Origin of the sequence: Bacteroides cellulosilyticus DSM 14838 (assembly GCF_000158035.1) — a bacterium.
GTDB classification, from domain to species: Bacteria; Bacteroidota; Bacteroidia; order Bacteroidales; family Bacteroidaceae; genus Bacteroides; species Bacteroides cellulosilyticus.
Genome location: NZ_EQ973490.1, coordinates 1,865,718 through 1,907,004, shown reverse-complemented (window position 1 = coordinate 1,907,004; position 41,287 = coordinate 1,865,718). Strand labels below are relative to the sequence as shown.

Below are 41,287 nucleotides of genomic sequence, written 5' to 3'. Positions count from 1 at the left end.
GGCGTTATTTTGTACAAAAAAAAGGCGGTTTCGTTACCGATGACCATACGTTCATCAACAAGTATGCGAAAATCCCGACAATCGATATCGTCCCTTACTATCCGGAAGGAGATTTCTTTGAGCATTGGCACACCGTGAAAGATGATATGGATGCCATTGATAAAGCTACATTGCAAGCAGTAGGACAAACTGTAATGCAAGTAATCTACAGCGAAAAATAAATCATAAATTATAAATCATAAATCTGCAACATGAGTATCAATGAATTACAAGACGAAGTGATCACCGAATTCAGCGACTTTGACGACTGGATGGATCGCTATCAACTCCTCATAGACTTAGGAAACGAGCAGGAACCGCTCGACGAAAAATATAAGACGGAACAGAATCTGATTGAAGGTTGCCAAAGCCGTGTATGGCTGCAAGCTGACGAAGAGGATGGAAAAATTATCTTCAAAGCAGAAAGCGACGCTTTGATTGTAAAAGGTATCATTTCGTTGTTGATGAAAGTCCTTTCCGGGCATACACCGGACGAAATTCTAAATGCCGATCTTTATTTTATTGATAAGATAGGATTGAAAGAACATCTTTCTCCTACCCGTAGCAATGGTTTGCTGTCTATGGTGAAGCAGATGCGGATGTATGCGCTGGCTTTCAAGGCGAAAGATAGTAGTAAATAAATAGAATGATAAGATGGTGGGATGGTAAGATGAATAAAAAACATGACTGATTCATCTTACCATCCCATCATCTCTCTATTCTTCTCCTTCCTGAAATTCCAAAATATCTCCCGGCTGACAGTCCAGCACTTTGCAAATAGCCTCCAGTGTAGAGAAACGGATAGCTTTTGCCTTTCCCGTTTTCAAAATAGATAAATTGGCAGGTGTAATATCCACCTTTTCAGCCAGCTCTCCTAAAGATATCTTTCGTCGAGCCATCATTATATCAAGGTTTACTATAATCATATAAATCACTTTTATCAAGGTTAGGATTAAATAGTCAGATCCTGTTCTTCCTTCATTTTCACACCTACGGCAAATATCTCGGTAAAGAGAACAATGACCACCAATGATACCCAATCTTCGGACATGCTGAAACCCTTTATTTCATACCCGGGCAGACTCACTTGTTTCACCACTTCAATATAATTCAGCCATTCCATCAACGCATTCAAGATACTAAAAGCTAATAAAGAATAAGTGAATACGCGCATTCTTACCACATTGTCATGAGTAAACACATTACGCTTCGATATGGAAATTAAAACCCGTATCAGGCAATAAATTCCGGCAAGAATAGCCAAAACAGCAAATGCACCAAAACAAAACACAATACTACTCCAGGTCGACGGAACAATAGCCACACTTACTTTATCTATTTTGTAAGGAAGGTTTTCATTCATTTTACTATTACGCAATGAATCCAATATTGTTGTTTCCAGAGGTCGTACCTCCACAGGGATACCTTCAGGCGTGTATAAGGCTGGCGTTTCCGCACGGGCACTTTTACTTCCCGCCAGAAAACTGTCACGTTCTTCTTGCCAACCGGCAGTAAAAGAAATGGCAAAATCTCCTACAATCACCAGTATCGCTAATATCCCCAATATTCTAAATTTCTTCATAATCGTATCATTTCTTTAAATTGTCAATTCCTGTTCTTCTTTCATTTTCAGTCCGATAGCGAAAACTTCTGCTACAATCAGGGCTGAAATCCCCAATACCAGAGAAGTAATATGCACCATATCCGCCATACTCAATGAATAACCTGTCACTGAAAAGACTTTTTCCACGTTATGAAAACTCAGAAACGCAAGAAGGAAGGTACATACAAAACCAATAATAAGCAGCACTCCTAAACGTCTGAGACGCCGGACATTCTTCCAATTGAATATATCGGATTTATTGATCGACACAATAAGACGGATAAAAAGTACTACAGCCCAGACAATGGCAACATAGTTTAAAATAAGAATCAGGAGAGAAACAATCCGTGATAAAACACTGGGTTGTGTATTCACACTGACTATCATTTGCCCGTAAGCAGCAGGTACATATTCACCGTTTTTTTCATTATAAACAGAATCAATCAAGATATCTCCGCCTAAATCTTTTGGTACCAGTTGCACTACTTGCACATTGCTGATCTCTTCTTTAGCCTTTGCATCAATCTTAGAGTCAAAACCTTTCTCGATCCCGGCCTTAATTCCCAAACCGACATAATAAGTAGTTTCTAAAACCGAATAACCCAGCACGAGTAATACGATCACGCAAAGAATATTCAATCTCCTTTTCATATTTCAGTAGTTGTATTAGATAATTTATAGGTATTCATCATTCTCCAGGACAATATAAACAAAAGGAAAGCAATTACGAGACCTGTCAGATAAGCTTTTTCTCCAATTAATTCACTGCTATATTCCACATCCGGGAATTTAAGAGCAAGATAGACAGAAAGGCTGTTGTTCATGATGTGAATCAGAATACAAGGTATCAGACTATGTGTCTTATAATAGATCCATGCAAGAATAAAACCGATCAGCGTAGCTCCTACCACTTGCGCCGGATTCATATGAAAGATACCGAATATCAGACCGGATATTAAGATAGCTACTACCGGATTATACTTCTTCAGAAGAACTTTAGTGATTGCTCCACGAAACAGTAGCTCCTCCAAAATGGGTCCCAATATAGCTACACAAATAATCCCTAACCAACCGGATTGCAATAAATCAAAAGTATCGCTCAGCCAGTCAGGCAAAAATGTGAGATGGGACATTAAAAAATCAATCAGATAAATCATGGAAATTCCCATCATAGCACTCCAGGATAAATAAGATACAGACACTGGAGAGTATAACCTCTTATCTCCTGTCAAATAGCCTTTTTGCCACAAATAAATCAGCATAAAAACAAATCCTGCCAGCAGAGTGGGAGCCAAGGCAAATTCGCTTGCTCTGTCTACAGTACCGTATTTTACATACGCATAGATCATAGTGAATGGCCCCACTGCCAATGCCCCGAGAATTTGCATCGCCAAGTAAATAAGAGCCAGTTTTATTGCAGTTTTCATCGTTGTCGTCCTTTAGAGTTTACAAAGATATATTTTCTCTATCAAATCATCAAACGGTAGCTCCTATACCGCAAAGAACAGCCATCAACATGGAGAGGGAAATCACTAATAAAGAGATACTCATAAATGCCTTTTTCATAATCGTCAACCTTTATATGTTTTGTTATTCAATAATAATTTATCGTTTTTCGATATGCAAATAAAAAGGTATTTTTTGAGACTAACAAGTAAAACAGAAAATATTTATCGAAAAACAATAAAAAAAGTACGTTTTTCGATAATCATACAAGAAATATAAACAGAAAAGGAGATATTAAAGATAACGGGAAGCTATTTCTTTATCTTTATGAAGCTGGGCAATCAGTTCATCTATGGAATCAAATTTCAACTCAGGACGGAGATAGCGGACAAAAGAAAGGCAGATATATTGCTCGTAAATATCTGAATGGAAATTAAATATATTCACTTCAATACTACGATCCGTACCGTTAGCCATTGTAGGACGATAGCCAATACTGAGCATACCGCCATAACTCTGACCTGCTACGGTAACGCGCACTGCATATACCCCATCAGAAGGAACCAACTTATCCGGATCATCCACCCGAAGATTTGCAGTAGGAAAACCTATTTTACGACCGACACGATAACCACTTACTACTATGCCATTCAAGAAATAATCATATCCCAGGCAAGAAGCAGCTTCCGAGACGTTACCTTCCGACAGTAATTGCCGGATAACAGAAGAGCTTACTGCAACATCCTTATCTATATATGCATGTGCAAGAATAACTTTTATCCCCAACTCCTGCCCATAGCGTACATAGTCATCAAAACCTTCACTACGGTTATGACCAAAACGATGATCGTATCCTATAACAAGGGCACGTATATTATAATGATTGTAGAGGAACAACATAAACTCCTTTGCTGAAAGAATGGCAACTTCAGGAGTAAAGTCAAGCATCATGCAATAGTCCAGACCGGTTTCAGCGAGCAAAGTAACCTTTTCTTCATAAGTGGTCAGTAATTCAGGGTGATACTCCGGCTGTACCACCTTGCGCGGGTGCACAGGAAAAGTCACCACCCCCGAAGCAAAACCATGTGCAACAGCTACTTCGCGCACCTGTTCAATCAGGTACCGATGTCCTCGATGTACTCCGTCGAAAAAGCCTATGGTAGCAACACAAGGCTGAGGAAGCACCTCCGGTATGTTACGAAGCAACTGCACTACTTTAATTTTTAATGGTTACTTAAACAGATGACTCCAGTCTTCACATGCTTTCGGCGTATAGGTAGAAATACCCAATGTTTCCGCCACACGACAATTCTCAGTAGAATCATCTATAAAGAAAGTTTCTTTCGGATCTATGCCTGTTTCCTCCAACAGCTTCTCAAAAATGGCAACGTCCGGTTTCACCATCTTCATTTCATAAGAAAGGAAAATTCTCTCAAAATAATCTTCTACCCGGAAAGCCTTATAGTGAAAAGCATGCTTGCAGGACCATTTCCAGTGAATTTCATTGGTGTTGCTCAATAGATAGACTACATATTTCTCACGCAGTTTCAACAACAAATCCAACTTATAGGTAGGAATACTTCCCAAAAAACTATTCCAGGCAGCATCTATACGGGCATCGGTCACTACCTTCCCTATTTGCTCACGAATCGCATTCCGAAACTCCGCACTGGTAATCAGTCCTTTCTCATGCTGTAAGAAGAAACCTTGCTGATGACAAACATCAAGCATAGCCTCTACATTGGGCATACCTAACTTTGCAAAATTCTCAATACAACGCTGGCGGTCCAAGTCAATCAATACGCCACCAAAATCGATAATAAGGTTTTTAATTCCTTTTTCTTTCATTTTATTTCTGAGTTAAACGTCGGATGAAACGTATCGCCTCACCCACCCATAATACCAGTGAAGTGGAAGCAATAATAATCACCCAAGTGACTAAATCAAGCGGCACAGTACGGAATACGGCACCACCGAACTGTACTATAAGGAACTGTCCTACTAAAATAGCAAGTACTATCAGTTCCATACCGTACGATTTGGAAATCCCTTTGAAAGCGGAGTCTGTAGTACCAAACACACGTGCATTGAAAAGGTTCCAGAATTGCAGCATCACGAAGAATGTGAAGAATATGGTCAAACGTTCCGGTGTCATACCGCCCTCGGCATGATTAAACCAGTACAACATTCCCATTAGTATAATCAGGAAAGCACCACCTACACCTAAAATATAGGAGCGCATGGCTTTCGAAATAATAAAGTCACTGCTACTGCGCGGTTTCTCTTGCATAACACTCTCGCTGGGCGGAATAGAAGCCAGAGCCAAAGCAGCAAAAGTATCCATAATAAGATTTACCCACAACATTTGAGTTACAGTCAGCGGTAATTCCGTACCTATCAACGAACCAAGCAAAACGATAAGCAAAGCCACAAAATTGATAGTCAACTGGAAGACAATGAAGCGCTGGATATTCTTGTATAGCGAGCGTCCCCACATCACGGCAGTACCGATACTATTGAAGGAATCGTCAAGCAAGGTTATGTCACTGGCTTCCTTGGCCACAGACGTTCCCGTACCCATAGAAAGACCTACCTGCGCATGATTCAGTGCAGGAGCATCATTCGTACCGTCTCCCGTTACGGCTACCACTGCACCTTTTTGTTGTAACAACTGCACCAGACGTTGCTTGTCTGTAGGACGCGCACGCGACATTATTTTCAGATCCATCACACGGTCGAGTGCTTCTTCATCCGTCAGTTCAGCAAAAGCAGCCCCTGTTATCCGGTTGCGTTCCGTATCTTCCGGTTTCCACAAACCAATCTGACGTGCTATTTCCGTAGCCGTACCCGGTGTATCTCCCGTAACAATCTTGATATCGATACCGGCCGACTGACATTTCAAGACTGCCGCAGGCACATCCTGACGGATAGGATCACTGATAGCAACCACACCCAGGAATGACAAATCATGATCGGCAACCAATTCCACACAATCCCTTGTATCCGTATCTTCCACGATCTTGAAAGCAAAACCAAGAGTACGCATCGCCATATTCTGATAACCCAGCAATTGTTTTTCTACCGTAGAGCGATACTCTACCGCATCTACCCGTTTGCCGTCCAGAATAACATCCTTACATTTGCCTAAAACAATTTCAGGAGCACCTTTCACGTACAATACCTTCTTACCCATCAAAGGAGACTTCACCAAAGTCGCCATGAATTTACGTTCGGTAGAGAAAGTCAACTGATCCACAACCGGAGCATTCTCACGTAATTCCAGATAATCCCGATTCCTGCTATTCAACCATAAAAGCAAGGCTACCTCTGTCGGGTTTCCGACTCCTTTCGGTTTTTCACCTTCGGCTATCTCTTCCAGAAAAGCAGTAGAATTGGTACTGATACCTTCTATCACCAGTTTGCTGATATCATCTTCACCGACTTCTCCACCATTTTTCAAACCATAGAAGCTCGGTTCATAAATTTGCATCAGATTCTGAGTCAATGTACCCGTCTTATCCGTACAAATCACTGTAATTGCCCCCATCGTCTCGCAAGCATGCATTTTGCGAACCAGATTATTGGTAGAAAGCATACGGCGCATATTCAATGCCAGACTGAGCGTCACACTCATCGGCAACCCTTCGGGCACTGCAACCACAATCAGGGTTACTGCCATCATAAAGTATTGCAAGGTAGCTTTCAATGCCGGAAGCCAGTCTGCAAAAGTGTGGAAGGTTGAAAAAGGATATACCAGTATTACATCTTTAATAAAGAAAATGGCAAATGCCAGTCCGGCCACCGAGAAGCCGATCTTACCAATCAGATTGGCAAGTTTGGTAAGCTGTATGTTCAGGGGAGTAGGTTCCGTACTCTGTTCCGTACTTTGTCGGGCCACTTTTCCGATTTCCGTATCATCGCCCACACTGAGCACTCGCATTGTCCCATGACCGTCCACAACGGTAGTACCACGCAGCACACGATTGGAAGCATACGTAGCTTCTTCATCAAAATCCGCTTCTACAGTTGTTTTATTTATAACGGGTTCACCGGTCAGATTTGATTCATTCACCTGCAAAGATATGGCTTCCAGCAGTTCACCGTCAGCCGGTATTTCTTCTCCTGTTTCCAGGACAATAATATCTCCTACCACCACATCTTTCCGAGGAATTTCCTGCACACGACCATTACGGATAACTTTCACCAAAGTTTCCTCATTTACTGCATTCAGCAGATCAAATTTTTTATTGGCGTCATATTCAAAGAAGAAACCGATTCCCGTAGCCAGCAATATAGCGGCAATAATACCGATTGTCTCGGCATATTCATTCTCTACGATCGAGATGATCAAAGAAAATAGTGCAGCCACTAAAAGCACCCTGACAACAGGATCCTCAAACTTTTCAAGATATAACTTCCACAGGGAGGGACGCTTGGGGGGCGTTAACAGATTGACTCCGTACTTTTCGCGGCTTTTTCTTACTTCGTCGTCAGTAAGTCCGCCATGATAAAAATCATCCTTCATTGCAGTCATGCAAATTGTTAGCTTTAATTAAGAGCCGCAAAAATACAATATTAATTTGGGATAGCGAATGTTATTAAATCTTTTTATAAGTTAGTCTTGCCATCAATCTCCGTGCCTTGTTCCTTAATCTGGCGTCCATTAATCGGGAGGGTAAACCAGAATGTAGATCCCTTACCGTATTCAGACTCCACACCAATCTTTCCACCCAACTTACGAATTATCATTTCGCAGATAGCCAGCCCCAGACCGGTACCTTTCTTATTCTGTTCTACCCGGACAAAACGTTCAAAAATATGATTTACCTTATCTTCCGGGATACCACTTCCGGTATCTTTCACATAAAAATAAAGACCTTCAGCACAACGATTATAGCCAAAAGTAATGCTACCCTCATCTGTAAACTTCACAGCATTGGTCATAAAATTGGAAACCACTTGTTGCAAACGATTTCTATCGGTATACATAACACATTCATCGGGAGGTGTTTGCCTGATAATCTGAATAACGGCAGATTTATCTTCCAGTCTCATACGGAACAATTGTTCTATATCAAACATCAACTGATTGACATCTACCTCCGAGAATGTAAATTCCAATGTACCTGCCTCTATTTTTGAAAGGTCAAGAATATCAGCAATCAACTGCTGCAACAACTCGTTGTTAGAATGCACTATTTCCAGAAATTGCGCCTTCTCCTCTTCCGTACTGGCAGAAGCCAGCAATTCGGAGAAACCGACAATGGCATTCAACGGTGTACGTATCTCATGGCTCATATTGGCAAGAAAAGCTGATTTGGAGCGATCTGCATTTTCCGCTTTTTCACGGGCTCTGTTCAATTCCGCTTCCGCTTTCTTCAGTCGGGTAATATCATGTACAGTAATTACCATACCCTCCTTATCGTCTATTTCCATGTATTCACCGGAAACATACGTATCACATTCGGCTACTTCGCCCCTCCTATCCCGTATATCGAGTATAGCTTCTAAATCCGTGAAGCTACTTTTAGCACGAAATGTTTCCTCAATCTTCTTTCGGATAGGACAACTGCCGCAAAGTTCATGTGTTCCGCAACCGCCTTCGGCAGACAATGCATTGTTACAACGCAATAAATCTCCCACACGAGCCAATCTGCCTTCCGGTTGACGGGCTTTGGTGATATCATAGTAATTCGTCCGGGTTACTACAAAATCCCTATCTATCAAAAGAATAAAAGCATGGACATTTTGCATAATAGAACGAAACAGTTCTTCGGAACCGCGTAATGCTTTCCTGGCATTTCCTGCTTTAAGCAGCAGGCGTCTACTTCTACCAAGTTCAAATACATATAATAACAGTACTCCTACAAGCACCGCCATACCGACCAGAATTAGTATCGTCATAAAGAGTTCATTTACAATAAATACGAAACAAATATATCTCTTTCAAAGCAAAACCGGAAACAAAAAGGCGGGATTTATTGTTATTTATACAGAAAACCTAAAAAATAGTTTTATGGACAAGTACATTTGCACCGTTTGTGACTACGTTTACGACCCAGAGCTGGGCGATCCGGAAAATGGCATTGAGCCGGGAACATCGTTTGAAGATCTTCCTGAAGATTGGGTTTGCCCGCTATGCGGAGTTGGAAAAGAAGAATTTGAGAAAGCGTCCTAAGACGCTTTCTTTTCTTTTACATCACTACTAGCCTCTACTACATTCACCACATAATCACCCAATTTCTCACATTCGGCGATAATGTCCATATAGTAAACGCCCATCTGATAATCATATTCCTTGTTATTCACATCCAGAATATTCTGATTCTTCAGCTGATTGCGATAGTTATTAATTTCATTCTCAATATTGAATGACTTATTCACGTCGATGCTTTGATGCTCGGAACGCTCTACAACGACAATCATTTGTGCCAACGCATCATCCGTCAGTTTCATCATAAAGTGAATATGGTCATATTGCTTTTCCGTGAAATCCTGATTAGTCTGACGCTTGCGATTGATAGTACGCGCAAGATTATAACAGCTATCACCGATACTCTCAATTTCAGTTACTTCACGAAGCATTGCACGAATCTGAAGCTTACTCTCCGAACTCAAACGCCCGTCAGACACCTGGTTCAGATAATTGGCTATCTCCAACTCCATATTATCACTGATATTCTCATATTTTTCGATACGGCTGAACAGCTTATTATAATCATCGTCCTTATCCGTATGCAACAAATCCTGTACCATATTAAACATACGGTGAGTACGTTCCGCAAACAGATGAATTTCCTTGCGTGCCTGCAAAATGGAAAGCTCCGCTGTAGAAAGCATGCCACCGGAAATGAAGCGGAGACGATATTCCTCATCAGCTTCTTTCTGCGGAATGATGGCACAAACCGTACGCTCTATCAGTTTTACAAACCAGATCAGCAGCAATACATTGCAGATATTAAAGCAAGTATGGAAAGCCGATAACTTAAATGAAACAGCTACGGCAGGATCTTTCGTTCCCATCACATTTTCCACAAACCAAGATACGGCACTCGTAAACGGAGTGAAAAGGCAAAGTACCCAGATAACGCCGAAGACATTGAACACCAAATGAGCCAATGCAGCCCTCCTCGCCTGCGTATTACCGGTCAATGCGGCAAGATTGGCAGTAATGGTGGTACCGATATTCTCTCCCAATACCAATGCAGCCCCCAATTCAAAGCTAATCCATCCATTAGCACACATGATAAGCGTAATTGCCATCGTTGCCGCCGATGCCTGCACAATCATAGTCAGGATAGTACCGATAAACACAAACAACAGAATAGAAATATATCCCATATCGGTATAGCTTTGCACAAAGGCCAACATTTCCGGATTTGCTTTCAAATCCGGCGCATTGGATTGCAGCATGGAAAGTCCCATAAATAGGAAAGAGAAACCGAAAATAAATTCACCGATAGACTTACGATGACTTTTTTGAGAAAAGAGAAGAGGAATGCCGAAGGCCAGTAGAGGAAGTGCGAAAGCGGCTATATCAACTTTGAAACCTAATGCCGAAATAATCCATGCTGTAACGGTAGTACCGATATTGGCTCCCATTATTACGCCGATGGATTGGGATAAAGTTAACAGTCCAGCGTTTACAAAACTCACTACCATAACGGTAGTTGCGGAAGAGGATTGAATCAGTGCTGTGACCAGCACACCCGTCAGTACACCGGTTACCCGGTTGGTAGTCATTGCCGTTAGAATTTTCCGGAGCCTGTCACCGGCAAACTTTTGAAGTCCTTCACTCATTATCTTCATTCCGTACAGGAATAATGCCAGCGAGCCAAGCAGCTTTAAAAAATCATAAAAAGAATATTCCATCTTTAATTAATTAGAAGGTTTTATGCCACATCTGTTATTATATCTATATTTAACGTATTAATCACCTAAAAAGGAGACGTCATGAAACACATGTTACAAATTTGTTGCAAAAATAATAATATTTCTAAAGAATTCCCCATCGGGAGTTCACTTTTGGATATTTATTACGGTTTTAATCTTAATTTCCCCTATCAGGTTGTCAGTGCAAAAGTTAATAACCGATCCGAAGGGCTGAACTTCCGGGTATACAATAATAAAGATGTAGAATTCCTCGATATACGTGACTCTTCCGGTTTGCGGACGTATGTGCGCAGTCTTTGCTTTGTGCTGTACAAAGCTGTCAACGAATTGTTTCCGGACGGCAAACTATTTGTAGAACACCCTGTATCCAAAGGCTACTTCTGCAACTTGCGCATTGGGCGCACAATTACGCTGGAAGATGTATCCGCCATTAAAAAGCGCATGCAGGAAATCATAGACAAAAATATCACCTACCGCCGCACGGAATGTCACACAACCGAAGCTGTGCGCATCTTTAATGAACGGGGGATGACAGACAAAGTAAAGTTGCTGGAAACTTCCGGCTCTATCTATACCTATTATTATTCATTAGAAGATACGATTGATTATTATTATGGTAATCTACTGCCCAGCACCGGCTTTATCTGGCTGTTCGACATTGTGAAATATTACGATGGGCTGTTGCTTCGCATTCCCAACAGGCAAAATCCTAATGTATTGGAAGAAGTCGTCAAGCAGGAAAAAATGCTGGATGTATTTAAGGAACATCTGCGTTGGAATTATATCATGGGATTAAGCAATGTCGGTGACTTTAACCTCGCCTGTGAAGAAGGACATGCCACTGATTTAATCAACGTAGCAGAAGCACTGCAAGAGAAAAAGATAGCTCAGATTGCCGATGATATCTATAATCGGGGCGAAAATGGCAACCGTGTAAAACTGGTACTTATCTCCGGCCCGTCCTCTTCAGGTAAGACCACCTTCAGCAAACGTCTTTCCGTACAACTTATGACAAATGGTCTTCGCCCATACCCCATCGCCTTGGACAATTATTTTGTGAACCGCGAAGACACTCCGAGAGACGCTAACGGAGATTATGACTACGAATCGTTGTATGCACTCGATCTCAAAAAGTTCGAGGAAGACCTGAAAGCTTTGTTACGAGGCGAAGAAATTGATCTACCGAGTTTCAACTTCTCTACCGGACAACGGGAATACAAAGGGGACAAGTTACGGATTGACGAACATACCATCCTCATTCTGGAAGGTATTCATGCATTGAACCCGGAACTCACTCCGCAGATACCGGCAGAAAACAAATATAAGATCTATGTATCTGCCCTGACTACCATTTCTCTGGACGACCACAACTGGATACCCACAACGGATAACCGCCTGTTGCGCCGTATCATCCGCGACTTCAACTATCGGGGATATTCGGCACGCGAAACCATCTCCCGCTGGCCCAGCGTGCGTGCCGGAGAAGACAAATGGATCTTCCCTTACCAGGAGAACGCCGATGTGATGTTCAACTCCGCACTACTGTTTGAATTTGCCGTATTGCGTTGCCACGCTGAACCGATACTGACCAGCGTCCCACGCAATTGTCCGGAGTATGCCGAAGCATACCGGTTGCTGAAATTCATCAAATACTTTACTCCGGTACAAGATAAGGAAATCCCGCCAACATCACTTCTGCGTGAGTTCCTGGGAGGGAGCAGTTTCAAATACTAATCCTTGCCATCTATCCTACCCGAGCCGTACCTGCACCGTACCCGCTCCGTAGTTGCTCCGTACTCTATAGATACGAAGGAGGTACGGAGCGAGTACGGAGAAGATATGGAGATAACACGGAGAAGATACGGAGATCATACGGAACAGTATATAATTCCATGTACCCTAATCATCAGAAAAATGAGATAAGTCAAGTTTTTAAGCGCTTTTCTTGTACAACCTACAGAAGAATGTCTTAACTTTGTAAGCAAATAAAATGAATCATATATGAGAAAGATAATTACCCTACTCTTCTTAGCCGCTTTCTGCATTTGCAGCCAAGCCTATTCACAGAACCGTGCCGATGAACTAATGAAACAAGCACAGGAAAGTCTCGCAAAAAAAGAATATATCAAAGCCCGCTATCTTTTCCTCCAGGCTTACAATGCTTTTTCCTCTCAGGCAAAGTATGATAAAGCAGTAGAATGTGGTGTCAACGCCAGTGCTCTCTACCATCGGGAAAACTATTATAAAGAAGCTTTTGAACTGTTGCGCGGTGCCGAACTATTGGTTACAGACGGTGAGCAGAAAAGTGGCAAGACGATGCCCGACCTGCGTTTCCGTATCAATAAGGAACGCCTGCAAATGTATATCAACCTCAAGAATCCTGCCCGTGCCAAAGAACAACTGGTCAAATTGGAAGAGACAGCCAAAGCAGCCAAAAATGATTCACTCAACAATGATTTGCTTTACACCCAAGCCAATTACTACTATACCTTTGGGATGAACTCACAAGGAGATGCTTATATCAACCGTCTGATCAGTCAATATAAGGAACAGAAGAATTATGCAAAGGTAGACGAGTCATACAAAACCTTGATCGATATTGCCCGCAAGGCAAACAATGCCGGACTGGTAGCCCGTACGTACGACAAATACATTCTTTGGAGCGACTCGGTAAAAGCCCTTACCGCCCAAGATGAACTAAACGTGCTGAAACGTAAATATGACGATAGCCTGAAAACTATTGAGGAAAAAGACAGTTCACTATCCGCCAAGCAGTACATTATCATCGGACTTTGCATCCTTGCCGGACTACTGGCCACCGCACTGGTATTAGCCGGTATCGTATTGCTTCGTTTTGTCCTTCTTACCCGGAAACAAAAGAAAGCCATACAGATAGCCAATGAGCACAATGAACTGAAAACTAAGTTTATCCAGAATATCTCCTCACAAATGGAGCCGACACTGAATACTCTAGATACTACCTTACCGGGCGTCCGTGCACTGAAAGGCTTTGCTGAGCACATTCAAGAGTTGTCCGATTTAGAAAGCACGCTCTCTGAAGCATACGAAATGCGTGAAATCAATATCAACACTTTCTGTGAAAGTGTTATGGATAAGATAAAAAGCGGTCTGAAGCCAGACATAGCCACTGCCGTGAATGCTCCGAAACTCAGTGTCAAGACCAATCCGGAGCAACTTGAACGTATTCTTCTCCATTTGCTGAATAATGCAGCCGAGTTTACCCCTGAAGGTGGTAAAATCTGGTTAGACTTTAAAAAGCGCGGAGCACACACCCACCAATTCATTGTCAGTGATACAGGAAGTGGTATTGCCGAGGAGGAACAAGCAGACTTGTTCAAACCTTTCACTAAAGTGAAAGACCTTACAGAAGGGGATGGTTTAGGATTGCCCATTTGCTCTCTGATTGCCACAAAAATGAATGGTAGCCTGACATTGGACAGTAGCTATACCAAGGGCTGTCGCTTCGTTCTGGAGTTACATACCTGACAAAAAAACATACTTTAATTCAATACCCCCCTATTTATGAACTCAAGTTCATAAATAGGGGGGTACTTATTTTACAGACTGACATTACATTGTTTTATCATTAGAAACGGGTACTTTTGCAGGCTGCAACAACAAATGATAAATCAATGAAAGTCACTACCTTAGCTGCACTATTACTCGCATATTGCATATTAGTGGCTTGTACTCGTACCAGTCCGAACGCCCAACTTGTACAAGCAGATTCCCTCATGCAAAAATCTCCCGACAGTGCCTTACATTTTTTAGAAAAAATCTATCCGGAGAAATTAAAATCATTAGAAGACCAGGCGTACTATGCTTTGTTAGTGACACAAGCACAAGATAAGAACTACATTTTCCAAGAGAATGACTCCCTTATACGTGTAGCAGTGCAGTATTATGATTCCATTAAAAGTACATCTATGCAGGCAAAAGCCCATTATTACTGGGGATGCATTTGGAGGAACAGAGAAATTTACCCGCAAGCCTTAAGCAGATTTTTCACTGCCATATCCTATGCTCAAAAAACTTCTGACCATAAGTTAACCGGATATATATACAATAATATAGCCAACCTATACTTTCTACAGAAATTATATGAACAGGCTGATTCAATCTATCAAATTACAGAGAAAATAGCTATTCAAGAAAAAGATTCCGGTCTTTGGGCAGATGCTTTATCACAACGGGGTATGATTGCTATTGACAGAGGAAAGGAATACTACCATGAAGCAGAACAGGAAATACTTCACGCATTCAAAATATCACGCCATATTGCTCAAAAAAAGATGGTAGCTAAAACAGCTTATTCATTAAGTCTACTGTATGGACGCATGAATATGGGAGAAAAAGCTGTAGAATTTGCCAAGTTAAACCTCAACAATCAAGAAACTTCAAACACCTTAGATAGGGCTTATTTAGTTTTAGGTGATGCCTACTACAAAATAGCCTTATATGATTCTGCATCCATTTTTCTAAATAAAAGCCTTTGCAGTGAAGATGAATATACAAAGGCTGGTGCTTACATGCGTTTAGCTGATATAGCAAAAAAGCAAGGGAAATTAGAAACAGCACTCGAAATGGAAAGAAAATATTCTTTCTATCTGAATCGTGTTCAACAAAAGCAACAGAATGTAGCAATTGTCACAACCGAGAAAAATATCATAATACAACGTAAACAATTAGAATACAAAGCTAATTTAAACCAATTCTATTATTATATGATTATCGGAATAGCGATTTTCCTATCGTTATTCTTCATTTTATGGAAAAAACATAGAAAGGAAAAAAGCAATTTCGAGCAAAAGGAAATAGAACTAAATAAGAAATTAGAAGATTTACTCCAACAGAAGAACGAACAAATCAATCTTTTGCAAGAAGAAATAGCGCGGCACAACAACAATCAAGCAGAAAGAGACAGTTTAAAAGAAGAACTGCATAGACTGAAAACAGAACGCCAAGCCTTGCTCAACGAATCTTATGAACATTCTGAGGTTCACGTAAAGATGAAACGAATTATTCAAGCATATAAAAAGACAGATAAATCAAGCGAACATTTCAATGAAGAAGACTGGAAACAACTAATAGCAGAAACTGATGTACGTTGGAATAACATTACCATCCGCTTAGCTGCAAAGTATCCCTTATCTCAAGATGAGATATGTCTTTGTTGCCTGCATTTAACAGATATACCCACTAGTCATTTCAGATATCTAATGGAATGTAGTAGAGATGCCATATATAAAAAAGGTAAAAGAATACTGGAACAAAAGATGAAATGCACTGATAAATCAATTTCACTCCGGGATTTCTTAGAACAATTTCTATAAAAATAAGGGAAAATGCTCCAATAGCAAGACGTTTCCCTACATTTCTACACTTTTTATACACTTTTATTGGATAAATTCTCTCTAAATTTGCCACCGTCATAACAAATTAAAAGTATATCTTATGAAAAAGTTATTATCTGTATTTTTCGTATTAGTAGTAGTTATGGGTAGCACATCTTTGCACGCCCAGAATTTTTTTCTGACCGATGATGATGAAAGAGAAATTCCTCTGAATCCGGCAGGTCCCAAAGAAGGGGGTCCTGTAGCCAGGAGCATCATTATTCAACCCGCCAGTGCCTATATTAATAATGATATAGTCACTGTAGTTTTCAACTGTGATGCACCTACTGCAAGTATTACAATCACAGATGCTTCCGGAGTAAATGTTTATTCCGGAACAAGTATTAATCCTACGCTAATCACTATTGAATTAAACGCAACAGAGCCGGGAGAATACTATCTGGAAATTGAACTGGGAGAAGCCCGGTTGAGCGGATACTTTACACTTTAACAAAGAACCTAACCTAAACTTTAACTATAAATCAAGACTATGCTGGGAGTTGACAATGCCACCAGTGAAGTAGTCCATCACTTTTTACGGTCACTGACCGTAAAAGTGAGCAGGACTACCGTATGCCGTTTGCTCGACAGTCCGTTGGGCAACACGATGCAAGGTATCAGCGATGCCTTAAACGCACTTCATGTAAATAACGTAGTTTACCAACTTCAACCGAAGTATCTGGAGAAGTTACACGGTCCGTTTATCACCCAATTGGAAACAAGCCATTCCACATTCTGCCTTGTCGAAAAGATAGAACCGGACCGGCTCATCATCACGACTGCCGAAGTTAGCCACATGCCCATAAGCAGAAAGCTATTTGCGCACCAGTGGACAGGAACTGTCCTGTTTGGTGAAACAACTTCGAAAACAGTCTGTGAATCTCACTGCTTGCTCAGCAATATTCATTATATGTGCCGGCAACATAGGATACTGATTGCGGGAATCATATCCGTCCTCTTAGTTTTTTCTTCAATCTGGAGTAGAAACTACCCCACAGGATTACCACTTTATCTTTCCGCGCTGGTCTGTGGTATTCTCATTTCTACTATCATTCTATACAGAGAAATGGTGGATAATCACTTTCTACACCGCTTCTGCCACATAGGGAAAGTGATAGATTGTAATGAGGTACTCAAATCCAAAGGCGCAAATATTGCAGGAATAGGTATTGGAGAATTATCGTGGATGTATTTCACAACCATGTTCTTTTTCACTGCTGTCTGCCCAAAGGAATTCCATCTTCTGGCAGCCCTGTCTGTTTTCATTGCAATTGCATTCACCTTGTACTCCGTCATATATCAGATATTCTTTATTCGTAAAGCGTGCCTGTTTTGTATGCTCACCACCTTCTCGGTCTGGCTGACTGCCGTAGCACTTTATATCATAAGGAATAATTTCGAATGGAGGTTTTCAATCCGAATTCTTTTCTCAATGATTGCAGTCAGCACTATCTGCGTGATTTTCTGGATACAGGCTAAAGCACTTGTTTCTTCGGACAAAGAGAAACACTTTCTAAAAAACAAGCTATCCGGTCTGCTCAATCCGATCACTTTTCAGAAACTCCTGGCTTTGAAACCTAAAGTCAGAACGATGATTCACCCGGATATAGCTCTGCATAACTCTGCCGATAGCACAAAAGACAGGTTAATGGTAGTGGTAAACCCCAATTGTAAAGCATGCGCCAAAGTACATCGCCATATCCGGGAAATATCAGCAGACATATCCATCTCTTTAGTCATATATACCAATGACCGGCTCAGCGTACACATAGCACAAACCATCCTCTCCGCATACCTCTCGGAAGGCTGGGATAGGGCTATTTACTTGCTGGAAGTATGGTTTGAAGTTCAGGAGATACCGGACGTGGAGAAATACGAACTCAACGATACGGCACAGTTGCTCTGGAGGCAACAGCAGGAGTATTGCGAACGGAATAACATCAGCCATACTCCGGCAGTTGTCATCAACGGGCATTATATGCCAAGTGTTTATCAATTGGAAGAACTGAAGTATTTATTAGTATCCTCGGATAACCGATAAGAAGCAAATAGAAGTTTCCCTGAGAGAATAATCCAGTTGTTCTCCAATAAGCATAGCCTATTTGCTGTTTACAAACAGCATTTTTGCCTAAAAGAGGTCAAAACTCTGGCACAAATTCGGACATGACACATCTATATATCGGATGTGTTGCATCTATATATCGAACGTGCAGTATCTATATATCCAACGCCACCGATATATAGACGTTAAAAGTCACGGAATCGGACTTGCCTGAAATTACATTGCTTGTTGTGGATAAGAACAAGCAATGTAATCATTCTCAACATTACTTGTTCCGGATCACATCATTACTTGTTTTCAGATACTATTCAATACATTTAAGTGTTCTTTTTCCTCTTTCAGCCTTCAGTTTTCCCCCGGTCCCCCTGTTCATCAGTGTTTCAGCTGAAAGATACCTGAAGCAACTATAAGGTTGGAAGTTTCAGCCGTAATGCCGATGAACAGGGAATTCAGAGAGATCTGAAAGAACGGAAAGAACATTTTCTCAGAAATAGCGGGTGTAAAATGATACTTTATTTCAACCAAGTCGCCCGCTTCCACAAATATTCCAGCGGCCCGTGCGCATGACGGCTCATCCACCACCGGCAGAAAGCGAGCTGCACGATGAAGAGCACCACTCCTACCAGAAAGCTGGCTGTTATACCCAACTGAGAGTGAAGCGCAAGTCCCCAATTATAGAACAACAACGAACCAATGATACTCTGGGTAATATAATTTGTAAGGCTCATCTTACCGTAAGGAGTAATCTTCATCAACCAGTCGTGCAGGTTTGTCCGATAGAAAGCAAAGATAACACCCGACACCAATATCAGCATAAATGCAAACTTGGACAGGGAAGTTATGATAAGTAACAAGGGGGTGAGAATAGACTTATTAGCAATGAAGTCCGGTAACATATTGCCCAATCCATACAGAGGGAAAAAAGCGATAAGAGCACCACAAAGTACCTTATTCCAGAACTTCAGATTCTCCTTCAGGAAAAGTCCCCGACGTCCTATCAACAAGCCGAACAGGAAAAGAGCAGCAGTCTGAAACACACGTCCATGGTCCCAAGCCCATGCAAGACTGGCAATCTGCCCTTCCCACAAATTCACACGCAGGGTTTCAAGAAATGTACCGTGACTCTGCACCTGGAAAGCCGCTCCCCAGTAACTACCTGTCGGAATAGAAGGAGTCACAAAAGAAGGATCTACACAGGCATTTATCACATAATAAAGTGGCAATGGCTGTATCAGAAGCACACATGCCAGAATAAACAGCCATTTATCTTTCAGTCGGCAGGTAAGTGGTAAAATGAATCCGACTAAAGAATAGAGCACCAATACTTCAGCCGTGAAAAAGGCCGCATTTATATTACCAAGAATGAATAATAATATCAATCGCCAGCAGAAACGCAAACGAAAATCATTGCCACGCATACGCTGATTATTATCCTGAATAAAGAAACTAAACCCAAAAAGCAGGGCAAACACAGCATAAGCCTTTCCTCCGAACATGAAAAAGAGTCCGTCCCAAATGGCTTTATCTGAAAAGTTAAGCCACGCGCTCTGAGTGCTCGTATCGGGAAATGAATAGAAATTAAAGTGTTCAATGGAATGTAATACAATGATGCCCATAACGGCGAGTCCGCGCAGCACATCGGCTACGTCAATACGGGTGCGTTTTTCCAATTCCTGTACCATATTAGTATAAGTTCATTAGTAATCTGCTCTTTTTAATGTTAAAATCGCAAATATAGAATTTATTATCCACTTTTGGAGTCAAATTCCCAATTTCTTCCAGAATTGCCCGCCATCTTTGCAATACAATCAGCAATAGTCAAAGAAAACAATAATATTAGTAAACTCTAAAAAAACAAGTAACTATGAAACTGAAAATGTATCTAGCTCTATTGGCGATGGGCATGTTAAGCCTGCAAGGTTGCAACGATGATGATGACGATCTTCCAAACTCTAAAGTTCCTGAAGCCGTACGCAATGCATTCGACAGCAGTTTCTCCAACACCGCTAATCTGAGTTGGGAAACAAAAACTGTCTCACAAGGGCAATACTACAAAGCGGAATTCAACAACAAAAGCGACAACGGGTATAAAACGGAAGTCTGGTATACGGCAGATGGTTCATGGTACATGACTGAAACTGAAATGCCATATAGCGATATTCCGCAAGCAATAAAGACCTCTTTTGAAAGCAGCGAATACGCCTCCTGGAAGAGAGATAACGAAGTGGAGTGTATTGAACGTGCCGGAACTGAGAAAGAGATCATCTACATCATAGAAGTGGAATCGGCACAGGATATAGATATGGATCTGCATTATTCAGCAGACGGCATCCTCATTAAAGCCGTGAATGATGACGGTGATGGCAATAACGAATCATTGCTACCGGATGCCCCGTCGAGTACGGTTACTGCCGTAACGGAATTCATACAGAAGAATTATCCCAATGCCCGCATTATTGAGATTGAACAGGAAAAAGGTATGATCGAAGTGGACATCGTACATGAAAACCAAAGCAAAGAAGTATTGTTCAACACAAGCTATGAATGGATTTCAACCTCATGGGATGTATATGTACTCCCGATTAAAGTGACAGAGGCCATTAATGCCTCACAATATAGCGGTTATGTAGTGGATGATGCCGAATATGTTGAAACTCCTACCGGAAACTACTACTGGATAGAATTGGAGCAAGGCGAAAAGGAAGTGAAAGTAAAGATCAACGAAAACGGGGAGTTTATTTAATCGATGATAATCAGATACAGCTTGAATCATAACTTTAGGCTCTGTGAACATAGCGATAATCGTTCAAAAGTTATAATTTGCTATTATAAACTTAAAATTTTTATCGCTATGTTCTATTATTCAATCGAATAAATATAATGCTCATATCGAGCCCACGCTATCAATAGGAAGAAAAATTAAAAGGCTTCTAAAGCGGACGGCGCAATGATAAAATAAGCAAATATATTCCTATCAATGTCACAACTAAGCCAACAGCGACAGGTACGACAATGTTTTCCTCCGCAATGAAACCGAGAACTGTAATAAGCACACCGGACAGTCCGAGACCAATGCCCAACACTTTCTGTGTAAACCTGTCAGTCCGTTTAGACTCTTCAGTATCGCCTGCGTTTTCCTGACGCATCCTTACATTCCGTCCTGAAATATAGGCCATATATTCCGGAGCGATGAATTCTTTTGCCTTCAGCACCACCTCAATCCCGGCAAGCAGTATCACAGGAACCGCGGTACCGACTATCATTTCCCATGTCCTATCGAGAGCCAAGCCGAAATGCGGAGTCACAAATTTGAATATCAAGTTAATGGCAAGGCTTATAAATGTCGCTGAAAGTATCGTACGCGCAGTTTGCCGTTTTGAGAACAAAGACCATATTACAGGAAGGTAAACCGGAACTCCCGTCAATGCCGCCACGCTGATTACAACGTTTACAATACCTCCCATAGAGCGTATCAGAAGCGCTACAATAATAGCCATTATTCCGAATCCCCATGTGGAAATCCTCGCCACATTCATTAATGTCTTTTCAGAAGCATCAGGACGCATTCTCTTGAATATGTCGTTGGTAACCACACCTGCCGATATATTCAGAGTGGCATTGAGAGAGCTCGCCGTTGCGAAAATCATTCCTCCGAGCATTAAACCAAGCAATCCATCGGGCATGGCTTCCTTACACATCAGAAGATATGCCCCTTCGTTTTCAAGACCCGACAATGACGGATTATAAACTCGGTAAATCATGGGTATCAACATCCACAGAATCGGACTGATTGTGTAGAGCACCCCGAAAAGCCAACCTGTTTTCCGTGAATCCCTTCCGTTTTTACTGAAGTATACCTCTGAACATAAGCCCAGTTGCCTCCGAGGAAAAACATATTATAGATAGCAAAGGCTATCACGAACCCGGGAGTGTACTCACCTTCAAAGAGTTCGAAAAATCCTTCCGGAACCTTTTCGAAAAATGTACCGACTCCACCAATCTTGTCGAAAGCAAGCGGAACAGCTATTACTACTGCCGCAAAAAGAATTACAAACTGAAGGACATCAGTCACAACCACTCCTCGCAAACCTCCGAGAGCAACATAAACCATGCTGAATGCCCCTAAAGCGAAGATAGCTGTGGTCAGAGGAATACCCGTAGTAACTTCGACTATTTTAGCTACGGGATAAAGAAACGACCCCGTAGTAAAAACCGACACGGCCAAAAAAAATATAGGTATATGTCTTCTGCGTCTTGACACCAAGACGGCCCGTTATGTATTCGGCAGCCGTGAGACTGTGGGTACGATGCCATCGGGGAGCAATCCATGTGCCTACGGCATACCCGGCAACAGCCATTGTAAGCTGGATAATGATTGATACCATTCCATACGAATAGGCTATCGACCCCCACACGACGAAAGTTCCTGCCGAGAAAAATCCCATGAACAATGAAAGTCCACTCATTCCCCACGGTACGTTGCCGCCACCTGAGAAAAAACTTTTCATATCCTTTCCCGTCTTGGAAAAAGACACTCCTGTAATCAACACTCCTATCGAAAATAGGATAATGGTTATGTAATCAAGTATATTCATTTCAGTTTATTTATTATCAGTGTTATCTTAACACACATACACTCCCATAAGCCCCGGGCAGACATCACCGCAAGGACGGACAAAGTTGACATAAATGGCGTCGGTCGTCACCGGCTGATCAAGTTCAAGCACATTGAGTGTCTGATGATTGCCAGTAATATGATAAAGTTCCTTACCCTCTGAATCCCGGATTATGTACTCCCTGTAACAAGTCGGGACACAAGCATCGAAATGCCCCATCTGGACGGTCTCCATTGCCTGATCCGTATCGGTATCGAAGTACAAGATAATGGTTTTAATTTGTTTCCTCCCATTCCACTTGAAACATACTTCAGGTCTTGCATCATCGAAAGCTGCTACCCAGGCATTAGTACCTATATACGGACGGTAATAAGAATTCCTCAAATTTTCCGAGTTGAAAGACGCAAGAGACGGGGCAAACGACATCGCTATATTCTTGCTCTCCGGACGACGTTTCGGACACCAGAATTCAAATTCCTCCACCCCTATTCCTTCAGGTGGAACCTGCTTTCCAAAATTCGACACGGCAGGGTTTATGTAGTTATATACGGCAGTCAATCCTGTGACTAACCGCCCGCTCATCGGTACTGAAATCTCAGGATTTTTCATCAGGCAGATAAAAGCATAACGCGGAGTCGCGTATGAATAGGAAAAGTCTGCAACAATCTCATTCTCATCTTTTTTCAAATCGAATTCTAGAACTGCATCAATAGTATCCGGAGTGTAGTTCTCACTCTTGGATGAACTTCTCAACTCCATAACAAGCCTTGTTGCATTATCTGCCTTTACATTCATCCTAACCACCGGCACTTTACCATTCACCGGTATGAGTTGAGCTATAGGATAATCTAATCCAAACCAGGTACCGTCGGCTGGCAAATCGTCAAGTTCAAGCACAGATGACACCGATATTTCCGCAGAGTCGGCAAGATTGTCCTCAACCGCCACAGCAATACCTGGTATAAAGTTCCCGTTTTTAACAAGGAGTGATTGCAACAAACCTATCCTGTCCCTATCAACAAGGTCTATTGGTTTATATCCTTTTGAAAGACAAATTGACGCGGCACGTCCAATGACTTCTCCACCGAGAGCCGACGTACACATGACACGAGTAGTACCGTTTGCCACGTGGCTTGAGGAAATGATGCGTCCACCCACGAAAAGGTTATCAAGGTCCGGAGTTACATAGCAACGGTAAGGAATCTGATAGACACCTTTGCTGTGCCACTGATGACAGCCATTTCCTCCAGCATACACACCATCCGCAGGATGAAGATCAATTGCCCATCCACCATATGCCACCGCATCATAGTGGATTGACTGGTTGATAACATCCTGCTGCGTCAGAGTATAAAGACCGTTGAACCTGCGACTTTCACGTTTACCCGGGAAAAGCCCCACCCATTCAAGCGTCAGGGTCTTTGCCTGAGGAAATTTCCCGGAATTCTTTATATAATCCCAGACACCATAGACAACTTTCCATAATTCATATTTGATTTCCTCCGTGTCCAGAATAGTATCGAGGCGTCCGCCATACTCAAGCCACCAATATTTACAGCCCAATTGATTTACATTGAAATAATTTGGATTCTGTAACTTCGGTATCAATGTTTCGACATCCTTTAACGCAAAGTTTGGAGCGGTATATTCCACCGGCTTGCCAATGTCCTTGATATAGAACAATATGCTGTGCCCGAGCAATTCTCCATACTCTTGCTTGTCTGGTGCAAATTCTTCACCATACACAGTTCTGTCTTCCGCCCCCATTCTGAATGATGCTCCGGCAAGATAACCTAACGTACCATCTCCGGTACAGTCTGCAAACATCTGTCCTGAAATAGAGTATTCTGTCCCGTTCTGCGAATTTATAGCTGTGACAGAAGATATGTTCCGATCATTGTTCTTATCAACCTTATATAAGGTTGTGTTAAGAAGCAAGGTGATATTCTTTTCTGTCAATACCTTATCCATCAGCACCATGTCAAAAAGCACAGGATTCCCCTCCTTATTGCGGTATACATTTTCTACAAGGATTTCGTCGATGATACCTCCTTCACGTGACCACCGGTTGTTGTTACCCATGTGTGAAGTGGCACCTAGTGCCCAAAGGCGAACTTCACTGGAAGCATTGCCTCCAAGTACGGGACGATCCTGTATAAGGACAACCCGAAGTCCTTCACGGGCGGCGGCAATTGCACTGCACACCCCCGTAAGTCCACCTCCAGCTACCACATAGTCCGCATTCAATACTACATTTGTAAAAGTTCTGTTTTTCGCTATATTCTTTATTATCATAATCGTTTTCGTATTATCGGACCCCGATTAGAAACTTTGTTATCCTCAAAGGTCGTCCGCATCGGAAAAATATCCTCAAAGGTTGTCATCGATGACAAGGTAACTATCTTTATTAACATTGGTTTCCAATCTTTTGTCTACCTCATTGTATCTGTTGTTATGAATCAGAACACCAGACGTATTAGTGGCATTTCCACCCAACAATACGGCATTCTTTGCGATATCAAACGAGTTGTCTTCGATTATAACGTCTGTTACTGCATCCGGATTGGCTCCCGGGGAAGTACGGATATAACTATATTCACTAAGCACATTCCTCCTGATAACAGTGCCTATGCTCATACCAGTTCCTCCGCTGCCGATTAGATTTATACTTTGGTGACCGGAATGCCCTCTGTCATCAATACCGAACCAATGACTGTAATTACCCTCCTTAAGACGGCAATTGACGATATCGATATACCACTCAGGCTGTTTCCCCCGATACAACAGCGATCCTCTGCCTACAATTCCGTTACACCGTGTCATCGTCATACCGGAAATCACACAATTCTGTACAGAGCCATACAACTGATAAGCTCCTACATCGACTGCCTCATTATTAATGAAATACAAATGATGCCTTACGGTGGTAACACTTATTTCAGATGTGGCATCCGGTTGTACAAGAAACGGCTGATCCAACTCAATTTTTGTCAGAGTATGGCTGCGGATACGTCTGAACTGCCCGGCTCCCGTCCCGTTAATAATATAGACTCCTCCGCCATTCCAGTGGTTTTCAGTCCATTGATTAGTTTCCGCATCTTCTGGGATAGTAATTATATTACCCTCGACGGATTTTATAGGTCCGTAATATCCGCCACTACCACCATCAAGAGTCATACACTCGCGGTCATTGGTATAATCGAACGGAATATAATTGCGCGCTTCATAAAGGTTCCTGCTTTCGTCAATACTTGAAGCATACCCAAAACCGTCCCCCTGCTTATAACAATCTTCGAATATCAACCCTTTGGGATGTACCAGCATATATGGTTGGTTAGTACCTGTGGTATGTCTCTCGAAACGGCAATTTTGGACAAATCCTCCCGCTGCATAGAAAGTGTACATGCCGGCTGAATTGAAGACGCAATTCCTTACTTTAAGATTCTTGCCACGAAGAATTATCCCTGTTTTGCTCCATCTGCTGTGAAACTCCGCTTCGACTTGATCCCTATTCGACTTCACCTGATATATCATACCGCTGAGCTGCCCTGTCTGACGCACAATCAGATTCTCGAGCAATATCGTTCCTTGTTCTTCCACGGGCCCCGTAGACATGATGACTCCCCATGCACGTGAAGACCACATTACTAAGTTTCTCAAACCGAAATGATGAGTTCCGCTAATAAGGCTGTTAGGCAACTCATACAAATCCCAATTAAGAGGATTCCAGAAAATATGAGTTAGTTCCTTTGATTCTCCCTCAATCAATGTGTTTGGAGAAAGAATGAGCTCACCTGTAAGCATATATCTGCCTCTCGGCACATATACCTTACCGCCACCATTTTGTCCGGCAGCATGAAGAGCTGCACGGAAAGCTGCGGTTTCATTATGGACGCCATCGCCCACGGCACCGTAGTCCATCACATTAAATACTTTCACCCCCCACCAGTCAGGAGATTTGGACACCACATCTATCCGCAAAGGTTCACTCCATGCTGTCTTTCCCCCCATTCCGTTATGGTAATACAAATAATATGTGCCTAATGGCGTGTTGTCCGGAATATCAACACTTACGGAAAAGTCATCAAAAAAATCCGTAACCTTGCATCTTACATTTTTTCCGCCTTTTAGCGGAACAAGTACAACATGCGCCTTGTCCTTATCCCGTAAAAGATTCTTTCCCTGAACCCTGAGATAATCTCCGGCAACCGCACATTCACCATCCTCGCTCAAAGCCCAACGGACAATCGGAACGTTCAGATAAAAATAAGCCTTTTCATTATTGACATCTGTCATTTCCACACTGAAAACCCCGTTCTTCAAATCCTCGGGTACAATAAACTTAAGAGACTGCTCCTTTTGCTGCAGCAAGTCCACCGCTTTAGCCTTATAGGACGCCAACGGCCCGGTACGAAGGTTGGTACCATTTACATCGGGCAGCCTGTCCTCTACAGGGAGCGGAACATACGCAGGCTCGGCATTGCCGACATTTCCATTGTCGAGGGTAAAAACTTTTACCGACTTTATCTTGTCAAGATATTCACCCCTGATAAGTACTGCATCATTAGGCCTTGTCTCTGCAGTTGTTACCTGAAACAACTTAGGTTCGAATTTACCATCTTGCCTATCGGCAGAATAGCCGTTGCCGGAACAAACCCATAAAAAGGTCAATCCAGATAAAAATATTTTATTCAGTTCCATTATTTCAAATATTGTTTAATAATATAATCAGGGATTTTCGTGTCGTAATAATCCAACAAATAGTTATCAAGATTTCCATTGATTTCATCTTTTATCTCAGTCACTTCTATACGGTATAAGTTAATATCACAGTCCGTGAATTTCAAACCTATATTCCCATAGGTTATAGGTTCTTTGGTATCTGAGCCTTTTATGACGCTTTCGCCATCCCACAAGACTTCGTAATCCTTATCCATTACACGAATCCTAAGTTCGTGCATGCTTCCGTCGTTATACGAATTTACTTTCACCTTTTGGAGCGGCTCTATAGTATTCCCACCCGACTTATATTTATTCAGAATGATTTCATTACCGTTCTTCAGGCTTACCCCGTAATATTTCAGCATTTTTGAATACATTGCTATATTCTGGTAACGCATCTGCACTGAAAATTCAGAAGTACTCATAGCCGGCTCCGGAAAAGAGAGCCGAACGGCAACTTCATAATCAGCCCATTTCTTGTCGCCTAAATAGTATATACCATCGCCACGTTTTCTCCAATATCTGCTGCCGTCTTCTGCATAAGGCAATTCTGCAAATTTGATACCGTTCCAGACCGGATTCACAACACTTGCAGGTACATTAGATAAACTACCATCTGCAAAATTCTCTCTCAAAAGAGTATTCGGCGCAATCGGCTCCTTGTCGACAAAATTATCTTCCGCAGGGATAAAATTATCGCTGTTTTCAATAGTCCAATCCCTGAATGTCACCTGCATTTTACGAGAAGAATCCACATCGTAGCCTATTTGATTGTCATTTCCGGAGCAGGCATAAAAACCGGACAAATGCGTTTCTCCAAGATCGACAAAAACAGCAGGGCCTTTAATCCACTCATCAGCGGCATTTTTATAATGACTCAAAAAAGAATTCCCTTGTCTCGTAAGCCTCATCTCAACAGGAAAACCGATATACCCCACTCGTCTGTAAGAGGTACTACCTCCTTCCTGCTGCCTAAAAAAAACGAATAAATCTCCGGTAGCAGTCGCTTCAAGATGTACATTCGCCGAACTTTGACTATCAGTGGATCTCATCATAATACCGGCAGAACCTTTCTTAATATCGTCAATTTTCACCGTTATCACAGACTTTGAACAATCGTCATGCAAAAACGGCTGTTCCTTATATGCAAAACTGTATTCATCAGATTCAAAGAAGGCATTTTTTGTGTTCTCTGTCTTAATTGTCAGAGTGTTGGAATCCATAGTAACAGATCCCTTAGCAGCTTTTCCATAGCTTGCGAATCGCCATTCATCCTGTCCGGTCTTATCCGCTGCATGCAGAGTTCCGACAAAGATTAAGACTGTGAGCAAAACAAGCAGTTTCCATGTAATTCTAATCAACGTCATTTTGGGGTTTAATTATTAATGGTTGGTTATATATTATGTCTTTCGCACTCACTGAGCACGTACAAATATATGTTCATAAGTATCAACACACAAGCATTTTATAGTATAAATCATCGCAAACGTTCCCGGGAACGTTTTAACACGTGAAGAACAGAAATATGTTGATTTACAAATAAGCGGAATCCAGTCGTATCCGACTAGATTCCGCTTGCATTCAACGTGGAACACTTTTTAGTGGTTCAATATGAATTTAATAATAGGAGCTGGTGCGTCAAGACTGTGAGGATGATGATCGCAACCTTCTTTGATGATTACCTCAATCTCTCCCCGAAGTTTTTTATAACGTGCCGCCAAAATTTCAAGATTCTCATCATAAGGCACAGTTTTATCGCTGTCCCCTGCTACAGCTATAATCGGAATCTTCGCTTTTGCCAAAGGTTTCAGATTGTCGATAGGATTACCCTTGAAATTTTTCATATCCTCTTCCTTGATATTCCACTCCTGCAGAAATTCCTGCCATAAGTCAGTCCTTTCACGACTGGGCCAGCTCGTAATATCGCACACCGGAGCATCAAGATAGATACACGATACTTTCTCCGGATTTGCTGCTGCCCAATCGACTGCAAAGAGTCCGCCTCTACTAAATCCTTCAAGGACAACTTTTTCCGAAAAGCCGTAATACTTAATCATGGCATTGTAAAACAGGGTTCCGAGTTCCTGAGATCTCGGGCTTCCATAAAGGAATGCCAAGTCATAATGCACTACATGGTAACCCAATGCTAGCATTGCGATATCTACAGCAGGAAAAGCCCCGAAAAAAGCAGGTCTCCAAATCCAAGGCTTACCGGGAAGAGGCTTGGCAGGGGCTACTATATTAGCCTTTCTCCCGTTGAACTCGAAATCATATTTATCATAACCCCTCCATTTAGTCTTGACCCCGGGGAAATCCTGAAGCTGGAATTCTTTGGAATTTCCAGTCATCGCCCTATACGCACATTTTGCGATCTCCAAAGATGCCACCCTGTCCGGATGCAGTTTATCAGGGAAATGTTCTCGCATTCCGGAAGTCGCGGCATGCATGTCGACTATTTCAAGACGGTTTTTCTCTGCAACCTCCCTAATGCGAGGGATTACACCATGAACTATAACGCTATCTTTAATCGAACCTTTTTCAATATAGCATGTAGCCGGGAGACACAAATAAATTTTAGGTTTAGAATCCATACTCGAGAACACGTCAATCATAGCCTGCATGTCTCCTTTAAATTCATCCTTATGCTTCCAATTACCACCTTTTGAATCATTGGTACCGAATTTAATAAATATTATATCTGGTTGAAAATCCAATACCTGTTTATACACACGAGTATTTATATAGGGACTGTCTCCGGAAGAAAGCACAGTGGTGCCACTAACTCCGAAGTTTCTCACGTCATAACCGGAACCGAGCATCTGCCCAAGCACCGCAGGATAGCTGTCCCTTGCCTGATTGGATAAACCTGCACCGAAAGTGATGCTGTTGCCAATACAGGCAACCTTGATTTTTTCTTTTTCCACAGCAAGGCTGGCAGGAGCAAGCATAAACATAAGCCAAACTGCCAATAACAGAGTTCTAATCATATTATAAAATTTAGTTGTTCTGTTCTGCAATCCACCTCAGAACAGTAGTTTTGAATTCATTGAAATAAGGGAAAGGAGCCCCCTCGATAAAACCCCAACCATGTCTGCCTTTCGGATAGACATGCATTTCAGCAGGAACAGCATTTCTCAGTAATGCCTGATAAAACACGATGGAATTTTCCGGTTTTACCGCCGGATCATCTGAACAGTGAAAAAGAATGGTCGCAGGGGTATCCTCAGCAACTTGCTCTTCCGTAGAGAATTTAATTACAGTATCTTCAGATGGACTTTTCCCCATAAGATTAAATCTTGAGAACTGGTGGGTAATATTCTTTTTCATAGATATTACCGGATAAACCAAAATACCGAAATCTGGCTTCAATTCACCCTTCAACGTCACAAGCCCCGTTGCCGCAAGATGCCCTCCTGCAGAAAATCCCATCAGACCAATTCTACAAGAATCAAGATTCCATTTATCCGCATTGGCCATCACGATTTCAAAAGCCCTTGTCAAATCTTCGACAGGCACCTCTTGCCTTCCCGCTGGCATCCTGTATTTGACGACAAAGGCTGCAATGCCGTTCTGATTTAGCCATTTTGCCACAGAGACTCCCTCCGAGCCGAAAGAGAGTCCCTTGTATCCACCACCGGGACAAACCACAACTGCTTGACTACTCGGTTTATCCGTAAGGTACACATGCAATTCAGGCATTTCATCATCAAGGGAAGCAATCTTCTCAAATTCAGCCTTACCATATAATGGTAGAACTAAGTTCTGTGCATTGACAAGCACAGAACCCAGCGTTATTAAAATGATTAAAAATAAATTTCGCATATTATTTGATTTCAACACTAACTACATATTTGATATCATCAGAAGCAGCTGCTATACTTATGTCATATCTACCCTTTTCCAAATTCCATCCACCCAACTGTTCATCCCAAAATGCCCAGTCATCAACAGGAAGTTCCACTTCAACCACTTTGGACTCACCTGATTTCAAAGAAGTGCGTGCAAACCCTTTAAGTTCTTTTACAGGCCGTTCGGAAGACGGGTTGATTTGAGAAACATAAACCTGCGATATTTCGTCACCGTCACGTGTTCCCGTGTTCTTCACACTGAACGACACCTTTACCTTGTCACCAGGACTGTAGACGAAGCTATCGGTCCCTGCATCCGAATATTCATAGGAAGTATAACTCAAACCATGTCCGAAAGCATACATAGGGGTAATATTCTTAGAATCGAACCATCTGTATCCGACATAGATATCTTCTGAATATGTCACAGTTTCATTAACTCCCGGATATGTTTCGGGTCCAAACGCATGAGCTCCACAATCTTCAAGGGTTGCAGGAAATGAGATAGGTAGTTTGCCTGACGGATTGACATCTCCGGACAACACGGAAGCTATAGCATGTCCAGACTCGGAACCGCAGTACCATGCCTGCACAATGGATGGGACATCTTCAGCAAAACGCAAATCCACGGCATTTCCGGAAACAAGAACCAGTACGACATTGCTGTTCACTTCGAGAATTCTACGTATGAGTTCCGGCTGTCCATAAGGAAGGTTGTACGATTCTCTGTCATATCCTTCGCTGTCCTGCCTCCAGTTATGATTAAGACCTCCCACAAATATCACAAGATCACTTTCCCTAGCAAGTTTTACCGCTTCTACCGCCAACTGTATATTGTCATAAGCCGGAGAAGCGATCCTTCCGTCTATCATTGGAGTATAAGCACTATATCCCCTTGCAAAAGACACTTCCACTTCTTTTCCAAAACGCGATTCGATACCCGCAAGCGGAGTAATTTCATATCTTGGTTTAAGAGCAGCAGCACCTCCATTACTGGCATGAGTTCTGACAGCATTTTCCCCTATTACAGCTATTTTCCTGCATTTTTTAGTATCTACCGGAAGAATATTATCGCGATTTTTCAACAATACTATCCCTTGCTCTGCGATATGGCGTGCCAAGTCAGTATGCTCTTTCGTATTAAAACTTCCCCAAGGGCGATTGCGGTTCATTGCCGTTCTTAGATTAAGTTTAAGAACACGTCTGACCTTATCGTCAAGTTTTTCCATAGGTACTTTGCCATTACGAACAAAATACAGGAGAGAATCAGCCATATAATACTCATTATATGGTTTTAATGTTCCCATTTCTATATCAAGTCCGTTCATTGCAGCCTCATACGCATTCTTTGTTCCGCTCCAGTCCGAGATGACTGCTCCGTCAAATTTCCACTCCCCTTTAAGAATATCATTGATGAGATAGTTATTGTGGCAGCAGTATTGTCCTCTGAATTTATTATATGCCCCCATTACAGACCATGCACCAGCCTCTGTTACAGCAGCTTTAAAGGCAGGAAGATAAATCTCTCGCAGTGCCCTTTCAGACACCTCTACATTAACGGTATCTCTCTGATACTCCTGATTATTAAGTGCAAAGTGCTTCACACATACAGCAATACCGTTATCTTGAATGGCTTTGATATACGGAACAGCAATTTTCGAAACTAAAAAAGGATCTTCACCCATATACTCGAAGTTTCTTCCGTTAAGAGGTGTCCTTGCGATATTTACTCCCGGAGCAAGCTGAACGTCTTTCTCCCGATAGTTCGCCTCTTCACTGAGAGCTTGACCGTATTGAGACGCAAGTTCCATATTCCAGCTGGATGCAAGAACCGTAAGAGCCGGAAATGCCGTACAGGAATCATTGGTAGTTTCCGCTTTTGTCCAACTGTTGTAAAGGACTTCGCTTCTTACACCGAACGGTCCGTCATTCATCCACAACTCAGGAATGCCGAGTCGTTGCACTCCGGGAGAACTGAATTTGGACTGAGCATGACATAATGCCACCTTTTCTTCCAGCGTAAGACGTGGAATAATATCTTCTACTCTCTCGTCTATCGTTTTGGATTCATCAAGATAAACGGGCAATTGTCTGTTAGTTCCTGTTTTGGATCCTGATGTACACGCGGATATCAAAATAAGGACAGACAATACAGTCATCGTAATTCTACTCATAACTAATTTAATTTTAAATTTCATTTACAATATTCAACCACCGGAAGCGTCGTCATTCTTATCCTTGTACATCCGGACGGTACCATTTCTATCTCTTCACATTCTGACGAAACCTGAATTTTCTCTTCAGGTAGCCCAGGGGTCGTATCACCCAAAAGTCGCCATTCAGGAATTTCAAATGCAGTTACTTTAAGCTTGACAGGTGTTGAATCTGGTGTCCACGGGAATCCTTTCTTCCCTGTGTTCACCACTGTTATTTCAGGGTTTTCAGGCAGACCGAAATTCCACTTAGAAGCAGGGGTCACGTTATATGCAGGAAAAGCTACAGATGTTTTGAACTGGTCCTTTATGATCTCAACATTCTCATCAATATCTACAGAATACAGCAATGGCCCCATATATACATTAATTCCGGCATCAGTTCTTTTCTCTGCCCTCGGCTTCATATCGATGTCCAACTCTACGACATCCCCATCCTTAAATCGTCTTTCTATCGTACTGAACCCTCCTGCATGATATTCTTTCGGCTGTTCTGCATTGACTGTCAACTTTGCATTCTCTACCCATGATGGAATCCTCATGGTAAACGGTATTCTGACAGGAGCACCATCGAGAGCAAACCTGAATGTTATTTTCCCGGAGAAAGGATAAGAAGTATCTTCCGTTATACATACTTTTGTGCCATTAATTTCTGTCCTATATTCCGACGGACCGTACAAAGCGGCAACTATCTCATGCTCGTCACCATTCATCCACATCCTTGAAATATAATTCGGAAACATCCTGTGGACATTGCCGGAACAACATTCAACATCAAAACCCGGTCTGTAAGCCTGACGTGACAAGCCCTCTTCACCATACGGAGCCATGGAACTTTTTTCAGTTGCCAATAACTGATTCGGAGATGAGAAGTACTGCAAAGCCTTGAAATCTTTATTAATAGCTCCCAAGGCTGCATTATACACAGCTGATTCCATCTTATCCGCCCACTTAACATCTCCGGTTGCCATCAGCATGTAACCGTAACTCCATATAAAGTCACTGATATCACAGGTCTCATGCAGCGCTTCCGCATGCTTAGGAAACAAGCTTTCATATGAAGCCGGTATCCCATCTGGAAGTTCGTTTTCCCGTTCCACGGAAGAATAGAAACCAAGCGCGGCATCGAGATATTCCTGCCTACCGGTATAAAGATACAGAATCAACGGCTGTTTGGAAACTTCAGCAGCCGTCACACCATGTACGTCAATCGGCTTTGAAGAGACCATATCCTCATGGATGAACACTTCATTGTCTTTTGTTCCCCCGTTCATACTGAACAGATCCCAAATATGCCCGGCTTTCTGCAAGATTTCCTTGTCGCCCGTATATGAATACATTTTGCACATACTTTCTATGATACAAGTCTGCCTGTTGGTCAAAGTATCATTCAAGGCAGAAAAATGTTTTTTCAGCAGAACCGGAATCCTGTCGTCTTCGGTATAGTCGTAATATGCAAGCAACGTCCGTGCGAATACAGAAAATGCCCACTGGTTCTCACCAAGGGTTTCCGGACCTAGCATTCCGTTCGCCCGGGGATGGGATAAGACATATCCGACATTGTCGGAACCGAGCTGCATAAGTACGCTGTCTCTCAGGAATATTCCACACCTATACAGACCGTCAATCATATATCCCGACTGTTCATAAGGCCACCAACCTTTCGCTATCGGATTCCCTCCCTCCGGGATTATTCCATTCCACAGACATGTGTTATAAGGATAACCAGACTCCTTGCGATTAAGCCCGAGGCCGTCTCTCTGTCTCTGTAATATTTCTCTTAACCACGAAGACGGTCTTATATTTTCTATATTCGCTTCCTTATATACTCCATAATATTCAGGAGTGTCAGTCACATCAGCACATGAGCCAACCCCCAAGACAAGACCGACCGCAATAAATAATCTAATCAACTTCTTTTTCATGATTATCGGTTTTCAATATTTTATTTTTTCTCATCCATTCTACCAGTTCGACAGTCCAGTCATGTCCATAACCATCGACAGTAATTTCAAAAGCTCCGTGTCCCCCATCATCGACAGTCTTCCAATCCAATGGAACTCCGGCCTCCAAGAGTTTTTCCTTGACACTAAGTGCAAAACCGTAACCGCTGTCATTAGTCGCATGACGCATAAAAAAAGGAGGAGTCTCAGCATCAAATCTGAACGGCCATTTCTGTTTCCCGTAATACCAACTCGTTAATGGAATCACATAGTCAGGGCGCGAAAAGGCGTCTGGGCAATCGGCTGAAGCCAGCCTCAATACAATCAGCGCACCTGCCGACTGTCCTGCTACTCCGATTGCATTTTCATCTATATTCCACTCGGAGGCTTTCTCTCTGACTGTCCTTACGGCTTGTCTTGCATCTTCCAAAGCCACGTCAAGTCCACGTTTCACCCTGTATTTTACACCGATTACCGCTACTCCATATGGCCTCAACAGCTCTGCCGCCTCACGCGCATTTCTGATAAAGCCGGTATAGCTCAATCCTCCTCCCGGGAAAAAGATTACCACCGGAGACTTCTCTGACTGACGGGGAAGGAAAACTTCCAATTCCGGTTCGGAAATCCTGTCGATACGCGCTATTGAATTGATATATTCCGGCCCGGAATATTCATAATCGGGAATTTCGCCCTGCCATACAGGCAGCCTTTCAATACCTCTATTTCCTTCTGCCATACCGGTCCACCATTGAGACACGGCATCTGCGATATATGATATACACCGCTTCCAGTCATAACTTTTCTGATTGGAACAAAAGCCCTCATAATCAGCAAAATCACAATTACAGGAAACAATTTGAGCCGTATCGGATGTCATCCATAATATGTCGGTATTTTGCCTAGCAGCCATCAAGCGGATTTTACAGAAAGTATTCTCATTAGTATTCAAATCTCTGCATTGTATGACAAATACTCTATATCTTCCTGTCTTTTCCGTAGATATGATCTCCGCGGCTTCCTTTATTCCCCTTACACAGCGGTATGTTACTTCCGGGCTGTCTGTCAAATCCAGTATTTTCAGCCCAGAAGCAATTTGGTTTTCAATATAGGTGGCACTTTCTTCAGGGAAATCCACTCCAAGAAACAGCACGGACGGAACATCCGGGAGTTTTCCGGCACTAGGCCACACCGGACAGAAAGTCATCGCAAACAAAATAACAAAGAAAAAAAGCTTCATCTCAAAATGGAATCAATAATTCGGAACACTCTATTTAATCTTCAATTTAAAACCCCAGACCAAATCGCAAGGAGGATTCTTTCTGACAGACTCCGGTATGATTATTTCTATTCCGTCTCCAGTTTTTTTCCATTTGAGGGGACGATTATGCCCCATCAGAAATACCGATTTGGCAGAAACCGGAACGAATGATCTGATTTTCACCACAGACGGCATATATTCATCCTTGGCATTCAAGTAAAAGGCATATACGTTGTTATCTTTTGAAGTAAACGCTATTCTGTCCTCTTTGTAAGGAGCAATTGCTTTCGTTCCATGGATACCCTCTGAGTTAACCTGCATCCAGTCACCGATTTCCTTAAGTCGCTGATATGCCTCCGGAGCAAGTTCTCCGTCAGGACCCGGTCCGACATTCAGTAGAAAGTTTCCTCCACGTGAAACTATCTGTACAAGGGTAGTCAGAATGTCATGCGTGGATTTGTAACTATCATCTGGTTTGTATGACCATTGAGTAGCCATAGTCATACAAGCCTCCCAAGGATAGTCCAAGGCACGATCCGGTATTTTCTGTTCCGGAGTCCTGTAATTTTCATAGATGGTATTCGTATGTCTTGCCACCATCATGATTCCAGGCTGATTGGTTCTTACCGTCTTTGCGAATCTTTCCCACTGCGGATGCCTGTCAGGAGAAGCATCGCACAAGTCGAACCACAGCATGCCGAGGTTACCGTACTTTCCCCCGGTCAGTTCATTCAACTGATTGTTGATAAAGTCATTTAAGCGCTGCCATTTTTCCGGAAACATTTCAGGAGGATAATTTATATTCCTGTCTTTGGGAGGGAAATAATCCCACCAATAGTCATTATTGTTCCAATCTGCTATGGAATAATAAGCACCTGCCATCATACCTTTGCCACGAAATGCATCGAAAATTCTCTTTGCAATGTCAGCATTCGCATCTGTGTGGAACGGACATTCGACATCGGTTATTTTATAGTCGCTGTACTGAGTATCGTACATATTGAATCCGTCATGATGCTTAGTTGTGAAGACCACATATTTCATTCCAGCATACTCCGCCGCTCCAGCCCATTTTTCAGGATTGAATTTTACAGGATTGAATGTCTTTTTCAAATCTTCATACTTCCGGACATAGTCAAAATAGTTCATTCCTTCCGGCCTCACCATACAGAATTTATATGCTTCCGGACAAATGGACCAGGACTCTACTATACCCCATTGGCTGTATGTTCCCCAATGGATAAACATACCGAATTTCATATCCTGCCACTTTTCTATATTTTCCCTTACAATGCTTTCCTCCGGATAGATATAAGGAGGTTTACTGTCAGTATTCTTTTTGTCCACCATCGGATCCTGTGCAAATACTGCAATTCCTCCGATAAACATGACAAAAAGCGATGCTATTATTTTTTTCTTCATTTTCCTCATTTTATTTAGAATCAATACTTCTTGCTTCGTAAATCTGGCGGGCTATAGTCTCCCCGATAAGATTATATGCGTATTGGCTGTAATGGATGTCATCCGTCATCATATTCATCTGTGGAAAAAGCCAAGGATCCGCAGCTACAAGATGAACTCCATGCATTTTTTCAGACAGTCTGCGTTGTGCCGCACGAACCTGATGATAGCCCTCTTGCGGACGGTCGACATATTGTCCTGTGAGGACTATATAGAAAGGAAGGTCGGCATCATGAAGATGCTTTCTGAACCGGAGTATAAGATTGCGAAGCGCCGCCTCATAATCCTCACCGTCCATTTTCCCATCATTGATAGCATTTGCGTCACGTTCTCCTTGAAGCCAGATCACCCCACTGAATTTCAATCCTGTAACGGCAATCGCAGAATTACATTTAGCCATCGCTGCATCGAACAAAGGCAAGACACCCTTTTCCGCCCAAGTACCGTAGATTGTCTCTCCTGTAGTGGAGCATGCACTTCCTCCCCTCGCCGCAGATACCACTACAACCGAATCACCTGTCATTTTATTAAGGTTCCACGCGAACGAAGGACTGATGCTGCCGCTGTTCGCCTTGCCGAAATACTTGCCGTTCTCACCTACTGGGTCCTGCAGTATTTTCAACGAATCTCCGGATTGTACATAGTCGAAACACTCTTTGCTATAGTATTTCATCGAAGTTCTTCTATCACCCATTCCGGAAGCATTACTCTGTCCAGCTATGAGCCACATACTCTTTTGGGCAACTCCCGAAACGGACAGCCCCGCTAAAATCAACAATATAAAAAATCGTTCCATAAAATCGTTTATAGTGAAATTTCAATGACATTCATACCCCATGGAGCAAAATCAAGTTTGATCTGCCCTTTCTTTCCCGCCGATCTAATAATTTTACCCTGAAGAGCCTTAGCAGAACGGAAACCTGTCTTATTCGCAACTAACTGCGACAAATCCAGAGTTACAGTGCATGACTGACTGTCATTAGACTGACACATTGCAATCAAGTATAACTTCGTGCCGTTCTCTGACAAAGCGGTAAGGAATTCAATCTCCGGATTATCGCAACCGACCATATCCGGTCTGAACAGAAGATCCGCTTTCTTACCGTAAATATTACCGGGTGCAAATCCATATGTGACATGTGGGCCAACCTTAGGAGTCATGTAGCCATATGGAAACGAAATATTACTGTCCGAACGCAAACCAGCCTCCGCAATCAGATAATCCACAATCCAGCCAATCTGCCAGTACGCATGCCACGGGAACATTGTGGAATATTTTTTCAACTCATTCATTCCGTGCCAGTAATAGACTGCGCATCCGCTTTTCTGATCGACAAAAGCATTTCTTCCGATTGACGCAGCTCTTGCCATAGTAAGGAAAACCGGTTCCTCCGTCCATTCATACATTTTCACGAACAAACCTGCATAACTTGATATCAAAATCGGTCCGTTTACTGCCGTACCTCGTATATGCTCCACACCAAGACCAGTCTGATTCAGCTCCCAATCTTTATATGCTTGCTCGCCGATGTATTTCGTTTCATCAGTCATTACCGGATTGGTGAATATAGACGTCGCGTAAATCATGGCGGCATCTATAGACGCCTGTTTATATGCCTTGTTACCCGTTATTTCATACAAGTCCATATAGGCACGAGATGTCTGTGCCGTACAGAAATCCCAGATATTGCGTCCATCACCGCATACTCCGAGATAATATCCTTTATCCACTCCGTTTTCCTGCTGCCAGTCTGCACCTTTGCAGGCTGCGTCAAGGTATTTCTTGTCTTTCAAGTGCTTATATGCGATGTACAATCCATACCAGGTTGGTCTGTAATCCTTAAGATCCGGGAAAGACGGTTTCATAGAAAATCTGTCATAGCCGACCTCAAAACTTCCATCATCTTTCTGCCATGCAAGCAATCTGTCACCTGCCATCCTCAACCTTTCAAGCAATTCCTTGTCATCAGGATTGAATAGAAGCATATTTCCGAAATCGACCATAGTATAATAGGTCGTATGTAAAGGTTCTATCCAATTGCCCCTTTCCGACTCCACACCGTCTATATCCGCATATTCTCCGAGAGCGGCACCGCAGAAATATCCCGGTTCTGTCTGCTGCTGAATCATTTTATAATTCCTCACATAGTGAAGACGGCTGCTCATTACGGAATCCTGCCCGTTTCGTGCAATCATAAACATGGTACCAGCGTCAGCAATCTTAGAGCCATTAGCACCTATTGTCTCACCTCTGCTCTGCCATGTTTTCCAGCTCGACTCTTTATCTTTACGCAGGAATTTCTGAAGCCGGCTCACGCGCTCGGACAAAGACACCTTGTTGGTAAGCAAATCCAAGGATGATGGTAAGGCGAAAACATCGTTCACTGCATGCTGGAATACATCGAACCAGCCCGAGTTCTTCAAGGTATAACGGAATCCAAATACCACTTCATCTCCGGCTTTGTGCTTAGCTCCCACCTGTCCGAGTACCGGATGATAAACCACGGGAGTAAGTTCATTATGCCTGTTCGCTAAACTCAATCCCAAGGAATTAGGACTCTTATCCGGAGCTTTGCCGGCTATCGGGTCGGTTTCCGTCCCCGGATCTGGAATAACAGCTAAGGTATAGCCATCCTTCGACGAATACAGCGGACACAGAGTCATCGTATTACGTTCTTGGGCAAGCATCGGAACACAAGGAATGCCCATGCTGTAAGTTTTTGCCATATTTAGATTATACTGGATTTCATTGCCATACCAATTACCCGG

33 protein-coding genes are annotated in these 41,287 nt (G+C 42.4%); 9 read left to right on the top strand and 24 right to left on the bottom strand.

The window, feature by feature from the left end:
* Both BACCELL_RS11350 and BACCELL_RS11345 read left to right on the top strand, forming a co-directional pair.
* The coding region (locus tag BACCELL_RS11350; protein WP_007211930.1) for a M28 family peptidase at window positions 1-221 on the top strand (221 nt) is incomplete at its 5' end.
* Between the two features lie 30 nt (window positions 222-251).
* Window positions 252-680, top strand: coding sequence for a SufE family protein (locus BACCELL_RS11345; protein ID WP_007211929.1), 429 nt, complete (start codon window positions 252-254; stop codon window positions 678-680).
* A gap of 75 nt (window positions 681-755) precedes the next feature.
* Here the strand turns inward: BACCELL_RS11345 and BACCELL_RS11340 are convergent, their stop codons facing one another.
* The 8 genes from BACCELL_RS11340 to BACCELL_RS11305 form a co-directional block, all read right to left on the bottom strand.
* The gene (locus BACCELL_RS11340) at window positions 756-965 is read right to left on the bottom strand and encodes a helix-turn-helix domain-containing protein (protein ID WP_007211928.1); all 210 of its coding nucleotides are present in this window, start codon (window positions 963-965) and stop codon (window positions 756-758) included.
* Window positions 966-991: 26 nt separating this feature from the next.
* Window positions 992-1,621 (bottom strand): DUF2975 domain-containing protein, encoded by a 630-nt coding sequence (locus tag BACCELL_RS11335; RefSeq protein WP_007211927.1) that lies wholly within the window; start codon window positions 1,619-1,621, stop codon window positions 992-994.
* 15 nt (window positions 1,622-1,636) lie between these two features.
* Window positions 1,637-2,293, bottom strand: a complete 657-nt coding sequence (locus tag BACCELL_RS11330) for a DUF2975 domain-containing protein (RefSeq protein WP_007211926.1) — start codon at window positions 2,291-2,293, stop codon at window positions 1,637-1,639.
* A complete protein-coding gene (locus tag BACCELL_RS11325) occupies window positions 2,290-3,069 on the bottom strand; it encodes a CPBP family glutamic-type intramembrane protease (protein ID WP_007211925.1) in 780 nt (259 codons plus the stop codon). The genes BACCELL_RS11330 and BACCELL_RS11325 overlap by 4 nt, the downstream gene beginning before the upstream one ends.
* 313 nt (window positions 3,070-3,382) lie before the next feature.
* A complete protein-coding gene (locus BACCELL_RS11320; RefSeq protein WP_007211923.1) occupies window positions 3,383-4,300 on the bottom strand; it encodes a bifunctional riboflavin kinase/FAD synthetase in 918 nt (305 codons plus the stop codon).
* A gap of 18 nt (window positions 4,301-4,318) precedes the next feature.
* Window positions 4,319-4,936 (bottom strand): HAD family hydrolase, encoded by a 618-nt coding sequence (locus tag BACCELL_RS11315; protein ID WP_007211922.1) that lies wholly within the window; start codon window positions 4,934-4,936, stop codon window positions 4,319-4,321.
* A 1-nt stretch (window position 4,937) separates the two neighbouring features.
* Window positions 4,938-7,622 (bottom strand): calcium-translocating P-type ATPase, PMCA-type, encoded by a 2,685-nt coding sequence (locus BACCELL_RS11310; RefSeq protein ID WP_007211921.1) that lies wholly within the window; start codon window positions 7,620-7,622, stop codon window positions 4,938-4,940.
* Between the two features lie 74 nt (window positions 7,623-7,696).
* The gene (locus BACCELL_RS11305) at window positions 7,697-8,992 is read right to left on the bottom strand and encodes a PAS domain-containing sensor histidine kinase (protein WP_007211920.1); all 1,296 of its coding nucleotides are present in this window, start codon (window positions 8,990-8,992) and stop codon (window positions 7,697-7,699) included.
* A gap of 112 nt (window positions 8,993-9,104) precedes the next feature.
* Between BACCELL_RS11305 and rd the strand changes: the two genes are divergently transcribed.
* A complete protein-coding gene (gene rd / locus BACCELL_RS11300) occupies window positions 9,105-9,266 on the top strand; it encodes a rubredoxin (protein ID WP_007211919.1) in 162 nt (53 codons plus the stop codon).
* On the opposite strand, the gene BACCELL_RS11295 is transcribed toward rd, so the two are convergent.
* On the bottom strand, window positions 9,263-10,960 hold the full coding sequence (locus tag BACCELL_RS11295; protein ID WP_007211918.1) for a Na/Pi cotransporter family protein: 1,698 nt from the start codon (window positions 10,958-10,960) through the stop codon (window positions 9,263-9,265). The genes rd and BACCELL_RS11295 overlap by 4 nt on opposite strands.
* 81 nt (window positions 10,961-11,041) lie before the next feature.
* Here BACCELL_RS11295 and BACCELL_RS11290 point away from each other — a divergent pair, with 81 nt between their 5' ends.
* The 5 genes from BACCELL_RS11290 to BACCELL_RS11270 all read left to right on the top strand — a co-directional run bounded on the left by BACCELL_RS11290 (window position 11,042) and on the right by BACCELL_RS11270 (window position 18,436).
* On the top strand, window positions 11,042-12,715 hold the full coding sequence (locus BACCELL_RS11290) for a nucleoside kinase (RefSeq protein WP_007211917.1): 1,674 nt from the start codon (window positions 11,042-11,044) through the stop codon (window positions 12,713-12,715).
* A gap of 267 nt (window positions 12,716-12,982) precedes the next feature.
* Window positions 12,983-14,488 (top strand): sensor histidine kinase, encoded by a 1,506-nt coding sequence (locus BACCELL_RS11285; protein WP_007211916.1) that lies wholly within the window; start codon window positions 12,983-12,985, stop codon window positions 14,486-14,488.
* Between the two features lie 146 nt (window positions 14,489-14,634).
* Window positions 14,635-16,335, top strand: coding sequence for a hypothetical protein (locus tag BACCELL_RS11280; protein WP_007211915.1), 1,701 nt, complete (start codon window positions 14,635-14,637; stop codon window positions 16,333-16,335).
* A gap of 121 nt (window positions 16,336-16,456) precedes the next feature.
* Window positions 16,457-16,846: a DUF3244 domain-containing protein gene (locus BACCELL_RS11275; RefSeq protein WP_007211914.1), complete on the top strand. Its 390-nt coding sequence runs from the start codon at window positions 16,457-16,459 to the stop codon at window positions 16,844-16,846.
* 39 nt (window positions 16,847-16,885) lie between these two features.
* Entirely contained in the window at window positions 16,886-18,436 is a 1,551-nt protein-coding gene (locus BACCELL_RS11270) for a vitamin K epoxide reductase family protein (protein ID WP_044153612.1), read from the top strand.
* 533 nt (window positions 18,437-18,969) lie between these two features.
* On the opposite strand, the gene BACCELL_RS11265 is transcribed toward BACCELL_RS11270, so the two are convergent.
* Window positions 18,970-20,139: a DUF418 domain-containing protein gene (locus BACCELL_RS11265; RefSeq protein ID WP_007211911.1), complete on the bottom strand. Its 1,170-nt coding sequence runs from the start codon at window positions 20,137-20,139 to the stop codon at window positions 18,970-18,972.
* A 182-nt stretch (window positions 20,140-20,321) separates the two neighbouring features.
* Here BACCELL_RS11265 and BACCELL_RS11260 point away from each other — a divergent pair, with 182 nt between their 5' ends.
* Window positions 20,322-21,200, top strand: a complete 879-nt coding sequence (locus tag BACCELL_RS11260) for a PepSY-like domain-containing protein (protein ID WP_007211910.1) — start codon at window positions 20,322-20,324, stop codon at window positions 21,198-21,200.
* A gap of 187 nt (window positions 21,201-21,387) precedes the next feature.
* Here the strand turns inward: BACCELL_RS11260 and BACCELL_RS27380 are convergent, their stop codons facing one another.
* The 14 genes from BACCELL_RS27380 to BACCELL_RS11200 all read right to left on the bottom strand — a co-directional run.
* Window positions 21,388-22,218, bottom strand: coding sequence for a sodium:solute symporter family transporter (locus BACCELL_RS27380; protein ID WP_248604791.1), 831 nt, complete (start codon window positions 22,216-22,218; stop codon window positions 21,388-21,390).
* A 5-nt stretch (window positions 22,219-22,223) separates the two neighbouring features.
* Window positions 22,224-22,676, bottom strand: coding sequence for a sodium:solute symporter family transporter (locus BACCELL_RS27375; RefSeq protein ID WP_282705112.1), 453 nt, complete (start codon window positions 22,674-22,676; stop codon window positions 22,224-22,226).
* Window positions 22,633-23,052: a sodium:solute symporter family transporter gene (locus BACCELL_RS27620; protein WP_007211907.1), complete on the bottom strand. Its 420-nt coding sequence runs from the start codon at window positions 23,050-23,052 to the stop codon at window positions 22,633-22,635. Before BACCELL_RS27620 ends, BACCELL_RS27375 begins: the two co-directional genes overlap by 44 nt.
* Before the next feature lie 27 nt (window positions 23,053-23,079).
* Complete coding sequence (locus BACCELL_RS11250; protein WP_007211906.1) at window positions 23,080-25,368, bottom strand: FAD-dependent oxidoreductase; 2,289 nt, start codon at window positions 25,366-25,368, stop codon at window positions 23,080-23,082.
* Between the two features lie 75 nt (window positions 25,369-25,443).
* On the bottom strand, window positions 25,444-27,774 hold the full coding sequence (locus BACCELL_RS11245; RefSeq protein WP_007211905.1) for a glycosyl hydrolase family 28-related protein: 2,331 nt from the start codon (window positions 27,772-27,774) through the stop codon (window positions 25,444-25,446).
* Window positions 27,774-29,162 (bottom strand): hypothetical protein, encoded by a 1,389-nt coding sequence (locus BACCELL_RS11240; RefSeq protein ID WP_007211904.1) that lies wholly within the window; start codon window positions 29,160-29,162, stop codon window positions 27,774-27,776. Before BACCELL_RS11240 ends, BACCELL_RS11245 begins: the two co-directional genes overlap by 1 nt.
* A 231-nt stretch (window positions 29,163-29,393) precedes the next feature.
* On the bottom strand, window positions 29,394-30,719 hold the full coding sequence (locus BACCELL_RS11235; RefSeq protein ID WP_248604790.1) for a GDSL-type esterase/lipase family protein: 1,326 nt from the start codon (window positions 30,717-30,719) through the stop codon (window positions 29,394-29,396).
* 73 nt (window positions 30,720-30,792) lie between these two features.
* Complete coding sequence (locus BACCELL_RS11230) at window positions 30,793-31,617, bottom strand: alpha/beta hydrolase (protein ID WP_007211902.1); 825 nt, start codon at window positions 31,615-31,617, stop codon at window positions 30,793-30,795.
* A gap of 1 nt (window position 31,618) precedes the next feature.
* Window positions 31,619-33,817 (bottom strand): beta-glucosidase family protein, encoded by a 2,199-nt coding sequence (locus BACCELL_RS11225; protein ID WP_007219457.1) that lies wholly within the window; start codon window positions 33,815-33,817, stop codon window positions 31,619-31,621.
* A gap of 20 nt (window positions 33,818-33,837) precedes the next feature.
* Window positions 33,838-35,781, bottom strand: a complete 1,944-nt coding sequence (locus BACCELL_RS11220; RefSeq protein WP_007211900.1) for a beta-L-arabinofuranosidase domain-containing protein — start codon at window positions 35,779-35,781, stop codon at window positions 33,838-33,840.
* Window positions 35,762-37,036, bottom strand: coding sequence for an alpha/beta hydrolase (locus tag BACCELL_RS11215; RefSeq protein ID WP_007211899.1), 1,275 nt, complete (start codon window positions 37,034-37,036; stop codon window positions 35,762-35,764). Before BACCELL_RS11215 ends, BACCELL_RS11220 begins: the two co-directional genes overlap by 20 nt.
* A gap of 30 nt (window positions 37,037-37,066) precedes the next feature.
* A complete protein-coding gene (locus tag BACCELL_RS11210; RefSeq protein WP_044153810.1) occupies window positions 37,067-38,479 on the bottom strand; it encodes an alpha-L-fucosidase in 1,413 nt (470 codons plus the stop codon).
* A 10-nt stretch (window positions 38,480-38,489) separates the two neighbouring features.
* A complete protein-coding gene (locus BACCELL_RS11205; protein WP_007211897.1) occupies window positions 38,490-39,314 on the bottom strand; it encodes a sialate O-acetylesterase in 825 nt (274 codons plus the stop codon).
* A gap of 8 nt (window positions 39,315-39,322) precedes the next feature.
* Window positions 39,323-41,287 (bottom strand): glycoside hydrolase family protein (locus BACCELL_RS11200; RefSeq protein WP_007211896.1); only part of this gene is annotated, 1,965 nt, incomplete at its 5' end.

Excerpts from the sequence above, each read along its gene's own strand:
- BACCELL_RS11330 (WP_007211926.1), bottom strand. The coding sequence starts at position 2,293 with ATGAAAAGGAGATTGAATATTCTTTGCGTGATCGTATTACTCGTGCTG.
- BACCELL_RS11275 (WP_007211914.1), top strand. The coding sequence starts at position 16,457 with ATGAAAAAGTTATTATCTGTATTTTTCGTATTAGTAGTAGTTATGGGT.
- BACCELL_RS11335 (WP_007211927.1), bottom strand. The coding sequence starts at position 1,621 with ATGAAGAAATTTAGAATATTGGGGATATTAGCGATACTGGTGATTGTA.
- BACCELL_RS11215 (WP_007211899.1), bottom strand. The coding sequence starts at position 37,036 with ATGAAGCTTTTTTTCTTTGTTATTTTGTTTGCGATGACTTTCTGTCCG.
- BACCELL_RS11245 (WP_007211905.1), bottom strand. The coding sequence starts at position 27,774 with ATGGAACTGAATAAAATATTTTTATCTGGATTGACCTTTTTATGGGTT.
- BACCELL_RS11340 (WP_007211928.1), bottom strand. The coding sequence starts at position 965 with ATGATTATAGTAAACCTTGATATAATGATGGCTCGACGAAAGATATCT.
- BACCELL_RS11295 (WP_007211918.1), bottom strand. The coding sequence starts at position 10,960 with ATGGAATATTCTTTTTATGATTTTTTAAAGCTGCTTGGCTCGCTGGCA.
- BACCELL_RS11230 (WP_007211902.1), bottom strand. The coding sequence starts at position 31,617 with ATGCGAAATTTATTTTTAATCATTTTAATAACGCTGGGTTCTGTGCTT.
- BACCELL_RS11310 (WP_007211921.1), bottom strand. The coding sequence starts at position 7,622 with ATGACTGCAATGAAGGATGATTTTTATCATGGCGGACTTACTGACGAC.
- rd (WP_007211919.1), top strand. The coding sequence starts at position 9,105 with ATGGACAAGTACATTTGCACCGTTTGTGACTACGTTTACGACCCAGAG.
- BACCELL_RS27620 (WP_007211907.1), bottom strand. The coding sequence starts at position 23,052 with ATGAATATACTTGATTACATAACCATTATCCTATTTTCGATAGGAGTG.
- BACCELL_RS11210 (WP_044153810.1), bottom strand. The coding sequence starts at position 38,479 with ATGAAGAAAAAAATAATAGCATCGCTTTTTGTCATGTTTATCGGAGGA.
- BACCELL_RS27380 (WP_248604791.1), bottom strand. The coding sequence starts at position 22,218 with ATGATTTACCGAGTTTATAATCCGTCATTGTCGGGTCTTGAAAACGAA.
- BACCELL_RS11240 (WP_007211904.1), bottom strand. The coding sequence starts at position 29,162 with ATGACGTTGATTAGAATTACATGGAAACTGCTTGTTTTGCTCACAGTC.
- BACCELL_RS11270 (WP_044153612.1), top strand. The coding sequence starts at position 16,886 with ATGCTGGGAGTTGACAATGCCACCAGTGAAGTAGTCCATCACTTTTTA.
- BACCELL_RS11315 (WP_007211922.1), bottom strand. The coding sequence starts at position 4,936 with ATGAAAGAAAAAGGAATTAAAAACCTTATTATCGATTTTGGTGGCGTA.
- BACCELL_RS11285 (WP_007211916.1), top strand. The coding sequence starts at position 12,983 with ATGAGAAAGATAATTACCCTACTCTTCTTAGCCGCTTTCTGCATTTGC.
- BACCELL_RS11290 (WP_007211917.1), top strand. The coding sequence starts at position 11,042 with ATGAAACACATGTTACAAATTTGTTGCAAAAATAATAATATTTCTAAA.
- BACCELL_RS11325 (WP_007211925.1), bottom strand. The coding sequence starts at position 3,069 with ATGAAAACTGCAATAAAACTGGCTCTTATTTACTTGGCGATGCAAATT.
- BACCELL_RS11220 (WP_007211900.1), bottom strand. The coding sequence starts at position 35,781 with ATGAAAAAGAAGTTGATTAGATTATTTATTGCGGTCGGTCTTGTCTTG.
- BACCELL_RS11205 (WP_007211897.1), bottom strand. The coding sequence starts at position 39,314 with ATGGAACGATTTTTTATATTGTTGATTTTAGCGGGGCTGTCCGTTTCG.
- BACCELL_RS11345 (WP_007211929.1), top strand. The coding sequence starts at position 252 with ATGAGTATCAATGAATTACAAGACGAAGTGATCACCGAATTCAGCGAC.
- BACCELL_RS11265 (WP_007211911.1), bottom strand. The coding sequence starts at position 20,139 with ATGGTACAGGAATTGGAAAAACGCACCCGTATTGACGTAGCCGATGTG.
- BACCELL_RS11305 (WP_007211920.1), bottom strand. The coding sequence starts at position 8,992 with ATGACGATACTAATTCTGGTCGGTATGGCGGTGCTTGTAGGAGTACTG.
- BACCELL_RS11280 (WP_007211915.1), top strand. The coding sequence starts at position 14,635 with ATGAAAGTCACTACCTTAGCTGCACTATTACTCGCATATTGCATATTA.
- BACCELL_RS11225 (WP_007219457.1), bottom strand. The coding sequence starts at position 33,817 with ATGAGTAGAATTACGATGACTGTATTGTCTGTCCTTATTTTGATATCC.
- BACCELL_RS11250 (WP_007211906.1), bottom strand. The coding sequence starts at position 25,368 with ATGATAATAAAGAATATAGCGAAAAACAGAACTTTTACAAATGTAGTA.
- BACCELL_RS11260 (WP_007211910.1), top strand. The coding sequence starts at position 20,322 with ATGAAACTGAAAATGTATCTAGCTCTATTGGCGATGGGCATGTTAAGC.